Here is a 54426-nt window from a genome sequence, read left to right as displayed (position 1 = left end):
GCGCAAGGCTTCGATCAACCGGCGGCTGGCGCGGGCCGTGGCGCAGCTGGCGCCGGACGATGTCGTGTTCGAGCCGGTGCGGATCGACGATCTGCCCCTGTATGACCAGGATTTCGACGGGGACTATCCAGCCCAGGGCAAGCGGCTGAAACAGGCTGTCGAATCGGCCGATGCGCTGCTGTTCGTCACCCCGGAATACAACCGCTCGATTCCCGGCGTGCTGAAGAACGCGCTTGACCTGGGCTCTCGGCCCTGGGGGACCAATTCCTTCGCCGGCAAGCCCGGCGGCGTGATCGGCGCCTCCATCGGCGCCACCGGCAGCGCGCTGGCCCAGCAACACCTGCGCAACGTGCTGGCCTACCTGGATGTGGTGCTGTTGGCGCAGCCGGAGGTGTACGTGCAGTTCAAGGACGACACGCTGATCGACGCCGAGGGACGCGTGTCCAACGAGGGCACGCAGAAATTCCTGCAAGGGTTCGTCGACCGCTACGTGGCGTGGGTGCGCAGTCACCTGCAGGCCTGAGGGCCCGGCTTGCCTGCACGACATCGGTACGACTGCTGCCGAATATCGAGCTGGTTGTCCGGCGAAAGGCGTGCTGGCCAGAGTAACTGCCGGATCGTCGGTTCTGCGGCAGCGAACCCGCGCGGCGGACTGTGGTCCATGAACCGGTATCAGCCGGTCCGGTTGCCGGATAACCCGTGTGCCGCGTACCCGTGTGACATGCCGTGGCATCCGAGTGACGCGGTGCAGGCCGCGGGTTAGGATGGGCCGCTACGGCTGGCGGTCGCAGCCATTTCATTGTCCCCAGGAGTCAACCACGATGCGTTCCGGCAATCCCGTCCTGCAGGAAAAAGCCTTCCGCGACTTGCCCGCCACCGGCGAGCGGATGACCATGAACGGCACCATTGCCCGCACCGGGTTGCTGCTGTTGCTGGCGGTGATCACCGGTGGGTGGACCTGGCACCACTTCGTCGAGGTGGCACGCAGCGGCGGCTTGCCGGCCGGGCTGGCGGCGATCTCGCCGTACATCTGGGGCGGGCTGATCGTGGGCCTGGTACTGGCGCTGGTGACCACGTTTGCCAGCCGCTGGGCAGGCCTGACCGCACCGTTCTACGCGATGGCCGAAGGCTGCGCGCTGGGCGGCATTTCGGTGATGCTGGAAATGCGTTATCCGGGTATCGTGCTGCAGGCGGTGATGCTCACGGCCGGCGTGCTGGCGGTGATGCTGCTGCTGTATCGCTCCGGCATCATCAAGGTGACCGACAAATTCCGCATGGGCGTGGTGGCCGCCACCGGCGCCATTGCACTGCTGTACCTGGTCGACATCGGCCTGCGTGCGTTCACCAGCATCCAGATTCCCTTCATCCACGAATCCGGCGCGCTGGGCATCGGCTTCAGCCTGCTGGTGGTGGGTCTGGCGGCACTGAACCTGGTGCTCGACTTCGACATGATCGAACGCGCCACCGCACAGGGCGCGCCGAAGTACATGGAATGGTACGGCGCGTTCGCGTTGATGGTGACGCTGGTGTGGCTGTACATGGAAATTCTGCGCCTGCTGTCGAAGGCGCGTCGCTGATCGGCATTTTCAATGCGGAGGGGCAGGGCATGATCGTGGTCACGACGGAAAATGTTCACGGCCGCCAGGTGCGTGAAGTGAAGGGCCAGGTGTTCGGCGTGGTGGTGCGCAGCCGTGGCATCGGCGGCAACCTGATGGCCGGTTTGCGTTCGATCGTGGGCGGCGAGATCCACGAATACACGCAGATGCTGGAAGAGGCGCGCCGGCATGCGCTGGACCGGTTGGTGAAGAATGCCACCGCGATGGGCGCCAACGCGGTGGTGATGATGCGCTTCGACTCGGCCGAAATCGGCCAGACGATGAGCGAGATCGTCGCCTATGGCACCGCCGTGGTGCTCGATCCGCCAGCCATCTGAGTCGCACCATGCTGCCTGTCGTGTTGTACGTCGTCGGCGGCGTGCTGCTGCTTGGCGCAGTGCTGGCGGCGATCACCGGCCTGTTCGCGATGTTGCTGCCGCAGCTCATCGTGGGCGGATTGCTGCTGGTGGTGGGACTGGCGATCGAGCGTTGGCGCTACAAGCCGTTGCAGGATGACCGCCCCGATCCGCGCTGGATCGATACCGGCGAGCGTTTCGTCGATCCGGAAACCGGCGCGCTGGTGGCGGTGTATCACGACCCCGCCGATGGCGGCCGGCATTACGTGAAGGCGAAAGTGGGGCGGGTGGCCTGAGCGGCTGTGCAAAGATCCGAAGTGATCGTGTAGGCCCGCTCGCGGGCGATGCTTTTCGAGATTCGGGAGAGCATCGCCCGCGAGCGGGCTCCTACGCGAGTTGCTCCTGCGCCGCGGCTGCGTGCCCGGCAGCACAAGCTTTGACCTTGAACTGGCCCGCATGACGCGGGCCGGCTTCATTGCCTTGGTGCTTAGTGTTTCGCCGGCTTCGGCCCCTGCACCACCTGCACCATGTTCGACGGGTGCAGGTAGGTCTTGAACGCCTGTTGCACTTGCTCGGCGGTGAGGCTCAGGTAATGCTTGGCGGCCACCATCGGCTCGTCCAGCGGCAGGCCTTGATAACCCCATTGCAGCAGTGAGCGGGCGATGCCGTTGACGCTGGATACGCCGAGCGGGATCGAACGGATCTCGAACTGGCGTGCGTTGACCAGCTCGTCGGCCTTCACCGGCGTGGTCTGCATCTCGACCAGATTCTTCTGGATCAGCCCGTCGACGGGCGCCACCTTGGCCGGGTCGCTGCCGTATTGCACGTAGAAGATCGAGCGCGAGCGGTCGAAGTCCATGCCGGAACTGGCGCCGTAGGCGTAGCCGTGGCGCACGCGCACATCCACCATCAGGCGCGAGGCGAAGCCGTTGCCGCCGAGCACGTCGTTGCCCAGTTTCAATGCATAGCGGTTCACGTCATGCAGGTTCACCGCGAGCTGTTGGCCGATCAGTACCTGGTCCTGCGAGGCATAGGCGTTGTTCACCACGGCATAGCTGGCGGGGTTGAGCGGCACCGGCTTCGGGATGACGTCGGGCTTCGGACCCTGCGCCTTCCAGCCGCCGAAGTATTTCTGCACCGTGGCCTTGGCCTGCGCCGGCGTCACGTTGCCCACCACGACCAGCGTGGTGAGGTCGGGGCGATACGTCTGCGCGAAGTACTGCTTCACGTCGGGCAGGGTGAGGGCGTTTACCGTGGTCGGCGTGGCTTCGCGCAGGCCGGGATCACCTGCCGGCAACAGCCCCGTGCGCAGCGCGCGGAACATCTTGTAGCGCGGCGACTGCATCTCGCCGGCCAGGCTGCGCGACAGCGCGTCGCGCTGCACCTCGAAACCCTTTTGCGGCAACGCCGGGTGCAGTTCGTTGTCGGCCAGCAGCTGCATGCCGCGGTCGAAATCGGCACTGGGCACCGCCAGGCGGAAATCGGAGCCACCGCTTTCGCTGGCGGCGATGGCGTCCAGCGCCTTGTGGAAGGCGCTACGGTCCAGGTCTGCGCTGCCGTAATCGAACAGCGAGCCCAGCAATTTGCCCACGCCTTCCTGACCCTTGGGTTCCTGCAGGCCGGCGTCGTGGTCGATGTGACCGACCACGGTGACGGTCTTGCTGATGTTTTCCGGCTGCACGATCAGGCGGATGCCGTTGTCCAGCGTCATCGAGACGGGTGCCAGCGTCCAGTGCGGCATCGACAGCGTGCCCAGCGGGCCCGCCGCCCACGTCGGTAGCGGTGCGTCGAGCTTGTCGTTGCTGGCAAAGGATTCGGTACCGCCGAAGCCATTGCTGTCCGGCGGCCGCTTGCCGTTCGGGTTGGGCGTGAGCACCACGGTAATGCGCGCGTCCGGCTTCAGGAATTCGCGCGCAACGCGGTCGACGTCGGCCACGGTCACTGCGCGGATCTGGTCCTCGGCCTGTGCGGGTGAATCCAGGCCTTGCCATGCCAATGCCTGCGACCACGAGCTGGCCAGGGTCACCGCACTGTTCTTGTTGAACTCGGCCTGGGCCAGTTCGGAGCGCTTGGCCGCTTCCACCAGGTCGGCGGAGACACCGTTCTTCAGCAGGTTGTTCAGCACCTCATCGAGATCGGCCTGGGCCTGCTTCGGATCGGCACCCTTGGCGAAGCCGACCTCGATCGTGCCGATGCCGCCGCGGGTGAATGGCTGTAGCCCGGCATCGGCGCTCAACACCTTGCCTTGTACTGCCAGTTCGGACAGCGAACTGCGCGCGTTGCCGAGCACGTCCAGCAGAATTTGCGTGGCGGCGAAATCCTTGGACTGCATGCCGGGCATGCGGTACATGAACTGCACCGAGCCGGTGCCCTGCGGCGTGGTGCTGGCAATGGTCTGCGACTTGAACGGTTGCAGCTTGAGTAGCGGGCGTGCCGGCGTGGCGTGTTCGGGGATGGCGCCGAACAACTGCTTCACCTTGGCCAGCGTGGCCTGTGGATCGACGTCGCCGACAATCACGAAAATCGCGTTGTTCGGCTCGTACCAGTCGTTGTAGAAATCGTGCAGGATTTTCGAGGTGGTCTTGTCGAACGAGGGCCGCGAACCCAGCGCATCCTCGGCGTAGCCGGTGCCGCCGTAGAGCAGGCGCTCGGCCTTCTGGAAGGCGATATAGCCGGGGTCGGAAATGTCGCGCGAGACTTCCTGCTCGATCGCGCCTTTCTCCAGGCTCCAGTCCTTCGCATCAAGCTTGGCGCCGCGCATGCGCGATGCCTCGATGTGCAGCAGGATGTCGAGATAGGCCGACGGCGCCACGAAGTAATACTGGGTGGCGTCGTTGGTGGTGAAGGCGTTGTTGTCGCCGCCCATCTTGCCGGTCATCTCGTTGAGCTGCGCGCCGGTGAGGCCGGTGCTGTCGCGGAACATCATGTGTTCCAGCGCGTGTGCGGTACCGGGGAAACCCTTGGGCGCTTCGTAGCTGCCGGCGAGATAGGTGATCTGCGTGGTCACCATCGGTGCCAGCGTGTCGCGCACGATCACCACGCGCAAGCCGTTGTCCAGGGTGGCGCGCAGCACGTTGGCGTCCTGGCCAGCGGTCGCCGGACTGGCGTCGGCATGGGCGAGCGCCGGACCGGCCAGCAGGCCCATGCCCAGCATGACGCCCCAGGCCAGGGGCTTGAGCTTGTTCAACTTCATTGTCGACGACTCCTTGTGTGATGAGGCGGGCGCGACAACGGATGCGTGGCGCCCGGACAGGCATATCCACACCATTTTGCGCTCATGTCGCGACCGGACCCCGTGCCACATGGCACGGGTACAGACTCAGCCGATCACCCGCGGTTCCGGCTCCAGCCGCACGCCGAATTTCGCCTGCACGCCCTCGATGACCTGTTGCGCAAAGGCCCACAGTTCGGCACCGCTGGCGTGTCCGTGGTTGACCAGCACCAGCGCGTGGCGATTGGAAATGCCGGCGTCGCCTTCGCGCCGGCCCTTGAAGCCGGCGGCCTCGATCAGCCACGCGGCGGACAGCTTGCGGCGACCATCCGGTTGCGGCCATGCGGTGAGTTCGGGGTGGTCGCGTTGCAGTGCTTCGGCCAGTGCGGCATCGACCACGGGATTCTTGAAGAAGCTGCCGGCGTTGCCGATCACCGCCGGATCGGGCAGCTTGCGCGTGCGCAAGTGGATCACCGCCTCGGCGACATGGAAGGGCGCGGGCTTGTCCACGCCCATGCGCCGCAGTTCTTCGCGGATGCCGGCGTAGTCCAGGCGCAGTTCGTGTTGTCGCGGCAAGCTGAAGCGTACGGCGGTGACGACGTAGCGATCCGGTTCGCACTTGAACACCGAGTCGCGATAGGCGAAGGCGCAGGCAGCGTTGTCCAGCGTGGCCACGCGTTGTTCGCGGGTATCCCAGGCTTCCACGCTCTCGATGAATTCGGCGACCTCGGTGCCGTAGGCGCCGATGTTCTGGATCGGTGCGGCGCCGACCGTGCCCGGGATGAGGATCAGGTTTTCCAGTCCGGCGAAGCCCTGGCCCAGCGTCCAGCGTACGAAGTCGTCCCAGCGTTCGCCGGCGGCCACGGCGATGCGGGCGCGCTCGCCATCGGCTTCCACCTGCACGCCTTGCGTGGCCATCGCCATCACGGTGCCGTCGAAGTCGCCGGCAAACAGCACGTTGCTGCCTTCACCCAGCACCAGCACCTTGCCGCTGCGCACGGCGGGGTAGGCCAGCAGCTCGGGCAGTTTGGCGGCGTCGCGGACTTCGGCCAGCAGCCTGGCTTGGGCCGCCACGCGCAAGGTGTTGCGGTGGGTCAGCGGGGCGTTGTCGCTCAGCGTGTAACCACCCATGTCGATTCGCTCAGATGGCATCGGCGTGCTCGCGCTGGCGGCGGATTTCGTCGACGCATTCGGCCACCAGTTTCGGACCGCGATAGACCAGCCCGGAATAAAGCTGCACCAAGGTGGCACCGGCATCGAGCTTCTCGGCGGCGTCGCCGCCATCGAGGATGCCACCGACGCCGACGATGGCGATGCGTTCACCCAGCCGCTTGCGCATGCCGCGCAACACGGCGGTGGAGTGTGCGAACAGCGGCTTGCCCGACAGCCCGCCGGCTTCACCGCCGTTGGGTTCGTTGACGACGGCGCTGTGGTCGACGGTGGTGTTGGTGCAGATCACGCCGTCGATGCCGCAGGCGAGCAGCACGTCGGCGATGGCGTCGAGTTCACTCTCGGAAAGGTCGGGGGCAATCTTCAGCAGCATCGGTTTGCGCGCGCCGGCCTGGGCGCCAAGTCGTTCCTGCGCCTCGCGCAGGGTGCCGATGAAGCGGCGCAATGTTTCTTCCTGCTGCAGGTCGCGCAGGCCCTGGGTATTGGGCGAGGAAATGTTCACCGTGATGTAGCTGGCGTGCGCATGCACGCGTTCCAGGCAGAACAGGTAATCGTCCACCGCATGCTCGTTCGCGGTGTCCTTGTTCTTGCCGATGTTGATGCCAAGCACGCCGCGGTAGTCGGACTTCTGCACGTTGCGCACCAGCGCATCCACGCCGGCGTTGTTGAAGCCCATCCGGTTGATGATGGCTTCGCGCTGTGGCAGGCGAAACATGCGCGGTTTCGGATTGCCGTCCTGTGGACGCGGCGTCACCGTGCCGACCTCGACGAAGCCGAAACCGAGCGCGCCCAGTTCGTCCAGATGCTCGGCATTCTTGTCGAGTCCGGCGGCCAGGCCCACCGGGTTGGGAAAGCGGATGCCGAACGCTTCCACCGGCAGGTCGTCTGCGGGCGTGGCCACGTATCTGGCGAGGTTGCTGCGGTGGGCTACGCCCAGGCCGAACAGGGTGAGGCGGTGCGCGGTCTCGGCGTCGAGCGCGAACAGCAGGGGGCGCAGGTAGTCGTACATGCTCAGCTCACTGTTCCGGTGAAAATGCGGGTGTCGTAGTCGAAGCTTATCCGGTCGTTCGTCTGGCAGCGGTCGAACAGGTCACGCAGCGCGGCGAGCATGGGCGCGTGCTGCGGGTGACCGGCCCGGGGGGCATAGGACGACGACATCAGGCGGCCGCGCAGGCTTTCGAAGTCCAACTGCTGGCTGTGGTCGAAGCGGGCACCGCCGCGCCAGCCGGCGCCGAACCATGCACGCATGCTGGCATCGTCGGCGTAGCGTTCGGCCACGCGGGTGTAGTCGGTGCCGTAGCGTTGCAGCAGGGCCTCGTAGCCTTCGAGAAACGGCGTGCCGGTGAGCCGGCGCGAGTTCCAGAAGATCGCCGCCAGCCTGCCCGGACGCAGGATGCGCTGGAACTCGCGTCGCGTGGTTTCCGGATCGAACCAGTGGAACGCCTGCGCCACCGTCACCAGATCGATGCTGGCAGCAGGCAGGCCGGTGGCATCGGCGCGGCCGTCGATGGCACGGAAGTTCGGATTCGCGCCCAGCCATGCAACGGCCGCTTCGCGCATGGCGGCGTTGGGTTCCACTGCGGTGACCGCATGGCCGGCGTCGAGGAACAGCCTGCTGGAAATACCGGTGCCGGCGCCGATGTCGGCGACCTGCCAGTCGGAGGTCACGCCCTGTTCGTGGTGCAGCCAGTCGCGCAGGGTGGCCGGATAATCGGGGCGATAGCGCACGTAGTCGGTGACGCGATCGCTGAAACGTTCGGTGGATTGCAACGTGTTCATGGCATCAACCCGACAGGCCCTGGCCGCCATCCACGCACAGCGTCTGGCCGGTGATCCAGCCGGCCCAGGGCGAAGCGAGAAAGAGTGCGGCGTGGGCGATCTCCTCTGGCGCGCCGTAGCGTCCGAACGGAATTTTCGCCAGGGTGGAGGCATACAGCGCGGGTTCCTCGCGCTTGCGCCGGTCCCACAGGCCGTCGGCGAATTCGATCGAGCCGGGGGCGATTGCATTGACGCGGATGCGGTCTTCGGCCAATGCCAGCGCCTGCGAAGTGGTGTACTGGCTGAGCGCTGCCTTGACCGCGGCATACGGCGCGCCGTTGCGGCGCGGGTGGAAGGCGGCGATGGAACTGGTGTGCACGATGCTGGCGTGCGGCGATTGCTTCAGATAAGGCAGCGCTTCGCGTGAAGCGCGCACGGCGGCCATCAAGTCGACATTGAAGCCGGCGAGCCAGCCATCGTCATCGTCGCTGAAGCCGTAGCCGCTGGCGTTGTTGACCAGCACGTCGATGCCGCCGAGTGCTTCGGCCGCCGCGTTGATGTAGCGGCGGATGGCGGCGGGGTCGGCCAGGTCGCAGCCTTGTGCATGGGTGACACCACCATGTGCGGCAATCTCGTGTGCCACGTCGTCCAGTGCGGCCTGTCCGCGGGCGCAGACGGAGACGGCTGCGCCTGCTTCGGCAAAGGCCAACGCGATGCTGCGGCCGATGCCCTTGCTGCCTCCGGCGATGACGACACGGTAGCCGGGCAGGCGAAAGGGCAAGGGAAGCGCGTTTGTCATGGGGCGTACCGTGTTCTGTTGTCCCGGGCGCGGAGCGCATCGGGACAGCGGTGTCGGCGACAGGCTTCCCGCGGAAAGCCTGCCGCCAGTCGTGCGCTTACAGGTCGAACTTGATGCCCTGCGCCAGCGGCAGTTCGCTCGAGTAGTTGATGGTGTTGGTCTGGCGGCGCATGTAGACCTTCCATGCGTCGGAGCCGGATTCGCGACCACCGCCGGTTTCCTTTTCACCGCCGAACGCGCCGCCGATTTCCGCACCGGAAGTGCCGATGTTGACGTTGGCGATGCCGCAGTCGGAGCCGGCCGCGGACAGGTACTGCTCGGCCACCTTCAGGTTCTGCGTGAAGATGGCGCTGGACAGGCCCTGAGGCACGTCGTTCTGCATGTCGATGGCTTCGTCGATGCTCTTGAACGGCATCACGTAGAGGATCGGCGCGAAGGTTTCGTGCTGCACCACTGCATCGGAATTCTTCAGGCCGGTGACGATGGTCGGCAGCACGAAGTTGCCCTTGCGATCGGTCAGTGCCTTGCCGCCGGTACGCACCGTGCCGCCCGCAGCCTTGGCCTTTTCCACCGTATCCAGGTAAGCCTGCACGGCGTCGGCGCTGTTCAGCGGACCCATCAGGGTCTTCGGGTCGGTCGGGTCGCCGATCTTGCCTTCGACCTGGCCATAGGCCTTGATCAGGGTGTCGACCACCTGGTCATGGATGGACTCGTGCACGAACAGGCGGCGCGTGCTGGTGCAGCGCTGGCCGGCGGTGCCGACCGAGCCGAACACGATGCCGGGAATGGCCAGCTTCAGGTCCGCGCTTTCGTCCAGGATGATGGCGTTGTTGCCGCCCAGCTCCAGCAGCGAACGACCCATGCGACGGGCCACGCGCTCGCCGACGATGCGGCCGATCTTTGTCGAGCCGGTGAAGCTGACCAGCGGAATGCGCTTGTCGTCGACGAAGGTTTCGGCCAGCTCGTTGCCGGCATCGTTGAACAGGAAGAACAGGTCGGGGAAACCGCCGTCCTTCAAGGCCTCGTTGGCGATCTTGATGGTGGCGATGGAGGTCAGCGAGGCCTTCGGCGACGGCTTCCAGATGCAGATGTCGCCGCAGGCGGCGGCCAGCATGGCGTTCCACGCCCACACCGCGACCGGGAAGTTGAATGCGCTGATGATGCCGACCAGGCCCAGCGGGTGGTACTGCTCGTACATGCGATGGCCGGGGCGCTCCGAATGCATGGTGTAGCCGTACAGCATGCGGCTCTGGCCCACGGCGAAGTCGGCGATGTCGATCATCTCCTGCACTTCACCGTCACCTTCGGGCTTGATCTTGCCCATCTCCAGCGAGACCAGCGAACCCAGCGCATCCTTGTGCTTGCGCAGGGCTTCGCCAACCAGGCGCACGGCTTCACCGCGACGCGGCGCCGGCGTGGTACGCCACACCTTGAAGGCTTCCTGCGCGCGCTTGACGATGGTCTCGTAATCGCCGGCGCTGGAGGCGTGCACGGTGGCGATCACTTCGCCCGTGGCCGGGTTCACCGGCTGCAGCGTGCCGGCGTCGGTGGTCTTCGACCATTCGCCGTTGCCAAGGTAGGTGCCGGAATTGGTTTCAGCCAGGCCGAGTGCGGTGAGAATGCTGTGGGACATGCGGACTCCTGTGCCGGACGCGCGAGAGCGTCCTGTTTCAAAACGCCGATTCTAGCAGGCGGGTCAAGTTGGCCGGATCGCGCAAAGCGTCGATCCATGCCAGAATTCGCGCCTTGCCCTCGTAGCTCAGTTGGATAGAGCGGCCCCCTCCTAAGGGGCAGGTCGGACGTTCGAATCGTCTCGAGGGCACCATTTGCAAGCGAAGGCCGGCACTGCCGGCCTTCGTCGTTTCCGGGGACAAGGCAACAAAAAAGCCGAATCTCGAAGATTCGGCTTTTTTGTTGATACGCGTGGTGGAGCGGATGGGGATCGAACCCACGACCTTCGCATTGCGAACGCGACGCTCTCCCAGCTGAGCTACCGCCCCACGCGAGCTGGGCATCTTAGCAGCGTGTCGGGGTGTCGCCAAGACCCTGTGTGGAAGCTTGGCGCGGCAAGGATTGCGCGGCATCGGCTGGTGGTTGCGCAAAGCTGCCGTTCAAAAATGGAGCGATACACACGGCCTGAGCTCGGCCGCCGGCAGCTTGCGTAATGGTTGACGGTCGATTGCGGCAAACGGTCAGGCCTCGGGCTCGTGGCAAACAACCTCGATGTTGTGCCCGTCCGGACCAATGACGAAGGCCGCATAGTATCGCCCCGTATAGTTGGGACGCAGCCCGGGCGCGCCATTGTCTGTGCCGCCAGCCTCCAGTGCCGCGTAATAGAAGGCTTGGACTTGTTCACGACTTTCGGCGACAAACGCCAGATGGAGATGTCCAGACTTTTCGCCGGCTCTTCGGATGCACAGGGAAGACTTGCCGTCTGCGCTGAGTTCGATTCCCGGTGCTCCTTCCGAGACTACGGCCATGCCAATGGGCGCGAGTGCCTTGAGAAAAAACGTTCGGCTCGCAGCGTAGTCGCTGACTCCGAATACGATATGGTCGAACATGGGTTCTCCAGATTCCTCGACTATGCATCGTTGAAATCGCGTGGTGGCGTGGCCTTCCTGAGCGGCCATGCGAACCACGCCCGTCAACCACGTGCATGGATCAGCTGGGCAACATGACCTGGGAATCCCCGGCCACACCTGTTTGCACTTTACACGCACTTCCGGAGGGAAATTGCCGGGTGGTGTTGTGCGGATCAGCCAGGCAACAGGGCGGACAGCTCGTCGTGCAATACGCTGCGGCGCCAGCCGTCGAGGAAGTCGGGCCATTCGGCAGTGACCACGTATTCCTCCAACACCTTGCGCGGGCATAGCAGGCCAGGCGGCAGGTCCAGTTCGGTCGCGCGCTGGTCGATCCGCTGCTTCATCGCGCCGAGTGCTTTTTTCGCCTCGCCTTGTGGTACGGCAGGAATGGATGCGGTGCTGGCCAGCTCCTCGTCGGACACCGGCGGCGCCAGCAGTTCGAACAATTCGGCGCGTTGCGGCGAACGCAGGGCGCGTTGGCCACGGCTGCGCTGGTCGAGTTCGGCGAGGCTGGCGGGCGGTTGCTGGGCAAGGCTCATCGCCAGCGCATCTTCCAGCAGCCAGGGACGCGGGCGGTCGAGCGTGCGGGCGCTGCGGTCACGCCACAGCAGGATGCGGCGCAACAGCGCTTGCTGCGTCCGCGGCCACTCGGCCGCGCCGCGGGAGCCGCGCTGCGGCTGCGGGTCGCCGTCGCGATGGCTGGCGCGTTGCTTCAGGCGTTCGCAATCTTCGGCGTGCCAGGCGGTACGGTCGCGCTGTTGCAGGCGTTCGGCGAGCTGGGCGTGGATGGTGTCCAGATACACCACGTCGAGCGTGGCGTAGCTGCACTGTGATTCGGTGAGCGGACGCTGCATCCAGTCCGAGCGGGTTTCGCCCTTGTCCAGCTCGACGCCGGCCAGTTCGGCTACCAGCGCGCGATAGCTCATGCCCAGGCCCATGCCGGCGAAGGCGGCGGCGATCTGGGTGTCGAACAGCGTGCCGGGGCCTTCGGGCAGGAACGGGGCGAGGGTTTCCAGATCCTCGCCGGCGCTGTGCATCACCACCACGGTGTTGGTCGCGCCGAGGCGTGGGCGCAAGGCGTCACCAATGTCGAACGCCAACGGGTCCACCAGTGCGTAACGGCCATCCCAACCCAGCTGCAGCAACGCCAACTGCGGGTGGAAGGTGTTGCGGCGCATGAACTCGGTGTCGAGTCCGGGCGACGCGGCGGACGGCAGTTCGGCCAGCCAGCGCTCGAGGGCGTGGCGCTGGTCGATCCATTCGGCGGCGGGGGCTGCGGGGGGCATGGGAATCCTCGGTAAAACGCTGGAGCGCACAGGTGTGCATTGCCCCATCATCGGCAGTGCCATAAGGTAGGCGCCGCACCATAGCAGGCCGCCCCCGGAACCCCCAACCATGCCGAGCAAGCAATCCGTCAATCGCCAGCGCACTCTCGGTGGCGGACTCGGCGTGCTGGTCCTCGCCTTTGCGCTGTCCTATCACTTTTTTCCGCAGTGGTTCCATATCAATCCGGAAGAAGAGGCAGCGCGGCACAGTCAGCAGGCGGCACGGATGGTGTTGCCATCCGCGCCGTCGGCCGCGACACCGGCCAATGCCGCGCAGCGCGAGCTCAATGCCGGCCCGCCGCTGACGCTGGCCCCGACCGAGGTGATCGCCGCGCGCCTGCGCAAACAGGATGCCGCGCTGCCCAAGCAGTTGAGTGCCGATACGCCGGCCGTGCGGGCCTTGCTGGCGCGGGCGGACAAGGCCTTCAAGGCGGGTGACCTGGCCGGTACCGACGACAGCGCCGGTGCGCTGTACGCACAGGCGCTGAAGCAGAAGCCGGACAGCCGTGCGGCCGCACAGGGGCTGGATCACGTGCGCTCCAGCCTGATTGCCGGGATTGGCCAGGATATTGCCGTGGGCGATGCCGACTCGGCGTCGACCCTGCTCGATGGCCTGAAAGCGTTGCCGGGCACGGCCGGCGATGTCACGGTGCTGGCCGCCAACCTGAAAACGCTGAAGACCGTGCGGCCGATGCTGGCCAGGGCCGCCGGACTGCTGGCCCAGGGCAAGGCGGATCAGCCCAGGGGCGCCAGCGCGCTGGATCTGTATCGACAGGTGCAGCAGCTTGATCCGGACAATGCAGTGGCGGCCCAGGGCGTGTTGCAGGTGCAGCGCGCCGTGCTCGATCGGGCCTTGGCGGCGGTGGCGCAGAACGATTTCGATGGTGCGGACAAGGCGCTGGCCGAGGCCCAGGTCATCGAGCCGGGCACGCCGCAATTGCAGAGCGTGCGCAAACGGGTCGACGGCATGCGCAAGCAGCGGGCCGATGGCGTGCTGGCGCAGGCACGTTCCGCACTCGACGCGGGCAATCTCTCGCTGGCGAAACAACTGGCGGCGCAGGCGGAAGCCATCGGTTCGGATCCGGCAGCGGTGAAAGCCTTCGAAGAACACCTGACCAATGCGCGGCTGTACGCCAGCCACAAGCCCGGGCAGGTGTTCTCCGATCGCTTCGTGGATATGCCGGGTCATTCACCGGCAATGGTCGTCATTCCCACCGGCAGCTTCACGATGGGGGCGCCGAACAACGAGAACGGCCGCAGCGATGCGGAGACGCCGCAACATCAGGTCACCATCAAGCAGGGCTTCGCGATGGCGCGCAGCGCGATCACGGTGGGGCAGTTCCGCCAATTCGTGAAGGCGAGCGGTTACCAGCCGGACTCGGTGCGACTGGGTGGTGCCAGCGTCTACGACGCGCGCAGCGGAGCCATGCGCGATGACACCAGCGCCACCTGGCAAGACGACTATGCCGGTCACCCGGCCGACGACGACCTGCCAGTGGTGAACGTTTCCTGGCGCGATGCCACGGCCTATGCCGCCTGGCTCAGCCAGCGCACCGGCAAGACCTATCGCCTGCCCAGCGAGGCCGAGTTCGAATATGCCCTGCGCGGAGGCACCACCACGCGTTACTGGTGGGGCGATGGCACGCCGGTGGAAAAGGTCGAGAACATCACCGGCGGCCTCGATCATTCGTCCAATGGCCGCCGCTGGAGCCACGCTTTCCGCGGTTACCGCGATGGCTACTGGGGGCCGGCACCGGTCATGAAATTCATGCCCAACCCGTTTGGCTTGTACGACATGGGCGGTAACGTGTCCGAGTGGGTCGCCGACTGCTGGCATGACAATTACATTCGCGCGCCATCCAATGGCAGTGCCTGGATCAACCCGGGCTGCAGCGTGCACGTGATCCGCGGCGGTTCATGGGGCAGCTCGCCCGAGCAGGTGCGCTCGGCTTTCCGCCAGGGCGCGGACGGCGATATCCGCAGCGGGCGCGTGGGTTTCCGGGTAGTGCGCGAGTTGTAAGGGGGCATATTGCGCGCATGAAAAACCCCGCGCGAGGCGGGGCTTTTCGGTTCCTGGTACCGGTGATAGGACTCGAACCTACACGACATCGCTGCCAGCGGATTTTGAGTCCGCCGCGTCTACCATTCCGCCACACCGGCATGGAAGGCGGTGCATTATGCCGTCTTCAGTGGACCGGGTCGAGCCCCAATTGGTTTTCCTTGCGCAGGTAGCCGTGCTCGCCGTGTTCGCCGGGCAGCGGCTGGAAGGTTGCGCAATGGGTCATGTTGCCCGAATAGATGTGCAGGCTGACCGCGATGCTGTCGTCGCTGGGGTTGCGGATGGTGTGGTACTCGTGCGGCGGGATCAGGCTGCCGGCGGAGCCGGGGCCGGCCTGGATCGAGCCGACCGGCTGGAAGCGGCAACGGCCGTCTTCGTCTTCGAGCCGCTCGTATTGCACCACGTCCAGGGTGCCTCGCCACACGCCTTCGACGCACCACATGCCGCAATGGTCATGGATCGGTGTGCCCTGGCCGGGGCCCCAGGTCATCGCGACCACGCAATAGCCGTGTTCTTCGCTGATATACAGCTCGCGCCGCGCGTAACGGCCTTCGGCAGTCTCGAGCACGCAGTCGGGCAGCTTCACCTCCTGATTGCGGATCAACTTGCACAGGCTGTTGCGCAGGCTGTCGGTAATGGCCGGGGTTGAACCCTTGACCACCGCCGCGTCGATGGCGTCGATCAGCGTGTGGCAACCGGGAAATTCCGTGGTCAACATGGCGTTCTCGTGGTGAAGCGGGATGCAGCTATCTTATCGCAGCGCGACGGGCGACTACAGGCGCGCCAGGAAACCGCCGATGGCACGACTGTAGCTTTCGATGTCGACCAGGAAGGCATCGTGGCCCTGCGGCGAATCCAGCGCCACGAACTCCACCGCGGCGCCCGCGGCCTGCAGGCCTTCGGCGATCTGTTCCTGCTGTTCCAGCGGAAACAGGATGTCGGTGCTGACGCCGATCACCAGCGCCTGTTCGATACGGATGCGCTTGAGGCCTTCCAGCACGCTGCCGTGGCCGTATTCGGCGATGTCGAACCAGTCGCTGGCGCGTGACAGATAGAGGTAGCTGTTCGGGTCGAAAGTGCGCACGAAACGGCGTGCATGGCCTTCGAGGTAGGACTCGACCTGGAATTCCAGGCCGAACGGATCGTCGTCGCGCTGTTCAGGGTCGAGCCGGATGCGGGCGAAGCGACCGTTCCACTCCATCGCCGAGCGGTAGGTGATCACGCCGAGCTTGCGCGCGATGCTCATGCCGATGTCGGGGTAGCGCGGGCTTTGGGACGCATCGCCCTGGTCAGCAATGTCGCCCGCAGCACTCATCCCTCCATGGATGTCGGCTGCTCCTGCGCTTCCTGCGCCCGCAGCACTTATCCCTCCATGGATGTCGTAATTGCCGTCGTTCCATTGGGGGTCGAGGCGGATCGCTTCGCGCTGCAGCGAGCGGATCGCGATGGCGAAGGGCTGTGCCTGCGGTGCCGTATCCACGCTGATGTGCGCACGCACGCTGCCTGGGTGCAGCAGCATGTAGGCCAGCGCGCTCATCCCGCCCATCGAACAGCCGATCAGGCAGGCCAGGCGGTCGATGCCGAGGCTGGCGACCACGGCGTGCGCGGCGTGCGCGACGTCTTCCAGCGCCAGCTCGGGAAAGTCCAGCCGGTACGGCTTGCCGCTGGCCGGATCGATCGAGGCGGGGCAGGTGGAACCCTTGTCGCTGCCCAGCGAGTTCACGCAGATCACGAACCAGCGATCGGTGTCGATGGCCTTGCCCGCACCCTGCATGCCTTCCCACCAGCCAGGCGACGGGTCCTCGGGACAGGAGGCGACGTGCGCACTCGGCGACAGGCCGGTGAGGATCAGTACGGCGTTGTCGCGCGCTTCGTTCAGCGAGCCCCAGGTTTCGTAGGCGACGCGCGCGCCGTGCAATGCGCGGCCGCGTTTCATCGGGAACGGCGAAGGAAGGTTGAAGTAACGGCGCGCGTCGTTGCTCATGCGGGAGTCTTCATGCGGAATGGATCACCCGTGGATTTTGTCGATGACGATGCTGACGGGTTTCTTGCTGTCCACCGGCACCACGCCGGCATTGCCTTCAAGGTCGCCGGATGCGGCGATGGCCTGGCCGCTGCGACTGATGCGGGCACCGACGAAAACGCGCTTGGCCGATGAGAGTTTCATCTGCGGCATCATGCCCATGGCATCGGTGAGCACCACGGTGGTCGGTAGCGAGCCCGCCTTCATCCGGGCCACGGCCAGCGGCATCGGTGGTCCTTTTTCGGCGCGTGCGTAGACAAACAGGGTGTCGCCCGCGGCGAGCCGGCTTTTCAGTGCCGGGGCCAGCGATACGTTCACCGTGATGGCGGGGCCCTGGGGCGCGGCAGCTGGTGCGGATCCGGCTTGCGCCGGCTTGCTGCCACCCGCCTGCTTGTCGGCCAGGGCGATCTGTTCGGCCACGGCCTGGGCCACCTTCGAACCGGGCTCAAGTTGCGGTTGCAACAGGCGCCAGGTGGAGGCGGCATCGGCGAATTCGCCGGCCTGGAACTGGCTGATGCCGAGCAGCCAAAGGCCGCGCTGGTTGTCCGGTTCCAGCTTGACCGCGCGCTCCAGCAGGTCGCGGGCGTGGCCCTGGATGCGGTGGTCGGTGCGCAGCATGGCGTCGGTTTCGGCCCAGCCGACCATGGCCGAGGTGTCGTTGGGCGAAATCTTCAACACCCGCGCGTAGGCCTCGCGCGCCTCGTCCGGCTGCTGCATGGCGGTGGCGGTTTGCGCCAGCAATATCCAGCCTTGGGCATCCTCGGGATGTGCCGCCAGATGCGCCCGCAGTTTGCCGATGGCCTGGTCGATGTTCATCGTGGCCTGGTCTTGCGAGGCCACGCCGTCGAGTGCGGCCGGCGTGCCGATGTACAGGTACAGGCCGGCGGCGGTCAGCGGCAGTGCGAAAGCGATCGACAGCGCCAGCGCGAACACGCGACGGGAGTGACCTTGTCGACGACCGTGCCGCAGCAGCGGCAGCAACAGCAGGGCCAGCGCCACGATGATCATCACCGCGGCAGCCAAGTAGAAAGCGAGCTTCACCAGTCGTCCCCAATATTGTCCGGCCCAGTATGGTCAGGCCCGATATCCGCGCGCCCGTCGTCGGCCGCGCCGGCGGATTCCATTGCGGCGCGTGCATTGGCACGGCTGCGTTTGCGTACGTTGACCGCCACCACCGCGGCACCGGCAAGCAGGATCAGCAACGGCCCGAACCACAACAGCCATGTGCTGGGTTGCACCGGCGGGTCGTACAGCACGAAGTCGGAGTAGCGGTCGACCAGGTATTGCTTGATCTGCACGTCGGTCTTGCCTTGTTGCATCAGGCGAAACACTTCGTGGCGCATGTCGCGCGCCAGGCTGGCGTTGGAGTCGGCCAGGGTTTCGTTCTGGCAGACCATGCAACGCAACTGCGCGGTTAGGTGCTGGAAGCGCAGCTCCTGCGCGTGATCCTTGAACGGCAGCGGATCGATCGCCTGTGCCGTGGCACTGGCGGCGAACGCCAGCACCAGCACGATCAACAGCGCGCGCAGGAGTGCACCCTGTGCGCGATGGGTCTTGCGTGAACGTGCGGCAAAAGGGGTTCGTGCACAGGGTGCGCTCCTGCGCAGGGTGACGCGCCATGGAAACAGGTTCATGGCGCCTCCTTTTTCAGCGCCGCGATGGCCGGTTCCAGTTGCTGCTTGATGACTTCCGGCGTGAGCGGTCCGATCCGCTTGTAACGGATGATGCCCCTGGCGTCGATCAGGTAGGTTTCCGGTGCACCGTAGACGCCGAAGTTCAGCGCAGTGCGGCCGCTGCGATCGGCGATCACCATGCTGTAGGGATTGCCGTGCCGGGCCAGCCACGCCTTGGCATCGTCGGGCGCATCCTTGTAGTTGTAGCCGATCAGCGGCACGCCGAGCTGGTTGGCCTCGGCCATCAGCACGGGATGCTCCTCACCGCAGACGTAGCACCAGCTGGCGAACACGTTGACGAGATAGGGCTTGCCCAGCAGCGAGGCCTTGCTGACCGTCTTGGCCGGGTCGTCCAGTTCCGGCAGCACGAAATCCGGCGCGGGCTTGTTGATCAGCGGCGACGGCACCGTGCGCGGATCGTGGCCGGTATTCCACCAGATGCCGAAGCCGAGCAGGGCGGCCAGCAGCACGAAGCCGAGGAAAGGGACCAGACGACTCATGCCTGTGCCTCGCCGGCCAGGCGGGTATTCGGCGACGGCGCGGTTGTCACCGCAGTTTCCGTGGCGCTGCGCTTGACCCGGAAGCGGCGATCGCAGGCCGCCACGAAACCGCCCAGCATCATCAGCAGGCCGCCGCCCCAGATCCAGCGCACGAACGGCTTGTAGTACACGCGCAGCGCCCAGGCGCCGTGCAGGTTGCCTGCGTCCATCGGCTCGCCCAGCGCCACGTACAGGTCGCGGGTGATGCCGGCGTCCACCGCCGACTCGGTCTGCACCTGGTCATGCGGGTAGGTGCGCTTTTGCGGGTGCATCACGCTGAGCAGCTTGCCGTCGTGGGTGACCGTCACCGAGGCCTGCTCGGCATGCCAGTTCGGACCGGTGGTCTGCTTGATGCCGTCGAAGCGGAACTGATAGCTGCCGATGGTCTGCACGTCGCCCGGCGCCATGCGCACGTCACGCGACACGCTGAGCGATTCGGACAGCAGCACGCCAATCAGGAACACGGCCACGCCGAAGTGGGCGAACAGCATGCCGGCCATTTCGGCGGGATAGCGCCGGCCGCGCGGCATCTCGCGCCAGCGCTTGATGACGTACAGCAGCACACCGGCGCCGACCCAGACGGCGGCAGCCACGCCGACGATGGCCTTCAGGCTGCCGTCGACGAAGAAGGCCGCGACGATGGCGCACGCCACGGCCGCGATGGCGCAGCGGGTCAGCATGCCTTTCAGCAGGCCGCCATCGCCCTTGCCCCAGCGCAGATAGGGGCCCATCGGCAACAGCAGCACCACGGGCGTCATCAGCAGCGGGAACAGCAGGCCGAAGTAGGGTGGTCCGACCGAGATCTTGCCCAGGTGCAGCGCATCGCCGATCAGCGGGAACAACGTACCCAGCAACACCATGGCGGCGGCCACGGCGAACATCAGGTTGCCGATCAGCAAGGCGGTTTCGCGCGAGAACACGGCGAACGGTTTGCCGCCCATCACCTTGGGCGCGCGCAAGGCATACAACAGCAGCGAACCGCCGACCACGATGGCCAGGAAGACCAGGATGTAAACGCCGCGGCGTGGGTCGGAGGCGAACGCGTGCACCGAGGTCAGCACGCCCGAGCGCACCAGGAAGGTGCCCAGCAGCGATAGCGAAAAGGCGAAGATCGAAAGCAGGATGGTCCACGCGCGCAACGAGCCGCGCTTTTCGGTGATCGCCTGCGCATGGATCAGCGCCGCGCCCACCAGCCACGGCATGAAGCTGGCGTTTTCCACCGGGTCCCAGAACCACCAGCCGCCCCAGCCCAGTTCGGCGTAGGCCCACCAACTGCCGGCGACGATGCCGCAGGTGAGGAAGCCCCATGCCGCGTTGGTCCACGGGCGCGCTTGGCGCACCCAGGCCTGCTCCATCGAACCGCCCAGCAGCGCCGCAATGGAGAACGCGAAGGCCACCGAAAACCCCACGTAACCCATGTACAGCATCGGCGGGTGGAAGGTCATGCCCGGATCCTGCAGCACCGGGTTGAGGTCGGCGCCATTCATCGGCATCGGCAGCAGGCGGCCGAAGGGATCAGAAGTGAAAATGGTGAACGACAGGAAGCCGACCGAGATCAGCCCGAGTACGCCGAGCACGCGCGCGGCGAAAGCTTCGGGCAGGTTGCGGCTGAAGATCGCCAGCGCGATGGTCCACACGTTGAGGATCAGGATCCACAGCAGCAGCGAGCCCTCGTGCGCGCCCCATACCGCGGCGATGCGGTAGTACCACGGCAGCTCCAGGTTGGAGTTGTCCGCCACGTAACGCACCGAGAAATCGAAGTGCAGGAAGGCCCACACCAGGATCAGGAAGGCCAGCGCCACGAACACCGCCTGTCCGGCGGCAGCGGGGCGCGCGGTGGCCATCAGCGCGCGGTTGCCGCGCCATGCACCAACCAGCGGCAGCACGGCCTGCGCCATTGCCAGCAGCATGGCCAGGATGAGGGCGAGTTGGCCGAGTTCGGGTGTCATGGTGTTTTCTCCGGCATGGCGGATTCGTCGATGTGCTTGCCCGCATGGGCTTGCGCCATCGCGTCCTTCAGCTCCTTCGGCATGTAGGTCTCGTCATGCTTGGCGAGTACCTGGGTGGCCACGAAGTGGTTGCCGTCCATGTGGCCGGTAGTGATGACCGATTGATTTGCGCGAAACAGGTCGGGGAGGATGCCGGTGTACACCACGGGCATTGCGCCGGAGGCATCGACCACGGTGAACTGCACTTTCAGCGAGTCGTCGCTGCGCTTGATCGAGCCGGCCTTGACCATGCCGCCGAGGCGGAACGTGCTGTAGGCGTGGGCCTTGCCTGCTTCCACCTGGCTGGGGGTGAACAGGTAATTCATGTTCCGCTGCAACGCGAAGACCGTCAGCCCCACCGCCACGGCGGCAGCAGCGATGACCAGCAGGACAATGATGAGTCGGCGTTTGCGCGTGGGGTTCATGTCGATGTCGCAGAAAAGATTGCGCTAGGGCGCGGGTGGAAAAGGTGCGGCGCCATCCTTGCCGCGTTCGCGGGCACTTTGACGGGCCATGCGGCCGCGAAGTTCACGCAGGATGCGGCGCCGGCGGAAGGCGGGCGCCAGCCAGTCGGCAAGCAGCACCAGCAGGAACACCGCATAGGCCGGCCATACGTAGGCCGCGTAGCCGCCCATCGCGAGAAAGCTTTCGAACGAACCGCTCATCGGGATTTCTCCGCGGCAGCGATCTTGCGCACCCAGTCCTTGCCGCCTTCCAGCGCCAGCAGGTCGGTGCGCACGCGGCCGCACAGGCTGGCCACGTAATAGGCCTTGGTCGCCACCATCATGGTCAGCAGCGGCCACAACATGTCCGTCGCGATGTGCGACTTGCCGAACAGGTTCACCGTGCTGCCCTGGTGCAGCGTGTTCCACCATTGCACCGAGAAGTGCACGATCGGCACGTTGATGATGCCGATGATGGCCAGGAACGCGGCGGCGCGCGCGCCTTGGCGGCGGTCTTCGAACGAGTGGTACAGCCCGATCACGCCCAGGTACAGGAACAGCAGCACCAGTTCCGAGGTGAGTCGCGCGTCCCAGGTCCACCAGGTGCCCCACATGCGCTCACCCCACAACGAGCCGGTGACCAGGGTGATGAAGGTGAAGGCCGCGCCGATCGGCGCCGATTCCATCGCCACCACTTCGGCCAGCTTGATCCGCCAGACCAGCGCGATGAAGGCGGACACACCCATCACCGCGTAGATGAACAGGCTCATCCACGCGCTTGGCACATGGATGAAGATGATCCGGTAGTCATTGCCTTGCTGGTAATCCGGCGGCGCCAGCACCAGTCCGCCGTACAGCGCGATCACGCCGAGGATCAGCGCCAGCGCGATGGCCCACGGCCGCACCTTGCCGGCGAAGGCGTAGAACGTCGGCGGCGAGCTCAGCTTGTGCAACCAGAGGGGAATCCACTTACTCATGGCGTTACGAATCCAGCGCAATACGCAGGGCGGCGGCGCAGGCCAGCGGAGCCAGCACCAGTGCCAGCGCAAAGGCCGCGCCGAGCCAGGCGATGGGGGCGATCCACGGCAACCCCTGTTGGGCCGCCGCCAATGCGCCGGCGGCAAAGATCACCACCGGTACGCACAAGGGCAACAGCATCAAGGCAAGCAGCATACCAGAGCGCCGCGAGCCGGCCGTCAGCGCCACCAGGATGGCGCCGAGCAGGCTGATCAGCGGCGTGGCTAGCAGCAAGGCCAGCAGCAGCACGGGCATTACGGCCACGGGCAGGTGCAGCAAACTGGCCAGCAGCGGCGCGATCACGATCAGCGGCAGCGCGGTGGTCAGCCAGTGGGCGAGGATCTTCATGCCCAGCATCGGTGCCAGCGGCTGCGGCGAGAGCATCAGTTGTTCCAGCGAGCCGTCCTCGATGTCGCTGCGGAACATCGCATCCAGCGCCAGCAGCATGGCCAGCACGACGGTCACCAGCACCACGCCGCCGGCAATCCGTTGCAGCAAGGCCAGGTCCGGCCCCAGTGCGAACGGAAACAGCGTGCTGACGATCAGTGCATACAGCACCGGCAGGGCGATGTCGCCACGCTGGCGCCAGGCCAGGGTGAGGTCGCGTCGCAGCAGCGCGGCGCAGGCGGGCGCAAGCGGTGCGTGGTTCATGCGTGCATCCGGATACGCTGCGGTTCGCCGCCGTGGAAGCCCACCGCACCATGGCTGGTCACCAGCGCCGCGCCGCCGCGGGCAATGTGTTCGGTGAGCAGGCGGTTGACCAGCTCGATGCCGGTGCGGTCGAGGTTGGCGTAGGGCTCGTCCAGCAGCCACAGCGTCGCCGGAATCAACAACAGTCGCGCCAGTGCCGCACGTTTTTTCTGGCCGGCGGAGAGACGGCGCACGGGTTCGTCGCCGTAGCCTGCCAGTCCAACCTGGGCGAGCACGGCATCGATGTCGGTGTGCTGGCGATGGCCGTGCAGGCCGATGGCCACGCGCAGGTTCTCGCGCGGCGTCAATTCCGATTTCAGGCCAAGCTGGTGGCCGAGGAACACGATGTCGCCCACGCAGCGGTCGCGATGAAGCGGCTCGCCACGCCACAGCAACTCGCCTTCCTCGGCGTGCAGCAAACCGGTGAGGATGCGCATCAGCGTGGTCTTGCCGCTGCCGTTGTCGCCCTCGATCAGGGTGAGTTCGCCGGCGTCGAGACGGAAATCCAGCGGACCGAATACCGGCTCGTCCTGGCGATGGAAGCACAGGGCGCGGGCTTCGAGCAGTGGCGTGGCTGGAATGGCGGCGGTCATTACCGCCATTGTCCGCAATGCCTGATGACCTTGTCCATGCGGCGCGCTGCCGCTGGGTTCAACGCAGTTGTCGCAGTCGGGCCGGCTGGGCGCCTTCGCCGTGGACATAGGCATTTTGTTCGTATCGATGGGCCAGGATATCCATGTCGCCCAAGCCCGGGCCGATCACGAAAAAGCTGGGTTCGTGCCAGCCGTCGGTGCCGACCCCGCAGCCCGGACGCACGACGACTGTGGCCGCGAGCGCATGCAGGGCTTCGAGCAAGGTGCGTTGCGAACGGCGATTGATCGATCGGACGACGGGTTGCGAACCGGGGTTCCAGGCCGTGATGAATGCCCAGTGTTGCCGGCCGACGTGCGGAGCCAGCGCGTCGGGCAGCGCTTCATCGATGCGAATCGTGGCCCAGCCGCCACCGGTCAGCCGGACCCGATAGGTGCTGGCGCGATACGCCGCCAGCAGCGCGTCATCCATGCGCCAGCGGCGGCAGTGCGGACTTGAACAGCGCTTCGGCGGCGGCGAGGTCGACGGTCTTCGCGTCGCAGCTCTCGCCGAGCAGCCGGCGCAACAAGGCATCTTGTGCGCGGCCGCGTTCCAGTGCGTAGGCGTAGGGCAGGTGGGTGAACGTGACAAGTCGATAGCGCGCCATGTAGTGGCTGGGGATGCGTTCGGCCAGTGCGGCACCCAGTTCGCGTTTGGCGAGGTAGTGCGGGTCGGCCACCGAGTCGCGCATCTCCACGTAGTTTTCCAGCGCCATCTGTGCGATCGCATCGGCGTCGGGTTGGCGGATGCGCTGGAACTCGGCGAAGGCATCGGCGGTGTCGCGGCCGGATTCGGCCAGCAGGTCGGCCAGCGCCACGGTGTCCTCGAAACCGCAGTTCATGCCCTGGCCGTGGAATGGAACGATGGCGTGGGCGGCGTCGCCGATCAGCAGCGCGCGACCGTCCAGGTGCCAGCGGTCGAGATAGAGCGTGGAAAGTGTGCCGACCGGGTGGCTGTCGTAGTCCTCGGCGAAGCGCGGGATCAATGGCAGCAGGTCGGGGAAATCCTCGCGGAAAAAGGCGGCGGCATGTGCCGAGTCGGGCAGGCTGGCAAAGCTGGGGTGCGCGCCCTGCGCAGGCAGGAACAGCGTGACGGTGAAGCTGCCTTCGGTATTCGGCAGCGCGATGCACATGTAGCCGCCGCGCGGCCAGATATGCAGTGCGTTCGGTTCCAGGGTGAAGCGCGCACGGCCGTCGCCTTGCGCAGGCGGAATTTCCAGTTCCTTGTAGCCGTGGCCGAGAGCCTCCACGCGCAGGCCCAGCGGCGCGTGCGCGTCCATCGCCGCGCGCAGGGCCGAGCCGGCGCCGTCGGCTCCGATCAGCACGCCGGCCTCGACTTCGCGGTGGATACCGTGGTCATCGATTACCCGGATACGTCGTGCGTCGAAGTCCGCACTTGCCAGCGACTGGCCGAAGTGCAACTGCACGCCAGCGGCCTCGGCGGCGTCCAGCAGCAACACGTTCAACCCGCCGCGTGCGACCGACCAGATCACCTCGCTGTCGTCCACGCCGTAGCGTTGCAGTCCGGAGGCGCCCTCGCGCGGATGCACCATGCGGCCACGCATCATCACCGCGTGTTCAAGCACCTCGTCGGCCAGGTCGGCCTGGCGCAACGCATGCAGCCCGCGTTCGGCCAGGGCAAGGTTGATCGAGCGCCCACCGGCGAAGCCAGCCCGGCGCGGGTCCGTGCGTTTCTCGAACAGGTCGACCCGGTAGCCACGGCGTGCGAGCAGGGTGCCGAGCAGTGCGCCGACCAGGCCGCCGCCGATGAGGGTGATGGAGGGCTTCGTCATGCCGCGTTCCGTGGAGGGGATCGCGCCACTGTTCCGCAAGTCGTACGCGACCGCAATCCCCACGCCCTCGGCGGGCTCGTCTTTCCGAGGCAGGAGCGCGCCCTGTGTGCGAATGCTCTCGCGCCTGATCGAAGCCAAGAGCATTCGCGCACAGGGTGCGCTCCTACAGGAGGTTCTTGTGTTCAGAAACTCATGAAGTAGCCACCGTTCACCGGCAGGTTGGCACCCGTGATGTAACCGGCTTCGTCGGCGGCGAGGAAGACTACTGCTCGCGCGATGTCGGCGGGTGAGCCGAGGCGCCCGACCGGGATGCCGGCAATGATTTGTGCGCGGATGTCTTCCGCTACCGCCGCGACCATCGGCGTGTCGCAGTAGCCGGGCGAGACGGTGTTGACGGTGATGCCCTTGCGGGCGGTTTCCCGCGCCAGTGCCATGCCGAAGCCGTGCACGCCGGCCTTGGCGGCGGAGTAGTTGGTTTGCCCGAACTGTCCGGTCTGGCCGTTCACCGAACTGATGTTGACGATGCGCCCGAAGCTGCGCGCGCTCATGCCTTCGACCACGTGGCGGCACATGTTGAACACGCCGTCCAGGTTCACGCGCAACAGTTCGTGCCATTGCTGCGGCGTCATCTTGCGCAGACTGGCGTCGCGGGTGATGCCGGCGGCGTTGACCAGAATGTCGATGCCGCCGTGCTTGGCCTCGATGCGCTCGATGGTGGCGTGGCTGGCATCGAAGTCGGCCACGTCGCCCGGTTCGAAAGTGACGCTGTCGCCGAGATCGGCTAGTTCGCGCCGGAAGGTTTCGATACGTTCCGTGCGCGTGGCCAGGTCCAGCGCCACCACGCGGCGGCCGGCCCGAGCCAGGTGACGGCAAATTTCAGTGCCAAGCCCGCCAAGGCCGCCTGTGACGACGGCCAGACGGGCTTCGGATGCGGAAGAACTCATGATCTCGACTCGCGCTCATGGCGCACAGCAGCACGTATCGTGCTGCAGCGCGGGGATGGCGGGAAAGGCCCGTCAGCCGGATTTCTTGCCGCCGCGTCCGGCAGGCCCGGTAGTGGCGGACTGCACCTGCGTGGCGGCATCGATCAGGCCGCGCTGCATCGACTTCCACGCATCCATGTTGCGCTCGGTCAGGTCGTTGAGCATCGACCACGGGGTCTGGCCCATCAGGCTGTTGAGCTGGGTCCGGAATTGCTGCTGCTGGTCGAGGAAGACCTGCAGGCTGCGCTCCAGATACGGCCCCATGAAGCCCTGCAGCGAGTCGCCGTAGAAACGGATGATATGCCGCAGCAATTGTGGCGACAGCATCGGCTGCCCCTTCTCCTCGTGTTCGGAGATGATCTGCAGCAGCACGGCGCGGGTCAGGTCGTCGCCGCTCTTGGCGTCGCGCACTTCGAAATTTTCGCCGTCCAGGACCAATTGACGGACTTCTTCCAGCGTGATGTAGCTGGAGATCTCCGTGTCGTACAGCCGGCGATTCGGGTACTTTTTGATGATGCGGGTTGCTTGTGCCATGGCGGCAACCTAGCAGAACTTATTGCGCCGCACCAGTCGCCAGCGGCCAATCCATGCTGCACTGCATGGTGCAGCATGGGCGGCGTCAGTGACCCATGGCGCCACCGCTGCCGAACGGTGGGCGAGCAAACCACAACACCGGAATCAGCAGCAGGAACAGCACGGCGCAGGCCAGGAAGACGTCGTTTACCGCCAGCGTGAGCGATTCGCGCGTGACCAGGTTGTCGATCAGGCCGAGGCTTTGCGTGTGCGACAAACCGCTGTGCGACAGCCGCTCGATGAAGTGCGTGGCTGCCGGCTGGCCGGGGCTGACATATTCGGTGAGCGTGGCATGGTGCATTTCGCTGCGGTGCTGCCACAGCGTCACCGTGATCGCGGTGGACATGCTCGAACCGATCGTGCGGCAGAAGTTGGACAGGCCCGAGGCGCTGGCGATTTCGGTGGCGGGCAGGCCGGCCAGGTAGATCTGGTTCAGCGGAATGAAGAAGCAGGGAATCGCCAGGCCCATCACGAAGCGCGGCAGCGCCAGCGTGCCGAACGAGGCGGAGCTGTCGAAGCGCGAAAACCAGTACGAGGTGATCGCGAAGATCACGAACGCGAAGGTCACCACCCAGCGCAGTTCCAGCTTGTGCATGTTCTTGCCGAGGATCGGCGACATCAGGAACGCCAGCACGCCCACCGGTGCGGTGGCCAGGCCGGCCCAGGTGGCGGTGTAGCCAAGGTCCACCTGCAACCACAGCGGGAACACCACGTTGATGCCGAAGAACGCGAACATGCCCAGCGACAACGCCACCACGCCGACCGTGAAGTTGCGCTGCTTGAACAGCGACAGGTCCACCACCGGGTGCTTGGCGTGGATCTCCCACACCACCAGGAAGGTCAGGCTGACCAGCGCGATAATGCCCAGGGTCAGGATCAGCGGCGAGGCGAACCAGTCGTGGTCGTTGCCGTTGTCCAGCATGAATTGCAGGCAGCCCACGCCGGCCACCAGCAGCACCAGGCCGATCATGTCGATCGGTGCCTTGACGGTCTTCGTCTCGCGCTTGTGCAGCAAAGTCCAGGTGATGATGGCCGCCAGCAATCCCACCGGCAGGTTGATGAAGAAGATCCACGGCCACGAGAAGTTGTCGGTGAGCCAGCCACCCAGGATCGGGCCGAAGATCGGTGCCACCACCACGGTCATCGCCCACAAGGCCAGCGCGATGCCCTGTTTTTCCTTCGAGTAGCTGGACAGCAGCAGGGTCAGCGACAGTGCCACCATCGGGCCGGAACCGGCGCCCTGCAGCAGGCGGCACATCACCAGCATCGGCATGCTGGTGGCCATGCCGCACAGCATGGAAAACACCACGAACAACAACACCGAGACGGTGAACGTTCGTACTTCACCGAAGCGCCGTGCCAGCCAGCCGGTCAGCGGTTGCATGATCGCGCTGGCCAGCGCGTAGGAGCTGATCGTCCAGGTGCCTTCGTTGGGGCTTACGCCCAGGCTACCGGAAATGTGTGGCACGGCCACGTTGACGATGGTCATGTCCAGCACTTCCATGAACGTGCTGAACGCGACGGCGATGGTGAGCAGCACCAGCGGCATGCCCTGCAACGGCTTGGGCGCGGCGGCGGTCTCGGCGGGGAGGTCGGCCATGGGGATGTCGGGGAATCCGGGCGGTCAGTGCGACGCGGAACCGAGGTTGGCGCGAATGATCTTGTCGGCTTCCGCGTCGGCCTGGCTGGCGATCTGGTCGTAGACGCTGGTCGAGGCGGCCGGCAGCGCTTCGCCCGGGGCCAGCACGGGACCGTTGTCGTTCTTGATGTCGACGACGGCATCGGCGGAAAGGCCCACGCGCAACGGATGCTTGTCCAGCTCCTTGTCGTCCAGCGAGATGCGTACCGGTACGCGCTGCACCACCTTGATCCAGTTGCCGGTGGCGTTCTGCGCGGGCAGCAGCGAGAACACGCTGCCGGTGCCGGCCCCCATGCCGACCACCTTGCCGTGATAGGTCACGTCATCGCCGTACAGGTCGGTGGTGATCTTCACCGGCTGGCCGATACGGATGTGGCGCAGCTGGTTTTCCTTGAAGTTGGCGTCCACCCACAAATGGTGCAGCGGTACCACGGTCATCAATTGCTGGCCCGGCGCCACGCTGCTGCCGAGTTGCACGCTGCGCTGTGCCACGTAGCCGGAGACCGGCGCCACGATGGTGTTGCGCTCGGAGGCGACCCAGGCGGCGCGGAAATTGGCGCGGGCCTGTTCCACCGCCGGGTTCTGGGCGATATCGGTGCCGGCAATCGCCGCGTGCGCCGCCTTGGCCTGGGCTTCGGCAGTGGCCAGTGCGGCCTGCGCCTGCGCCACGCCATCGCGCAGGTGCTGCACGATCTCGGGCGATTCGGCATGGGCGGCCAGCAACGGCAGATGGCGCTTGAGATCGGATTGCGCCTGTGCCAGTTGCACCTTGCGCGCGGCGACGCCGGCGTCGGCGCCCCCGGCCGAATCGGTCTGCTGGCGCACCTGGCGCACGGCCATGGCCAGCGCACTGCGTGCCTGGCGCAGGCGCACGTCGGCATCGGTGCTGTCCAGTTTCACCAGCACCTGGCCGGCTTTCACATGTTCGGTGTCGTCGGCAAGAATCGCCACGACGGTGCCGGGAACCTGTGACGAAATGGTCACCTGGTTGCCGCCGACGTAAGCATTGTCCGTGGTCTCGCGGGTGGAGAACACGAACAGCCACAGCAGGAACCAGGCCAGCCCGATGAGGATGAAGATGCCGGCGACGATCAGCAGGACACGCCGGCGCTTGGCCGGGTCCTTGGCGGCCATGCCGCTGTCGTTGCTTTCGGGCGACGCGGTGGTTTCGTTCGCGCTCATGGGGTGTGGGCTCCGGAGGGGGATGTCGTCGGTGCGGACGTGGAATCGGCTGGCGCCGGCATGTGATAGCCGCCGCCGAGCGCCTTGATCAGGGCCAGATCGGTGGTCAGTGCCTGCGCGTGAAGATTGATCGCGGTGTCTTTCTGCTGCAGCCATTGCGCGGTGGCGGCGAGGCTGGCGCGGGCATCGCGCACGCCCTGGCGCACGCGGGCCTGTGCGCTGTCGACGAGCTGCTGTTCGGCCTGTACCTGGCGTGCCTGCTGCTTGCGACGGGCGGCGATCTGCTCGGCGCCCAGTGCCTGGGTGGCGACGTCACGCGCCGCATCGGTCACCACGGCGTTGTATTGGGCCACGGCGGCATCGAGTTGGGCGCGGCTGACGCCGTAGGCCGCCTTCAGCCGGCCGCCTTCGAAGATCGGCAGGTGGATGGCAGGAGCCAGGCTGAACACGCGGCTGCTCGGGCTGAAGACATTCATCAGGTTGCCACTGCTGCCACCGCCAAACATCGCCGGGGCGCCCTGGTTGGTGCTGGACAGGCCGGCCATTGCGCTGATGCTGATGTCGGGGAAGAACTGCGCGCGAGCCTGGTCGGTCTGTCGCAGTGCGGCTTCCACCTGCCAGCGACTGGCAGCGATGTCCGGGCGGCGGGCAATCAGGTCGAGGCGGGCATTGGCCGGCAGTGCGCCATTGATGGCGGGCAGGGCGCGCGGCTGCAAGTCGGGCAGGTCGGCTGGCGCCACGCCGAGCAGCGCGGCGAGCGCCACCTTGCGGATTTGCGCCGAGCTGTCGATGGCGACTTGCATCTGCTGCGCGGCGGCCAGGTTGGATGCCGACTGCTGGACGGTATCCGGCTCGTCCACGCCTTGCTTCACGCGCAGGCGGGCAATCTGCAGAAGTTGTTGCTGGGTGGCGACGGCCTTGCGCGCAAGCTCAAGTCGCGCCTGGTCGGCCAGCCAGCCGAAGTAGGTATCGGCGACGGCGTTCTCGATGGTCAGCGCGGCGGCGCTGTGCTGGGCCTCGGCAGCGTGTGCCTGGTCCAGCGCGGCATCGATGGCGGCGCGCTTCTTGCCCCACCAGTCGAAGTCGTACTGCAACTGCACGCCAAGGTCGGCCTGGTTGTACCAGGTGAAACCGAGGAACTGCGGCGGAATCATGCCGTGTTCGCTCAGCCGCTGGCGCGTGACCTGGGCGCTGCCGTTGATGCTGAGGCCGGCTTGCGCCGCGGCCAGGCGCACCGATTGTTCAGCCGTCTGCACGCGGGAATGCGCTTCGGTCAGGCTGGGTGACTGTTTCAGCGCCAGCGCCATCAGCGTGTCGAGCTGCGGGTCGTGGTAGGCACGCCACCAGTCGGCCGCCGGCCAGCCGGCGCGGGTAGGCACCTGCAGGCCGGCCAGCGGCACGTCGTCGCGCAATGCGGGGTGCTTTATTTTCGCTGGCGCGAGGGCGCAACCGGCAACGGCAATCGCCAGCGCGGCCGACAAGACGAGTCGCGCGGGCCGGGATGGGGAATGATTCATGGCGCGGGGTCCGCGTGCAGTTGATCGAGGTTGTGGGCGAGCTTGCGCAGCAGGTGACTGAAGTTGCGCTTGTCGGTGGTGCTGAAGCCATCGAACATCGTGTCGAGGCGGGGGAACAGCGGCGGCAGCACTTTCTGCACGAAGCGCCGGCCCGCCGCGGTGATGCGGATGGCCACGCGCCGGCGGTCCTCGGCACTGGCGCCACGGACGATCAGGCCGCGCTTGGAGAGCGCGTTGCCGATGCGGGTCATGTTGGTGGCCCCCTGGCTGGCGAATTCGCAAAGCTCGCCGGGTGTCGAGCTGCCATCCGGGCGGCTGTACAGGATCATCAGGGTGAGGAATTCGCTGTGGTTGAGCTTGTGCGGCTTGAGCTGGAACTCGAGATCCTCTTCCAGGCCAGTGCCGACCATGAGCAGCAGGCGACAAAGCTTGGCCTCGTCGCGAGGCAGTTGGGGGATGACCTGGTTCACCCGGTCGATTCCCTCGTCCATCATTTCGATGCAGTTGCCCAGTCCAATCATTTCAGCGCGACCACTTCACTGGATTATATTTCACTGATGAAGTGAAAAATTTAGCAGTCGATGCAGAGGGGTGCAAGTGCCGTGACGACACGGTGCGGCGCGAACCGGACAATCCGGATTACGTGTCTGCGCGTGCGTCCAGTCCGAACAGGCGGCGGGTATTGGCGAGGGTGGCCGCTGCGATCGCGTCTTCCGCTTCGTCGCGAAGTCGTGCAATGCAGCGCAGGGTTTCGGTGATGAAGGCAGGCTCGTTGCGCTGACCACGGTGTCCGGCGCCGGGTTGATCCGGTGCATCACTTTCCAGCAACAGGTGTTCGATCGGCATGTTCGCCACGATGCGCTGCAGGCGCTGCGCGCGCGCATGGGTTACCGGTCCGCCGATGCCCAGATGCATGCCGAGTTGCCATAGCTGGCGTGCCTGCTGCTCGCTGCCGGAAAAGCTGTGCACCACGCCGCGACGGATATCGAAGCGCCTCAGCGTGTGGATGACTTCGTCCAGCGCGCGGCGGGCGTGCACGATGACCGGCAGGTCGTGTTCGCGCGCCAGCCCGAGCTGACGATGGAAATACTGTCGCTGGGTCTCGGCATCGAGGCCTTCGGCATGGAAGTCCAGCCCGATTTCGCCCACGGCTACCGGGCGTTCACGGACCAGCCATTGCTTGAGTGTGTCGAGGTGGCAGGGTTGGTGGCGAGCCAGGAACATCGGGTGCAGGCCATACGCAACGTACACACCCGGTTCGGCATGATGCAGCGCGAGGAGCCTGGTCCAGCTGGCTGCATCGACCCCGGGGATGATCAAGGTGTTCAGGCCGGCGCGGCGGGCGCGTGCGAGTACGTCGCCACGATCGTCGTCAAAGCGCGGGTCATCGAGGTGTACGTGGCTGTCGGCAAGGATGGGCATGGAGTTTTCGTGAAGTGGATTCTTCCTTGTGCCATGGCTTGTGGCTAATCTGCGCGGGGCATGGGGGAGTTGTGAAGGATGTGTGACGAATTTGATCAAGTTCGGATTCAGTCTGCACGGGTTATCAATGTAATCAGGTGGAGCATGGCGTGACGGAAGACGTCAGACGTGACCATCAATTCAACATGGGAGATTCGCGATGAACAGGTTGGTAGTCAATGCGCTTTACATGGGGATCGCGGCCACGTTCGCGGTGAGCCTGGCGGCCTGCAACCGCGATGCCAGCGCCGATGCAGGTGCGGCGGGCACGCCGGCGGCCCAACAGGCTGCCGCGAACAGTGGTCCGCAGTACGCCAAGGTGGTCAGCGTGACGCCGGTACGCAAGACCGTGAACAATCCGCATCAGGTCTGCAAGGATGTGGTGGTCAACCACACGGCGCCACCGAAGGATCAGCATCGCATTGCCGGTACCGCGATCGGCGCCGTGGCCGGTGGCCTGCTTGGCCACATGGTGGGCGGTGGCAAGGGCAAGACGCTGGCGACAGTGGCCGGTGCCGTGGGTGGTGGCTACGCGGGCAACCGCATTGAAGCAGCCCATCAGCATGGCACGGTGACGTCGACCACCGAGCGCGAGTGCAATACCGTCAGCAGCTCGTCCACCAAGATCGTCGGCTACGACGTCACGTACCAGTACAACGGTGTAACGCGTTCGACGCGGATGGATCACGATCCGGGTGATCGCGTGGAAGTGCAGCAGGGTGTAGTGGCCGTATCCGACGCACGCTGATTTCTTTCCAAAAGGAGACGAGCATGAGTATCCGTATCGGCAAGCCGATTCTTGTTGTCGCGCTGACTGCCGGCCTGGGGTTGGCCGGCTGTGCAACACAGCAACCCTATGGCGTTCGCAATGGCGGTTACGTCCAGCAAGGGCAGGGTTATGGCGGACGGGGTGCTCGTTGCCAGCAGTGTGGCGTGGTGCAGGACGTGCAGCAGGTCTACGTGCAGAAAAGCAGCAACGGCACCCTGGGTGCCGTGATCGGTGCAGTCGCCGGCGGCTTGCTGGGCAATACGGTCGGCAAGGGTGACGGTCGCAAGGCTGCGACCGTTGCCGGTGCCGTGGCGGGCGGTGTCGTGGGCGACCAGGTCGGCAAGCGCACGGGCGGTTCCGAGACGGCGTGGCAGGTTTCGGTGCGGCTGGACAATGGCCAGTATGTCACCGTGACCCAGCGCAATGATCCCGGTGTTCGTCGCGGCGACTATGTCGAGGTCAGCGGAAACCAGGTTTACGCACGCTGATCCTTGTTTTCATTTAGCCGTTTATACGTCCAAAAAAAGGCCCTCGAACGAGGGCCTTTTTTGTGGGCGATTGTCGCGTCAGTTGACGGCGTAGAACGTGTGCGCACCAATGGTGGTGCCGGTGCGATTGCGTTCCCACGTCGGTGATACCGCGGCAGTGGCGAAGTGGTCGGCATGGGGTACCACGAAGCGGCGCTCGTTGCGCGGCAGGTTCCAGTTGTTGATCGAGTCGCCGGCGATCTTCCATGCCTTCTGGAACGCGGCGAGATTGGTGATCTCGAATGATTTCGGCGTGGTGGCGGTGGCGAACTGGTGCGGCGCCGTGACGACATCGCACACCGTGTTGCCCCACCGGCCCTGGTCGCGGCGACGCATGGCCACCTCTGCAACCGCGAGCTGGCCGATGGTGGGCTGGCTGCGCGCTTCAAGGTAAACCGTCGTCGCCAGACAGGTCTGGTTGGCGAGGTGTTGGGGTAGCACGGACGCCAGCCACAACATCATTGCAAGTTTCATTCTGCCTCCAACGTGCTGTACGCGCGGGACGAATGGATGTCTCGCGCGCCGTTGCGATGGAGAGCGGGCAGGCCCTTCCACCTGGATTGATCACGCCGAACCGAAACTTGTGGTCGGGTGCTTTGCCACGGGATTGTGGCGTTCGACCGGCTGATCCGATGTCGGTCGAGGTGTGTGTTGTCTTGGCGCTGCAAGAGCCGTTTCGGCCCTGGTGCCTGCAACTGCTTTCGCCATTCGGCGTTCATTCCATCCGGCGTTGTTGCTGCCGGGTCGCGCTGAGATCCGGACCCCTCCGGTTCGTCGCGTACATCAGCGCCCAGTATTGGCGGCGCTTCCAAATGATCGGCGGAGACTAGTGGCGCTTTTCGTCGTGTGCAAGTGCCTTGAGGGAAATGTTCACATTCATTTCACGTTTGAATGAACGACAAGATCGTCTTGCAATGCGTCTGTATCAGTCGCTCCAGCCGGTTTCAAGGCGAAGGCTTGGACCTTCGTCGGAGGCGACCTCGGAGCCGTGTGGAAAGCGTTCCGCCAGTTCATCGGAGAGGACGGCGAGTGCTTCGGCGCCGTGTTCGTGCGGCAGCACCTGCAGCAACTGCACGGCGTCATCGTGTTCGACGTGCAGAACCGTGCCGTGAGATACGGCTTGCGACAACTTGACGCGGTGCAAGTGGCGCTTGTGGCGGCCGCGGTAATGCAGTCGTGCGACGATTTCCTGTCCGGGATAGCAGCCCTTGTCCAGTGCGACGGCGGGCAATCGGTACATCGACAGTGCGGGGGGCAGCAGCGTGTTGGTCGCGGCCTCCGGCAGCCACGCCCAACCGTCGAGCAATTGCAATCGGCGCCAGCTGTCGTCGCCGGAGAGGTGGTTGCCACACAGCAATGAATGATTGCCACAGCCCAGTTCGATGAGATCGCCATCGCAATTCACGTCGAAGATCGGTCGTGCCGGGCCGCACGCGAGCATCGATGAAGATGAGTGCGTCAGCCGGACCTTGGCGCGGAATACGAACTGCTGCAGCGATGAAGCCAGTTCATCGGGATGGTCGCCGCGCAGCAACAGCAGCAGGCGCTCGTCATCCAGCCGGAGCAGGTGGAACAGCGCGCGTACGCGCCCCTGCGCATCGAGCCATGCACTGAATTGCCACCGTCCGTTCGGCAGTGCGGCAATATTGTTGCTGAACTGCGATTGCGCGAAGGCGATGGCGTCCGGGCCTTCGATCAGCAGGGTATGGGCGGGAAGCGGAGTCGTCATCTGCAATGTCATGTAGGGGCTTGGGGCGGGTTGCACAAGGTGGATGCGTGCATGTCAATGGTTGTGCCGCACTGCCGCAAGTATTACGCTTTCTCGGCTAAAGAAAACCATGTCCAAGACGCCCTCTCAAACCGAAACCAAGCCCGAGTCCGCCGTGCCGGAACGCTCTGTCGTTCCTGCCTCCGACACGTCCGGCGAAGCAAAGGTCGAGCGGCCGGCGCCCGACCCGACGCGTTATGGCGATTGGGAAAAGAACGGGCGTTGCATCGACTTCTGATTCGCGCATGATCGGCGCGTGCGTCGATCGGCGAGGGAACGAGGCGAGGCGGCAAGGACATCCAGCGATTCCACCCCAGGATAGCCGCCATGGCAGACACGCGACGACCGCTCTCTCCGCATCTTCAGATCTACAAGTGGCAAGTGCAGATGGTGAGTTCCATCCTGCATCGCGCCACCGGCATTGCGCTGGCCGTAGGCACCTTGCTGGTGCTGTGGGGCCTGCTCGCGCTGGCCGCTGGAGAAAGTCATTTCGATCAGTTCAAGGCCTGCATCGGCAGTCCCGTCGGCATCATCCTGCTGATCGGCTGGAGCTGGTCCCTGTTCTACCACTTGTGCAACGGCATCCGCCATCTGGTGCAGGACACCGGCGCGGGTTACGCGATTCCGCAGTTCGTGCGCTCGAGCTGGCTGTCGCTGATCGCCAGCATCGTGCTGGTGGTGATTGTCTGGGCCTGGGTGCTGAGCACGGGAGGTGCCGCATGAGCGCGAACGCAAACGATCTGCGCAATCCCCTCAAGCGCGCCCGCGCGCTGGGTTCGGCACAATCCGGTGCGGGTCACTGGTGGACCCAGCGCGTCACTGCCGCGGCACTGGTCGTGCTCGGCCTGTGGTTCGTGATCACCGTGCTGTGCCTGCTGCACGCCGATTTCGCCACGGCCCGGGCCACCGTTGCCAAGCCGTGGAACGCGCTGCTGCTGATCCTGTTCGTGGTCACCGCGTTCTGGCATGCCGTGCTCGGCCTGCAAGTGGTGATCGAAGACTACGTGCATACCCGCTGGAAGGAAGTCGTCCTGCTGGTAGCGATCAAGTTCCTCGCGGTGCTCTGTGCACTCGCGGGTGTGCTGGCCGTACTGCGCATCGCACTGGGAGCCTGAGCTCGATGGAAGCCTACAAGATTCAGCAACACAAGTATGACGTGATCGTGGTCGGCGCCGGTGGCGCGGGCTTGCGTGCCACGTTCGGTCTGGCCGAGAAGGGCCTGAAGGCCGCCTGCATCACCAAGGTGTTCCCGACCCGCTCGCACACCGTGGCAGCGCAGGGTGGCATCGCCGCCGCGCTCGGCAACATGGGCGAGGACGACTGGCGCTTCCACTACTACGACACCATCAAGGGTGGCGACTGGCTGGGCGACCAGGATGCGATCGAATACATGTGCCGCGAGGCCATTCCCTCGATCCTCGAACTGGAGCATTACGGCGTACCGTTCTCGCGCACCGAGGACGGCAAGATCTACCAGCGCCCGTTCGGCGGCATGACCACGCATTACGGCAAGGGCACCGCGCAGCGCACCTGCGCCGCGGCCGACCGCACCGGTCATGCGATCCTGCACACGCTGTACCAGCAGGCGCTGGCGCATGATGCCACGTTCTTCGTCGAGTACTTCGCGATCGACCTGATCTTCGACGAGGAAGGCGTTTGCCGCGGCGTGCTCGCGCTGGACCTCAATGAAGGTACCTTGCACCTGTTCCGCGGCCAGTCCGTGGTGCTGGCCACCGGCGGCTACGGTCGCGCCTATTTCAGTGCGACTTCGGCCCATACCTGCACCGGCGACGGCGGCGGCATGGTGCTGCGCGCGGGCCTGGCGCTGCAGGATCTCGAGTTCGTGCAGTTCCATCCCACCGGTATCTATGGCGCAGGCTGCCTGATTACCGAGGGTGTGCGCGGCGAGGGCGGTTACCTCACCAACTCCAAGGGCGAGCGCTTCATGGAGCGCTACGCGCCGAGCGCCAAGGACCTGGCCTCGCGTGACGTGGTCAGCCGCGCCATCACCATCGAGATCCGCGAGGGTCGCGGTGTCGGCGAGCACAAGGACCACGCCTTCCTGAACCTGATGCACCTGGGCGCCGAAGTGATCCATGAACGCCTGCCGGGCATTGCCGAATCGGCACGCATCTTCGCGGGCGTGGACGTGACCAAGGAGCCGATTCCGATCCTGCCCACGGTCCACTACAACATGGGTGGCATCCCGACCAACTATCACGGCGAAGTGGTGCAGAAGCGCGGCGACGACGTCGATGCGGTGGTGCCGGGCCTGTTCGCCATTGGCGAAGCGGCCTGCGTGTCGGTGCATGGTGGCAACCGCCTCGGCTCCAACTCGCTGCTCGACCTGGTGGTGTTCGGTCGTGCGGTGTCGCATCGTTGTGCCGAGCTGGTCAAGCCGGGCGCAGCGCACAAGGATCTGCCGGCCAGCGCGCTGGACAAGGCACTGGCTCGTTTCGACGCCATGCGCCATGCCGATGGCGATACGCCGACGGCGAAGATTCGCCTCGACATGCAACGCACCATGCAGACCGATGCCGCGGTGTTCCGTACGGGCGAGACCCTGAAGGAAGGTTGCGACAAGATCGATGCCGTCCACGCATCCTTCAAGCATGTGCGCGTCACTGACCGTTCGATGGTCTGGAATTCCGACCTGATCGAAACGCTGGAACTGGCCAACCTGCTCGACCAGGCAGTGGGCACCATGCATTCGGCCGAACAACGCCCGGAAAGCCGCGGCGCCCATGCGCGAGAGGATTTCCCGGACCGCAACGATGCCGAGTGGATGAAGCACACCCTGGTGAAGGTGGACGAAAACGGCAAGACCAGTTTCGACTACCGCCCCGTGCACATGCACACGCTGACCGACGAGGTCGACGTGGTGCCCCCGAAAAAGCGCGTTTACTGATTACCGACTGGAGAGGCAATCGTGGCCGAGTTCACGCTACCCAAGAATTCCAAGATCCAGCCGGGCAAGCACTTTCCGGCGAAGGACGCGAAAAAACCGCGTACGTTCCGCATCTATCGCTGGTCGCCGGATGACGGCGAGAATCCGCGCATCGACACCTACGAGGTCGATCTGGCCGCGTGCGGTCCGATGGTTCTGGATGCACTGCTGAAGATCAAGAACGAGATCGACCCCACGCTCACGCTGCGCCGTTCCTGCCGCGAAGGCATCTGCGGCTCGTGCGCGATGAACATCGATGGCACCAACACGCTGGCGTGCATCTGCGCGATCGACGGCGTGGCCAAGGGCGACGTGAAGATCTATCCGCTGCCGCACATGCCGGTGGTGAAGGATCTGGTGCCCGATCTCACGCACTTCTACGCCCAGTTCGCCTCGATCAAACCGTGGATCCGTACGCAGAGTGCGGCGCCGGATCGCGAGCGCCTGCAGTCGCCGGAAGATCGCAAGAAGCTCGACGGCCTGTACGAGTGCATCCTGTGCGCCTGTTGCTCGACCAGCTGCCCGAGCTACTGGTGGAACGGCGACAAATACCTCGGTCCGGCCGTGCTGCTGCAGGCTTACCGCTGGATCGTTGACAGTCGCGATGAAGACACCGGTGCACGCCTGGACGACCTGGAAGACCCATTCAAGCTGTACCGTTGCCACACCATCATGAACTGCGCACGCACCTGCCCGAAGGGTCTCAACCCGGCCAAGGCAATCGCGGAGATCAAGAAGCTGATCGTGGAACGACGCTCCTAAGGAAACGTCGCCGCCCAGCGGCGACACCATGCTTCCTTCTCTCCTCCGGGGAGAAGAGCCTGCCCCGGACTCGATCCGGGGTGCCCGCAGGGCGGATGAGGGGAGGGTGCTCGCGAGAAGGCTGAAAAAGCTTTCCTTCGAATACTGCTCAGTCGCAAGATTGATCCTCTCACCTCAATCCTTTCTCCGAACGGGAGAGGGAGCAAAGGAGGCGCTTCGCGCGCTTTGATCTATGGACGAAGCCCACATCAAGCGCCTGCGCTGGCGCACCCGCCGCGGCACCCGCGAACTCGATGCCTTGTTCGGCGGTTGGCTGGACGAGGCGTTTCCGTCGGCCAGCGAAGCGCAGCGCCAAGCCTTCGACGAACTGCTCGATGTGCAGGACCCCGATCTGTGGGACTGGGTGATGGGGCACGCGCGAGCGCCCCGTGCGGACTGGCAGTCGATCATCGATGACATCCGCGCCCGCCATCGGCTTTGAGTACCAGCCGTCGCGGCTGCTTGCGCGTGCTTTGACCGCCGTACTGGTGTTGGCCGTGTTGGCCATTGCCTCGTGCGGCTTCGCGTGGTGGCTGAAGCCGGCTTTGGTCATCCTGGCGTTGGGTTTGTGGCTGCATGCCATGCGGCATCGCTCGGATGCGGATGTGACAGCGGCGGGCTGGGCCGCCGAAGGCGGTTGGAATCTGCATCGGGGCAATGGCGACGACGCGATGGCCACCCTGCTGTCGTTCCGCGTGCTGGGAAGCTTCGTGTTGCTGCGCCTGCGCGAGCAGGATCAACGCATCACGACCTTGCTGCTCGCGCCCGACAACAGCGACCCCGACATTCGCCGCCGCCTGCGCATGCGGTTGGCAGTGCGGGACGTAACCGCCGCCGATTCGTCATCCTGAACCCGGGCACTTTGCCTTGCCGGCACGGTCTCACCGAATACCTGATAATGGATGTCCGGGCGGCCTGCCCAGCGAACCCCACAAGCGACCTGCCCATGTTTCGACCGCTCGAGCTTTTCATCGGCCTGCGTTACACCCGCGCCAAACGACGCAACCAGTTCATCTCGTTCATTTCCAGCGTGTCCATCGTGTGCATCACGATCAGCGTGATGGCGCTGATCACCGTGATGTCGGTGATGAACGGCTTCGATTTCCAGCTGCGTTCACGCATTCTGGGCGCGGTTTCCGATGCCACGGTGTCCAGCATCGATGCGTCCGGCATGCAGAACTGGCAGCGCGCGCTTGAGATCACGCATGCCAATCCGCACGTGCGCGGCGCGGCGCCGTATGTCGACGTGCAGGCGTTCCTGCAAGGGCGTGGGTCCTCCGGCGCCATGGTGCGAGGCATCGAGCCGAAGCTGGAACCGAAGGTGTCGGACTTCAGCAAGCACATGGTCTCGGGCCAGTTCGATTCGCTCACGCCGAAAAGCTGGAACATCCTGCTGGGCAACGAGCTGGCCATGCAATTGGGCGTGTCGGTGGGCGACAAGATCATCGTGATCGTGCCGCAACTGCGCGCCACGCCGTTCGGTTCGGTGCCCTTGGTGCGCAGTTTCCACGTCACCGGCATCTATTCGCTGGGCATGCACGACTACGACGCGAACCTGGCGCTGATCAACATGCAGGATGCCGAGGCACTGCGCAGCCTGGCTGGCCCTACCGGCATTCGCCTGAAGCTGGACAATCTCTGGAATGCCGCTCCGGTGGCGCACGAGCTTTCCGACAAGTTGGGTGACATCTACTCGGTGCGGACCTGGATGCAGGACAACGCCAATTTCTTCTCCGCCATCTCGATGGAGAAGCTGGTGATGGGCATCATCCTGTCGCTGATCGTGCTGGTGGCGGTAATCAACCTGGTCTCGATGCTGATGATGCTGGTGACCGACAAGCAGGCCGAGATCGCGATCCTGCGGACCCTGGGCACCACGCCGCGCAGCATCATGGGCATGTTCATGGTGCAGGGCGTGCTGGTGGGATTGGTCGGCATCGGTTTCGGTGTGGGTCTTGGCTCGCTGCTGTCGTGGCAATTGCCGAACATCGTCGACTGGATCCAGGATGTGTTCCACGTGCAGTTCCTGTCGCCCGATGTCTATTACATCAGCCAGGTGCCAAGCCGGCTGGAGTGGCACGACGTGCTCTGGGTCACCGTGGTTACCTTCGCGTTCTCGCTGCTGGCTACCCTTTATCCCGCGTGGCGCGCCTCGCGCACGCAGCCGGCGCAGGCGCTGCGCTATGAATAAGTCGAATGCCATGAACAACGACACCGTGCTGCGCGTCAGCCATATCGCCAAGACCTATGCCGAAGACGGCCTGAAGACCGAGGTGCTGGTCGATGCCAGCTTCGAGCTGAAGCGCGGCGAGACGCTGGCCATCGTGGGCGCCTCCGGCTCGGGCAAGAGCACCTTGCTGCACATCATCGGCGGGCTCGACACGCTGACCCGTGGCGAAGTGGCGGTGGAAGGGCGCGTGCTGTCGACGCTGTCCGATGCCGAGCGCGGGCGCGTGCGCAATCGCTCGATGGGTTTCATCTATCAGTTCCATCACCTGCTGCCCGAATTCACCGCGCTGGAGAACGTATGCATGCCGCTGCTGATTCGCGGCACGCCGATTCCCGAAGCCGAGCAGCAGGCGATGACCTTGCTGGAACGCGTCGGCCTGGGTCAGCGCACGCATCACAAGCCGTCCGAGCTTTCCGGCGGCGAACGCCAGCGTTGCGCGGTGGCCCGGGCGCTGGTGACCCGGCCGGCCTGCGTGCTGGGTGACGAGCCCACCGGCAATCTCGACGAAGCCAATGCCGCCCAAGTCTATGAGCTGATGCTGGAGCTCAATCGCGAGATCGGCACCAGCTTCATCCTGGTCACCCACGATCAGCGTCTGGCAGCACGGATGGATCGCACGCTGGAGTTGCACAACGGCATGTTGCGCGAGCACGTGGCGGCGTAACTCGGCGCAGGCATTGCGGGCGCTGGTCGAGGCGCCCATGCGCCTCTGCCGCTGCGGGTAGCTACAGGCGATAACGGCGTTCGCCTACAGGCATCCGGCGTTCGGCGGGCTAGGCTTGCCCGGTCGGAGGGCGGCAAGGCGCAGGCATGGCGCGTGTGGCGGGACAGGGAACGATCGGCATCGGGCTGGCCTTGCTGGCCGGTGTACTGGTTGTGCAGTGGCTGCCGGTGCTGCCGCCGCGCTGGAGCATGTTGCTGTTGGCTGCTGGCACTTTGCCGTGTTGCTGGCGTTGGCCGCGCCTGCGTTGGGTGATGGTGTTGCTGCTCGGCCTTGCCTGGGCGGTCTGGCGCGGAAGCCTGGCGATGGAGGCGCGCTTGCCGCGCCATCTGGAAGGGCGCGATTTCAGCGTGACCGGGCAGGTCGCCGATCTGCCACAGGTGCGCGCGCACGCCACGGCTTTCCAGTTGCGCCTGGAGCGTGTCGTTCTGGATGGCCACCCGGTGCCGCTGCATGGGCTGGTGCGACTGGCCTGGTACGGCCAGCCACCCGCATTGCATCCCTGTTCGCGTTGGCATCTCACGCTGCGTCTGAAGCGTCCGCGCGGGATGATCGATCCCGGTGGTGCCGATAGCGAACGCAGTGCACTGGAACGCGGCATCGTGGCCGTGGGCTATGTGCGCGACGATCCTGCCAATGCGTCGCGAGCCTCGCCAGCGTTCTGCGTGAATCGCTTGCGTGGCTGGCTGGCCGACGAAATCATGCGCCGGGTGCCGAATGCCCACGACGCGGATCTGCTGCGCGCTTTCACGGTGGGCGATACGCGCGGACTGGACGAAAACGACTGGGAGGTGGCGCGTGCCAACGGTGTCTCGCACCTGATCGCCATCTCCGGTTTCCACGTGGGCGTGGCGGCCGTTTTCGGCGTCTGGCTGGCACGCTTGCTGTATGCGCTGTGTCCGATGTTGGCGTTGCGCTGGCCACGCCCATCGGCACAGGCTGCGGCGGCCTTGGCGACGGCACTCGTCTACGGCGCGCTGGCAGGGTTCGGCCTGCCCACGGTGCGCACGTTGTTGATGATCGCCGTGGTGGCGCTGGCGCGCTGCAGCCGCCGTCATGTCGGTGGTGCGCATGCGTTGGCGCTGGCGATGATCGCGATGCTGCTGTTCGATCCGTTGGCGGTGTTGTCGGCGGGATTCTGGTTGTCGTTCGTCGGGGTGGCGTTTCTGCTGCTGTGCCTGGTTGGGCGTGGGCGCGGTTGGCGAGCGTTCCTGCACGAATTGACGGCAGGGCAGCTGGTCATGATGGTGTCGCTGCTGCCGCTGGGTCTGTGGTTTTTCGGCCAGGCCTCGCTGGTCGGTGCCCTGTCGAACCTGGTCGCGGTGCCGTTCGTCAGTTTCGCGATCGTGCCGTGCGCCTTGTTCGGCCTGCTCATGCTGTTGCTGTGTCCGCCGCTGGCCACGCCGGTATGGCGCCTGGCGGGCTGGATGGCGCATGCGCAATGGTGGCTGCTGGAGCACATGGCGACATGGCCGGGCGCGCACTGGTATCTGCCGGCGGTGCAGCCGTGGGCGCTGTTGCTGGCCATGCTGGGCGCCCTTTGGTTGTTCATGCCGCGCGGGGTGCCGTTGCGATGGCTGGGCGTACTGCTGTTCCTGCCCTTGCTGTGGCCGCCGTTGTCACGCCCGGCGACTGGTGCCTTCCGGATGTGGGTGCTGGATGTGGGGCAGGGGTTGTCGGTGGTGGTGCGCACGCGACATCACGTGCTGGTCTACGACGCCGGCGCGCGTTATCCCTCCGGTTTCGACCTGGGGCAGGCGGTGGTGACGCCATCGCTGCACGCGCTGGGCATCGATCGGTTGGACATGCTGATGATCAGCCATGCCGACAACGATCATGCCGGTGGTGCAGTGGCGGTGGCGGGCGCGTTTCCGCATGCGCGCCGTTACGCCGGCGAAGTGGAGAAGATGGCCTTGCCGATGCAGCCGTGCCTCGCCGGCCAGGCGTGGACGTGGGACAAAGTGCGTTTTCGCGTGCTCAATCCGGTGTCCGCGGCGCCGAGTCGACGCGATAACGACCGTTCCTGCGTGTTGCTGGTGGAAGGGCCAGGCGGGCGTCTGCTGTTGCCGGGCGATATCAGCAAGCGGGTGGAACCGGCGGTGGCCGCGGCAGTGGAACCTGGCCCGGCACCCATCCTGCTGGTGCCGCATCACGGCAGTCTGACGTCATCCAGCGCCGGGTTCATTGCCGCGGTGCATCCACGGTTGGCGATCGTCTCGGCGGGCTGGCGCAACCGTTTCGGCCATCCGCGACCGCAGGTACTGCAGCGCTATGCCAAGGCCGGCGTGCCGGTGCTGAACACGGCGGTCCGTGGAGCCATCGAGGTGGATTTTCCGGTGACTGAGTCAGCCCATGTGGCTGCCACGTGGCGCCAGCGGCAACCACGCTATTGGCGTGAATGAAGGCCTGCGGGCACGCGGTTGCGCAACTGCCACCGGACGCACGGTAGCGGGCGGAGACGCTGCTATGATGCGCGTTTCCGCAGTTCGTGCAGATGGGGGTTGGTGTGCTGGACATTCTGATGGCGGGCGGTTGGGCCATGCTGCCCATCCTGATCTGTTCGGCGATCGCGCTGGCGATCGTGCTGGAGCGTTGCTGGACGCTGCGTCGCAGCTCCGTGCTGCCACCTGGCCTGGGCCAGGAAGTGCGCGAGTGGGCGCGTTCCGACAAGCTCGACCCGTCGCACCTGGAGCAATTGTCCGCAGGTTCGCCACTGGGTGAACTGCTGGCCTCGGCGCTGGCCGTGCGCCATCGTCCGCGCGACCAGATCAAGGAGCGGCTGGAGGATACCGGTCGCCACGTGGTGCATCGCATGGAGCGTTACCTGAATACGCTGGGCACGATTGCGCTGATCGGCCCGTTGCTGGGCCTGTTCGGTACCGTGATCGGCCTGATCCGCATGTTCATGGAAGTAATGGGCGGCGGCATGGCCGATCCGACGCGCATGGCCGGCGGCATCGGCGAGGCGCTGATCTGCACGGCCAGCGGCCTCACGGTGGCGATCCCGGCTTACGTGCTGCATCGTTACTTCCGCTCGAAAGTATCGGCTTATTGCGTGGAGATGGAGAAGCAGGCCATCGTGCTGCTGGATGACCTCACGCCGGTTTCGCCGGTGGCTCCGGCACGTGTGCGACGGACGCCGGCTGCTACCGGCCATGCAGCGGTCTGATCGCCCATGCGCATAGGCAACGATCGCCGCAGCGACGATTTCGAGATCAACGTGATCCCGTTGATCGACGTGCTGCTCACCCTGTTGATGTTCTTCGTGCTGACCACCACCTTTGTGCAGCACTCGCGCCTGCAGGTAAACCTGCCGCAGGCCAGTGCGCAGGACCGCGACATGCAGCCACCGGCGCTGACCGTGATGGTGGACCGCGCGGGGCATTTCTACGTGGGCAGTGACGAAGTGGCAGGAACCAGCGTGGACCAACTCAAGCAGGCGATCGCCCGCGTGGCGGGTGATGAACGCGACCGCCAAGTGACCATTCGCGCCGATGCGATGTCCTCGCACCAGAGCGTGGTCACCGCGATGGATGCGCTCGGCCAGCTCGGCTTCACCCACCTGGCCATCGCCACCACGCCGGATCATCCGGGCGGCAGCCAATGAACAGCGGCAAGACCGCCATCTGGGACGCGCAGAGCTGGCAGATATACAAGCGGCTGCTGGGTTACACGAAGCGCTACTGGGTTGTGGGCGTCATCGCCATGCTGGGCATGGTGTTGGATGGTGGGGGGTTGGTCGCGTTTACCAAGTTGCTCAAGCCGATGATCGATCGGCTGTTCGCGGAGAAGGACCCCTACCTGATTTTCTGGATGCCGATCTGGATCATCGGCATCTTTGCCGTGCGTGGTGTTGGTACCTTCGTGAGCAGCTATGGCATCTCCTATATAGGTCGCCATGTGGTACAGGGGATGCAGCGCGATGTATTTGCCGCCTATCTGCGTTTGCCGGCGGCCTTTTTCGGCGAGGAACCCTCGGGGCAGCAGATTTCGCGTATCACTTACACCAGCGAGCAGGTGGCTGCGGCCTCCACCGATGCGGTGAAGGTGGCGATTACCGAGGGCTTCACTGTAATCGGCATGTTGTACGTGATGTTGAGTACCAGCCCTTATCTGACGCTGGTGTTGCTGGTGATGGTGCCACCAGTTGCATTGATCGCCACTGTGGTCAGTCGCCGTTATCGGCAGATCAGCCGTCGTATCCAGGGCTCGATGGGATCGGTTACCGGCACCGTCGAGGAGTCGGTGAATGCCCATCGCGAGGTGCGCATCTACGGCGGCCAACCGCACGAGGCCGGGCGCTTCGACGCGGTGACCGACCGCACCCGTCGACTTAACCTGAAAATTGCCGCGACCAATGCGTCGTCGAGTACCGCGATCCAGAGCGTCTCGGCATTGGCGCTGGCTGCGCTGGTTTTCCTGGGCACGCGCCCGGGTGTGATCGACCATATTTCCTCTGGCGTGTTCGTTGCCGTGCTGACCGCGATGGGCGCCATGGTGCCTTCGCTGAAGCGCTTGACCAATGTGCAGGCGAACATTCAGCGTGGCGTATCTGCAGCGGAAGACTTGTTCGACGTGATGGATATGGCACCCGAGACCGATCATGGTCACCGGGTGCTGGAGCGCACACGTGGTGAATTGCGCTTCGAGGATGTGCGGTTCAGTTATCCGCGCAGTGACAATGCGGCCTTGTGCGGCATCAATCTGCATTGTCCGCAGGGCAGCGTCACCGCATTGGTGGGGCGTTCGGGCAGCGGCAAAAGCAGCCTGGTTGCACTGTTGCCCCGCTTCTACGAGCCCGACGCAGGGCGGATCGTGCTCGATGGCCAGAACTATGCCGATTACACGCTCGACTCGCTGCGCCGCCAGATTGCATGGGTGGGGCAGAGCGTGGTGCTGTTTGACGGTACGGTGGCGGAGAACATCGCCTATGGCGAGTTGGCGGGTGCCAGCGACGAGGACATCATGGCTGCGGCCGAGGCCGCCAATGCGATGGAGTTCATCGCACGCCTGCCGCAAGGGATCCACAGTCCGATTGGCGAGGGCGGTGGCATGCTTTCCGGTGGCCAGCGCCAGCGTATCGCGATTGCCCGTGCCATCCTCAAGAACGCGCCGATCCTGGTACTGGACGAGGCCACCAGCGCACTGGACACCGAGTCGGAACGGTTGATCCAGCAGGCGTTGCAGAAACTGATGCAGAACCGCACCACCCTGGTGATCGCCCATCGATTGTCTACCATCGAGCATGCCGACCAGATCGCCGTGATGGATCAGGGCTGTATCGTCGAACGTGGGACGCACGCCGAGTTGATGGACATGGATGGCTATTACGCCATGTTGCATCGCATGCAGTTCAACGAGCCGCTGCAGAGCGGCGCGGGCGACTGAGCACGCTCCCGATGGCTCTGGCCGACACGCTTGCGCTGGCCTGGTACGACAAGGGTCGAGTGCCCTGGTGGTGCTGGCCGCTGGCGGTGCTTTACGGCGGCGTGGTGCGGCTGCGGCGATGGGTTTACCGCCACGGCTGGCTGCGCAGTGAGACACTGCCGGTTCCGGTCATCGTGGTGGGCAATCTCACCGTTGGCGGTACCGGCAAAACCCCGCTGACGATTGCCTTGGTCGAGGCGTTGCGCGCACGTGGGCGCAAGCCCGGTGTGGTCAGCCGTGGTTACGGCGGTGACCAGCGTGAGCCGCTGCTGTTGAGCGATGCCCCCGATCCGGTGCAGGTAGGCGACGAGCCGTGCCTGATCCACGCCAGCGGCGTGCCGGTGGCGGTGGGGCGCGATCGCCCGGCGGCGGCGCGCTTGCTGATCGATGCCGGTTGCGACGTGATCGTGGCCGACGACGGCCTGCAGCATTACCGCCTCGCGCGTGATGTGGAGATCTGCGTGATCGATGGCGTGCGCCGCTTCGGCAATGGCCGATTGCTGCCGCTGGGGCCGCTGCGCGAGCCGATGTCCCGGTTGCATGCCGTGGATTTTCGCGTCTGCAACGGCGAAACCCGTGTGGCTGGCGAGTTCACCATGCGGCTCGAGGGCAGTGTCGTGCGCGGCATCCCGGACGGGCGGGAGCAGCCATTGGGCGCTTTTCGCGGGCTGCGCGTGCATGCAGTGGCCGGCATTGGCCACCCGCAACGCTTTTTCGACAGCTTGCGGGCGCAGGGCATCGACGTCATCGAGCACGCTTTCGCCGATCACCACGCCTTTGTGCTCTCCGATGTCGATTTCCACGACGACCTGCCGTTGCTGATGACGGCCAAGGACGCGGTGAAGTGCCGGAAATTCGCACGCGATGGCTGGTGGAGCGTGCCGGTGCGTGGCGTATTGCCTGAAGCCTTCTTCGATGAGGTGGTACGGCGCATCGGCGCTGCACGGTAATCGGTTCAGGCGTCGGGCCGTTTCGCCGCTATCATTGGCGCCACAGCCGGTGGTGCGCGCTGGCCTTGCCTCGTTTCCAAGTGGAGTTTTCATGAGCCTTATCCAGGTACCGGTGTCCCATGGCGAGCTGATCGACAAGATCACGATTCTTGAGATCAAGTCGCGGCGCATCGCCGATGCGGCCAAGCTGGCCAATGTGCGCAACGAGCTGGATCTGCTCAATGCCACCTGGTTGAACGACACCGCTTCGCAAACCGACATTACCGACGAACGCGCCCGCCTGTTGGCGGTGAACGAAGCGTTGTGGGATATCGAGGACCATATCCGCCTGAAGGAAAAAGCGCAGGCTTTCGACGCCGAATTCATCGAGCTGGCCCGTTTGGTGTACTTCCGCAACGACGAACGCGCCGCCGTGAAGCGCGAGATCAACGTGAAGCTCGGCTCGCAATTGGTCGAGGAAAAGTCGTATCAGGATTATCGACAGCAGAAGTGAGCAAGGAAAAAGGGAGTGAGGCGTGAGAGAAAAGCGGCAGCTCAGCGCTTTTCTCTCACTTCTCACTCCTCTCGACTCACTCCTGGCTTTTCGCGAAAGCCTCGAAGCGCTCGATCACCTCGTCCACCGCGATCAGATCCATCACGCCGGGATATTCGATCTTGGTGCCCCAAGGGATGTCGGTGGCGGGTTTGTGCAGATATTTGCGTGCCGCCTCGTCGTACTTGTCCACGCACCAGCGCCGGTCGGAGTAGGGGCCGGAGCGGTCGGGGTTGCTGGCGGCGTGAAGTCCCAGCACCTTGGTGCCTGCGGCGTTGGCCATGTGCATCGGCCCGGAGTCCGGCGTCAGCAGCAACTGGGCGCGGTCGAGCAGGGCCATCAGTTTCTTCAGCGTGTCCTTGCCGGTGAGATCGAGCGGCGCCAGCTTGCAAGCGGCGAGCACGGTGTCGGCCAAGGCGCGTTCGGCGGGCGAGGGGCCACCGACCAACGCCACGCGCCAGCCGCGCGTGGCGGCGTGATCCATGGCTGCGGCATAGCGTTCTGGCCGCCAATTGCGCAGTGCATGACTGGAGCCGGGGCTGACCAGCAGGGTGGGCGTGTCGCCAGGCAGTTGTTCGGCCGCCCAGGCACGGGCTTCGTCGGAAACCGGAATGTCCCAGCGCACCCCGGTCTGCTTCAGGCCCAAGGGTTCGCAGAAGCTGCCGATCGCGTCCAGCACGTGTTCGCCGCTGCGCGCGGGAATGCGCTCGTTGACGACTAGTCCGTGCAGGTCCTTGGCGCGGGCGCGGTCGTAGCCGATGCGCCGGTCGGCCCTGATGCCGACACTGAGCAGATTCGAGCGCATCGCCACCTGCATCTGCAGCAGCGCATCGAAACGTCGCCCCTGCAGCGTGCGCCATACCTCGCGCATGCCGGCCCAACCGGCACTCTTGTCAAAAGTGATGAACTCCACGCCAGGCAGGTCGCCCACCAGCTTGCGCTCCAGCTTGCCCACGATCCAGGTCAGCGTGGTTTGCGGCCACGCCTGCTGCAGCGTGCGTACCAGTGGCACCACATGGGTGACGTCGCCGATGGCGGAAGTACGCAGCAGGCAGATCGAAACGGGAGCGGACATGTAGAATCGCCGGGCAATGGACGTGAGACGGAGCCGCTGAAGCACCGATGCAAGAGCAACTGCGCGAAGAAGCCGATGGCGCGATTCTGTTCGACGCCGTGGTGTCGCCACAAGTCGATGGTGACTGGTTTGCGCCGGATTACTGGCGCGAACGGGGCAGTTTGCGCACGCAGGCCGGTGGACGTGGCGGCGTCGCCGTGATCGCCACGCCTGCCGGCGAGTGCGTACTGCGACATTATCGCAGAGGTGGGCTGGTGGCACGCCTGCTAGGGGATCGTTATCTCTGGCGCGGCGCGGATCGCACGCGGCCATTCACCGAATTCCGCCTGCTGGCCGAGATCGCCCGGCGCAACCTGCCGGGACCGGCGGTCGTGGCCGCCCGTTATGTCCGGCACGGCTTGTTCTACCGCGCCGATCTGATCACCCGACGCATTGCCGACGCCCGTACGCTGGCCGAATGCCTGTCCGCGGGGCAGCTTGATGCGGCGTTGGCGGAGGCGGTGGGTGAATTGGTTGCCCGTTTTCATCGCGAAGGCATCTGGCATGCCGACCTCAATGCGCACAATGTGCTGGTGACGGTGGAAGGTCTGTACCTGATCGATTTCGACCGCGGCGAATGGCGCCCAGTCGCCGCGGGCTGGCGGCAGTCCAACCTGCAGCGACTGCGTCGCTCATTGCTGAAGCTGGGCGCGGCGAAGCAGGGCGAGGCCGCGTTCGATGCCGAGCTGTGGACGCCCCTGATGCGTGGCTACGAGCGTACCCTGCAGGCATGAACTGGCATCTTCACTTCCTTGGAACCGGTGCTGCGCATGCGGTGGAGCTGGGCTCGTCGGCCGCAGTGCTGGAGCGCGATGGCGAGCCGTTGCTGCTGATCGACTGCGGTCCGGACACGCTCGACCGCTACCAGGCCGCCTACGGTCGCTTGCCGCAGGCGATTTACATCACCCACACGCATATGGACCACGTCGGCGGGATGGAACGGTTGTTCACCCGCGTATGGTTCGACGAAGCCTTGCGCGGCGGCATCCGCGTGTTCTGCCATGCCGCACTGGTGCCGTGGCTGCAGGCGCGGGTGGCGGATTATCCGGGCGTGCTGGCCGAGGGTGGCGTCAATTACTGGGAAGCGTTCCGGCTGGTGCCGTGCACGCGCGGCTTCTGGCTCGATGGCTTGTGGTTCGATGTATTTCCTTCGCGCCATCATCGTCCAGGGACCTCGTTCGGCCTTGCCCTGGCAGGCAGTTTTGCCTTTACCGGCGACACCCGGCCGATTCCCGAAGTGCTGCAGCACTGTGCCGGTGGCAGCGAGCTGATCGCCCACGATTGCGGCCTGCACGGCAACCCCTCGCATACCGGCATCGACGATATCGAACGGGAGTACGACGCGGCCACGCAGGCGCGCCTGCTGCTTTACCACTATGGCAGTGTGGCCGATGGCCAGGCGCTCGCGGCGCGTGGTTACCGGGTGGTGGGGGCAGGCCAGCGGGTTGCCTTGGACGCCCCTTCGGCCCCTCGCGTGGACGCTGGCTGAGTTCATCGATCCCTTGTCAGTTGCGCTGGCGGCCGCTATCCTTTCGCCTCTTCACCGGAGCGGTTTGTCCGGTGACGAGGGTTTTGCATGCGGAGAGGTGTCCGAGTGGTTGAAGGAGCACGCCTGGAAAGTGTGTATACGGTAAAACGTATCGCGGGTTCGAATCCCGCTCTCTCCGCCAGAATTTGAGTCATGCGACGGCCCTGCCAGGCTGGCGCAACAGCAAATCAATCAAGCGATATCGCTTGACGTCCATGGTGGCCCCGTCGGTCCCCCCGCGACGATAGTCCGCAAACTCCGCCAGGTCCGGAAGGAAGCAACGGTAGTGGATGATTCGGGTGCCGGGGTGTGGCTGGCGGGGCTGCCGCCATTTCCGGGATGGGTTTTACTGACTTAGCACGCCCGACTTGGCACAATCGACATTCGCCCCAAGGTGGTATGGAATGTCTTATCAAGTCCTCGCGCGCAAATGGCGCCCCCGCAAGTTCGCCGAGCTGGTGGGCCAGGAACACGTGGTGCGCGCGTTGACCAACGCGCTCGATACCGGACGCATGCACCATGCCTACCTGTTCACCGGCACGCGCGGCGTCGGCAAGACCACCATCGCGCGCATCTTCGCCAAGTCGCTGAACTGCGAGCGGGGCGAGTCGGCCGATCCGTGTGGCGAGTGTTCGGTCTGCACCGCGGTGGATGCCGGTCGCTTCGTGGACCTGCTGGAGATCGATGCGGCCAGCAACACCGGCGTGGATGATGTGCGCGAGGTGATCGAGAACGCGCAATACGCGCCGTCGCGCGGCCGCTTCAAGGTGTACCTGGTGGATGAGGTGCACATGTTGTCCAAGCCGGCCTTCAACGCGCTGTTGAAGACGCTGGAAGAGCCGCCGCCGCACGTGAAATTCCTGCTCGCCACCACCGACCCGCAGAAACTGCCGGTGACGGTGCTGTCGCGTTGCCTGAAGTTCAACCTGAAACGGCTGCTGCCCGAGCAGATCAGCGGGCAGATGCGGCACATTCTTGGGGCCGAGAACATCGAATACGAGGAAGCCGCGATCGGCGAGCTGGCGCATGCCGCCGATGGTTCGCTGCGTGACGGCTTGTCGCTGCTCGACCAGGCGATTGCCTATGGCGGCGGCGCGCTGAAGGCCGATGACGTGCGCGCCATGCTCGGCAGCGTGGAACGCGGTCAGGTGCTGGGCGTGCTGCAGGCCTTGGCCGATGGCGATGGCGCTCGGCTTTTGACCGAATGCGAGCGGATTGCCTCTTACTCGCCGGATTTCGCTGGCGTGCTGGACGACCTGGCGGCCGTGCTGCATCGCATCCAGCTGATCCAGCTGGTGCCGGGCTACCGCCCGGACGAGGGTGACGCGGCACTGACCGGGCTGGCCGAACAGCTGGCGCCGGAAGACGTGCAGCTGTATTACCAGATTGCCACCGGCGGGCGCCGCGACCTTGTGTTGGCGCCGGATGCGCGCACCGGTTTCGAAATGGCCTTGTTGCGCATGCTGGCGTTCCGCCCTGCGGACGACGGGGCAGGCGCACGGCCCGCGCGTACCAGTGGGGCAGCGGCCCCTGCAGCGCCGCCAGCGTCTCCGCGTGCTGCGGCACCCGTCCCTCAGCGCGCGCCGGTCGCGGCTGCGCCTGTCCCCGCAGCCCCGGTGGCCTCGCATCGTGCCGAGCCCGTGGCAGCTGCTGCAGCGGCTCCCGTGCCGGCCCCGGCTCCCGCTCCGGTCGCGCGCCGCGCCGACGGCCTGCCGGACTGGGAGGCGATGATCGAGCAGGCCGGTTTGCGCGGACCGCTGGGGCAGTTGGCGCAGAACGCGGCCCTGCGCGAACGTGATGGCAACACGCTGGTACTCGCCTTGCAGGCCGCCCACATGCATCTGGCGGTGGAGCCGATGGTCGGCCAGATGGCCGATCGCATCAGCCAGGCACTGGGCGAGCCGATCCGCCTGCGTTTCGTCAGCGACGAGAACGGCAATACCCAGACTCCCGCCGCCCGTGCGGCCAGCGCCCGCAGTGCGGCGCAGTCGGCGGCCGAGCAATCCATCGAGGAAGACCCGCTGGTACAGGCGCTCAAGCGCGATTTCGGCGCACGCGTGGTGCCCGGCTCGGTCAAGCCCATCGAACACTGAACACTTCGGAGTAC

General features: G+C 65.4%; 56 protein-coding genes, 4 tRNA genes and 1 other RNA gene (1 of these 61 cut by a window edge). 28 read left to right on the top strand and 33 right to left on the bottom strand.

The window, feature by feature from the left end:
• From AB7849_RS11405 to AB7849_RS11390, 4 genes are all read left to right on the top strand, one after another.
• Positions 1 to 523, top strand: the 3' portion of a protein-coding gene (locus tag AB7849_RS11405; RefSeq protein ID WP_008214671.1) for an NADPH-dependent FMN reductase. It extends 38 nt beyond the left edge of the window; 523 of the gene's 561 nt are visible here — the last part of the coding sequence; the start codon falls outside the window, past its left edge; its stop codon occupies positions 521 to 523.
• A 298-nt stretch (positions 524 to 821) separates the two neighbouring features.
• Positions 822 to 1577, top strand: a complete 756-nt coding sequence (locus tag AB7849_RS11400) for a Bax inhibitor-1/YccA family protein (RefSeq protein ID WP_008214669.1) — start codon at positions 822 to 824, stop codon at positions 1575 to 1577.
• Positions 1578 to 1606: 29 nt separating this feature from the next.
• Positions 1607 to 1933 carry a YbjQ family protein gene (locus tag AB7849_RS11395; RefSeq protein WP_008214667.1) on the top strand — a complete coding sequence of 109 codons (327 nt, stop codon included), beginning with the start codon at positions 1607 to 1609 and terminating at the stop codon, positions 1931 to 1933.
• 8 nt (positions 1934 to 1941) lie between these two features.
• Positions 1942 to 2247, top strand: coding sequence for a hypothetical protein (locus AB7849_RS11390; RefSeq protein ID WP_008214665.1), 306 nt, complete (start codon positions 1942 to 1944; stop codon positions 2245 to 2247).
• A 191-nt stretch (positions 2248 to 2438) separates the two neighbouring features.
• On the opposite strand, the gene AB7849_RS11385 is transcribed toward AB7849_RS11390, so the two are convergent.
• From AB7849_RS11385 to amaB, 6 genes are all read right to left on the bottom strand, one after another.
• Positions 2439 to 5144 (bottom strand): M16 family metallopeptidase, encoded by a 2706-nt coding sequence (locus tag AB7849_RS11385; RefSeq protein WP_008214662.1) that lies wholly within the window; start codon positions 5142 to 5144, stop codon positions 2439 to 2441.
• 126 nt (positions 5145 to 5270) lie between these two features.
• A complete protein-coding gene (murB, locus tag AB7849_RS11380) occupies positions 5271 to 6293 on the bottom strand; it encodes a UDP-N-acetylmuramate dehydrogenase (RefSeq protein ID WP_008214660.1) in 1023 nt (340 codons plus the stop codon).
• Positions 6294 to 6303: 10 nt separating this feature from the next.
• A complete protein-coding gene (locus AB7849_RS11375; protein ID WP_008214658.1) occupies positions 6304 to 7341 on the bottom strand; it encodes a quinone-dependent dihydroorotate dehydrogenase in 1038 nt (345 codons plus the stop codon).
• Positions 7342 to 7343: 2 nt separating this feature from the next.
• Positions 7344 to 8111, bottom strand: a complete 768-nt coding sequence (locus AB7849_RS11370; RefSeq protein WP_369501081.1) for a class I SAM-dependent methyltransferase — start codon at positions 8109 to 8111, stop codon at positions 7344 to 7346.
• 4 nt (positions 8112 to 8115) lie between these two features.
• Entirely contained in the window at positions 8116 to 8889 is a 774-nt protein-coding gene (locus AB7849_RS11365; protein ID WP_008214654.1) for an SDR family NAD(P)-dependent oxidoreductase, read from the bottom strand.
• A 97-nt stretch (positions 8890 to 8986) separates the two neighbouring features.
• Positions 8987 to 10522 carry an L-piperidine-6-carboxylate dehydrogenase gene (gene amaB / locus AB7849_RS11360; RefSeq protein ID WP_008214651.1) on the bottom strand — a complete coding sequence of 512 codons (1536 nt, stop codon included), beginning with the start codon at positions 10520 to 10522 and terminating at the stop codon, positions 8987 to 8989.
• 115 nt (positions 10523 to 10637) lie between these two features.
• Between amaB and AB7849_RS11355 the strand changes: the two genes are divergently transcribed.
• Positions 10638 to 10714 (top strand) — tRNA-Arg (locus AB7849_RS11355).
• Between the two features lie 99 nt (positions 10715 to 10813).
• On the opposite strand, the gene AB7849_RS11350 is transcribed toward AB7849_RS11355, so the two are convergent.
• The 3 genes from AB7849_RS11350 to AB7849_RS11340 form a co-directional block, all read right to left on the bottom strand.
• Positions 10814 to 10889 (bottom strand) — tRNA-Ala (locus AB7849_RS11350).
• A gap of 192 nt (positions 10890 to 11081) precedes the next feature.
• A complete protein-coding gene (locus AB7849_RS11345; RefSeq protein WP_008214649.1) occupies positions 11082 to 11450 on the bottom strand; it encodes a VOC family protein in 369 nt (122 codons plus the stop codon).
• A gap of 194 nt (positions 11451 to 11644) precedes the next feature.
• On the bottom strand, positions 11645 to 12757 hold the full coding sequence (locus tag AB7849_RS11340; RefSeq protein WP_369501080.1) for a ribonuclease D: 1113 nt from the start codon (positions 12755 to 12757) through the stop codon (positions 11645 to 11647).
• Between the two features lie 109 nt (positions 12758 to 12866).
• Between AB7849_RS11340 and AB7849_RS11335 the strand changes: the two genes are divergently transcribed.
• Complete coding sequence (locus AB7849_RS11335) at positions 12867 to 14816, top strand: formylglycine-generating enzyme family protein (protein WP_008207967.1); 1950 nt, start codon at positions 12867 to 12869, stop codon at positions 14814 to 14816.
• Positions 14817 to 14870: 54 nt separating this feature from the next.
• Here AB7849_RS11335 and AB7849_RS11330 read toward each other — a convergent pair.
• From AB7849_RS11330 to AB7849_RS11230, 21 genes are all read right to left on the bottom strand, one after another.
• Positions 14871 to 14956, bottom strand: a tRNA-Leu gene (locus AB7849_RS11330).
• Between the two features lie 26 nt (positions 14957 to 14982).
• Complete coding sequence (locus AB7849_RS11325) at positions 14983 to 15573, bottom strand: cysteine dioxygenase family protein (RefSeq protein WP_008207969.1); 591 nt, start codon at positions 15571 to 15573, stop codon at positions 14983 to 14985.
• Positions 15574 to 15627: 54 nt separating this feature from the next.
• Positions 15628 to 16839 (bottom strand): homoserine O-acetyltransferase family protein, encoded by a 1212-nt coding sequence (locus tag AB7849_RS11320; RefSeq protein WP_369501079.1) that lies wholly within the window; start codon positions 16837 to 16839, stop codon positions 15628 to 15630.
• Between the two features lie 24 nt (positions 16840 to 16863).
• Positions 16864 to 17919, bottom strand: coding sequence for a tetratricopeptide repeat protein (locus AB7849_RS11315; protein WP_008207971.1), 1056 nt, complete (start codon positions 17917 to 17919; stop codon positions 16864 to 16866).
• Positions 17916 to 18398, bottom strand: coding sequence for a cytochrome c-type biogenesis protein (locus AB7849_RS11310; protein ID WP_092701058.1), 483 nt, complete (start codon positions 18396 to 18398; stop codon positions 17916 to 17918). The genes AB7849_RS11315 and AB7849_RS11310 overlap by 4 nt, the downstream gene beginning before the upstream one ends.
• 110 nt (positions 18399 to 18508) lie before the next feature.
• Entirely contained in the window at positions 18509 to 19051 is a 543-nt protein-coding gene (locus AB7849_RS11305) for a DsbE family thiol:disulfide interchange protein (protein WP_008207974.1), read from the bottom strand.
• The gene (locus AB7849_RS11300; protein ID WP_369501078.1) at positions 19048 to 21039 is read right to left on the bottom strand and encodes a heme lyase CcmF/NrfE family subunit; all 1992 of its coding nucleotides are present in this window, start codon (positions 21037 to 21039) and stop codon (positions 19048 to 19050) included. Before AB7849_RS11300 ends, AB7849_RS11305 begins: the two co-directional genes overlap by 4 nt.
• Positions 21036 to 21503 carry a cytochrome c maturation protein CcmE gene (gene ccmE, locus AB7849_RS11295; RefSeq protein ID WP_008207978.1) on the bottom strand — a complete coding sequence of 156 codons (468 nt, stop codon included), beginning with the start codon at positions 21501 to 21503 and terminating at the stop codon, positions 21036 to 21038. The genes AB7849_RS11300 and ccmE overlap by 4 nt, the downstream gene beginning before the upstream one ends.
• A 24-nt stretch (positions 21504 to 21527) precedes the next feature.
• Positions 21528 to 21743, bottom strand: coding sequence for a heme exporter protein CcmD (gene ccmD, locus AB7849_RS11290; RefSeq protein WP_008207980.1), 216 nt, complete (start codon positions 21741 to 21743; stop codon positions 21528 to 21530).
• A complete protein-coding gene (locus AB7849_RS11285; protein WP_008207981.1) occupies positions 21740 to 22498 on the bottom strand; it encodes a heme ABC transporter permease in 759 nt (252 codons plus the stop codon). The genes ccmD and AB7849_RS11285 overlap by 4 nt, the downstream gene beginning before the upstream one ends.
• A 4-nt stretch (positions 22499 to 22502) precedes the next feature.
• Positions 22503 to 23189, bottom strand: coding sequence for a heme exporter protein CcmB (gene ccmB / locus AB7849_RS11280; RefSeq protein WP_008207983.1), 687 nt, complete (start codon positions 23187 to 23189; stop codon positions 22503 to 22505).
• Positions 23186 to 23821, bottom strand: a complete 636-nt coding sequence (ccmA, locus tag AB7849_RS11275) for a cytochrome c biogenesis heme-transporting ATPase CcmA (protein ID WP_008207984.1) — start codon at positions 23819 to 23821, stop codon at positions 23186 to 23188. The genes ccmB and ccmA overlap by 4 nt, the downstream gene beginning before the upstream one ends.
• Positions 23822 to 23879: 58 nt before the next feature.
• Positions 23880 to 24290 carry a DUF3293 domain-containing protein gene (locus tag AB7849_RS11270; RefSeq protein WP_008207986.1) on the bottom strand — a complete coding sequence of 137 codons (411 nt, stop codon included), beginning with the start codon at positions 24288 to 24290 and terminating at the stop codon, positions 23880 to 23882.
• Positions 24283 to 25650, bottom strand: coding sequence for an FAD-dependent oxidoreductase (locus tag AB7849_RS11265; RefSeq protein ID WP_369501077.1), 1368 nt, complete (start codon positions 25648 to 25650; stop codon positions 24283 to 24285). Before AB7849_RS11265 ends, AB7849_RS11270 begins: the two co-directional genes overlap by 8 nt.
• A gap of 182 nt (positions 25651 to 25832) precedes the next feature.
• Positions 25833 to 26594: an acetoacetyl-CoA reductase gene (phbB, locus tag AB7849_RS11260; protein ID WP_008213896.1), complete on the bottom strand. Its 762-nt coding sequence runs from the start codon at positions 26592 to 26594 to the stop codon at positions 25833 to 25835.
• A 72-nt stretch (positions 26595 to 26666) separates the two neighbouring features.
• Complete coding sequence (phaR, locus tag AB7849_RS11255) at positions 26667 to 27167, bottom strand: polyhydroxyalkanoate synthesis repressor PhaR (protein WP_008213897.1); 501 nt, start codon at positions 27165 to 27167, stop codon at positions 26667 to 26669.
• Positions 27168 to 27252: 85 nt separating this feature from the next.
• Entirely contained in the window at positions 27253 to 28806 is a 1554-nt protein-coding gene (locus AB7849_RS11250; RefSeq protein WP_008213899.1) for a DHA2 family efflux MFS transporter permease subunit, read from the bottom strand.
• 24 nt (positions 28807 to 28830) lie between these two features.
• Positions 28831 to 30027 (bottom strand): HlyD family secretion protein, encoded by a 1197-nt coding sequence (locus tag AB7849_RS11245; protein WP_369501076.1) that lies wholly within the window; start codon positions 30025 to 30027, stop codon positions 28831 to 28833.
• Positions 30024 to 31544 carry an efflux transporter outer membrane subunit gene (locus AB7849_RS11240; protein WP_037101195.1) on the bottom strand — a complete coding sequence of 507 codons (1521 nt, stop codon included), beginning with the start codon at positions 31542 to 31544 and terminating at the stop codon, positions 30024 to 30026. Before AB7849_RS11240 ends, AB7849_RS11245 begins: the two co-directional genes overlap by 4 nt.
• Entirely contained in the window at positions 31541 to 32065 is a 525-nt protein-coding gene (locus AB7849_RS11235) for a MarR family winged helix-turn-helix transcriptional regulator (protein WP_008213904.1), read from the bottom strand. The genes AB7849_RS11240 and AB7849_RS11235 overlap by 4 nt, the downstream gene beginning before the upstream one ends.
• Before the next feature lie 118 nt (positions 32066 to 32183).
• Entirely contained in the window at positions 32184 to 32966 is a 783-nt protein-coding gene (locus AB7849_RS11230) for a TatD family hydrolase (RefSeq protein ID WP_008213906.1), read from the bottom strand.
• A gap of 199 nt (positions 32967 to 33165) precedes the next feature.
• Between AB7849_RS11230 and AB7849_RS11225 the strand changes: the two genes are divergently transcribed.
• Both AB7849_RS11225 and AB7849_RS11220 read left to right on the top strand, forming a co-directional pair.
• The gene (locus AB7849_RS11225) at positions 33166 to 33753 is read left to right on the top strand and encodes a glycine zipper 2TM domain-containing protein (RefSeq protein ID WP_008213908.1); all 588 of its coding nucleotides are present in this window, start codon (positions 33166 to 33168) and stop codon (positions 33751 to 33753) included.
• Between the two features lie 23 nt (positions 33754 to 33776).
• Entirely contained in the window at positions 33777 to 34262 is a 486-nt protein-coding gene (locus tag AB7849_RS11220; RefSeq protein ID WP_008213909.1) for a glycine zipper 2TM domain-containing protein, read from the top strand.
• A 78-nt stretch (positions 34263 to 34340) separates the two neighbouring features.
• Here AB7849_RS11220 and AB7849_RS11215 read toward each other — a convergent pair whose 3' ends face one another.
• Positions 34341 to 34775, bottom strand: a complete 435-nt coding sequence (locus tag AB7849_RS11215) for a cell wall hydrolase (RefSeq protein ID WP_037101197.1) — start codon at positions 34773 to 34775, stop codon at positions 34341 to 34343.
• Between the two features lie 451 nt (positions 34776 to 35226).
• On the bottom strand, positions 35227 to 36030 hold the full coding sequence (gene ygfZ / locus AB7849_RS11210; RefSeq protein ID WP_369501075.1) for a CAF17-like 4Fe-4S cluster assembly/insertion protein YgfZ: 804 nt from the start codon (positions 36028 to 36030) through the stop codon (positions 35227 to 35229).
• 109 nt (positions 36031 to 36139) lie between these two features.
• Here ygfZ and AB7849_RS11205 point away from each other — a divergent pair, with 109 nt between their 5' ends.
• The 15 genes from AB7849_RS11205 (at position 36140) to AB7849_RS11135 (ending at position 49638) form a co-directional block, all read left to right on the top strand.
• Positions 36140 to 36307 (top strand): DUF1674 domain-containing protein, encoded by a 168-nt coding sequence (locus AB7849_RS11205; protein WP_081491810.1) that lies wholly within the window; start codon positions 36140 to 36142, stop codon positions 36305 to 36307.
• 89 nt (positions 36308 to 36396) lie between these two features.
• Positions 36397 to 36792: a succinate dehydrogenase, cytochrome b556 subunit gene (gene sdhC / locus AB7849_RS11200; RefSeq protein WP_008213915.1), complete on the top strand. Its 396-nt coding sequence runs from the start codon at positions 36397 to 36399 to the stop codon at positions 36790 to 36792.
• Complete coding sequence (sdhD, locus tag AB7849_RS11195) at positions 36789 to 37184, top strand: succinate dehydrogenase, hydrophobic membrane anchor protein (protein WP_008213917.1); 396 nt, start codon at positions 36789 to 36791, stop codon at positions 37182 to 37184. The genes sdhC and sdhD overlap by 4 nt, the downstream gene beginning before the upstream one ends.
• Before the next feature lie 5 nt (positions 37185 to 37189).
• Positions 37190 to 38977 (top strand): succinate dehydrogenase flavoprotein subunit, encoded by a 1788-nt coding sequence (sdhA, locus tag AB7849_RS11190; protein WP_008213919.1) that lies wholly within the window; start codon positions 37190 to 37192, stop codon positions 38975 to 38977.
• A gap of 21 nt (positions 38978 to 38998) precedes the next feature.
• Entirely contained in the window at positions 38999 to 39778 is a 780-nt protein-coding gene (locus AB7849_RS11185) for a succinate dehydrogenase iron-sulfur subunit (RefSeq protein WP_008213921.1), read from the top strand.
• Between the two features lie 232 nt (positions 39779 to 40010).
• Positions 40011 to 40259: a succinate dehydrogenase assembly factor 2 gene (locus AB7849_RS11180; protein ID WP_008213922.1), complete on the top strand. Its 249-nt coding sequence runs from the start codon at positions 40011 to 40013 to the stop codon at positions 40257 to 40259.
• Positions 40231 to 40668 carry a protein YgfX gene (locus tag AB7849_RS11175; protein ID WP_008213925.1) on the top strand — a complete coding sequence of 146 codons (438 nt, stop codon included), beginning with the start codon at positions 40231 to 40233 and terminating at the stop codon, positions 40666 to 40668. Before AB7849_RS11180 ends, AB7849_RS11175 begins: the two co-directional genes overlap by 29 nt.
• A 95-nt stretch (positions 40669 to 40763) precedes the next feature.
• Positions 40764 to 42008 carry a lipoprotein-releasing ABC transporter permease subunit gene (locus AB7849_RS11170; RefSeq protein WP_147627203.1) on the top strand — a complete coding sequence of 415 codons (1245 nt, stop codon included), beginning with the start codon at positions 40764 to 40766 and terminating at the stop codon, positions 42006 to 42008.
• Complete coding sequence (gene lolD, locus AB7849_RS11165) at positions 42001 to 42711, top strand: lipoprotein-releasing ABC transporter ATP-binding protein LolD (protein ID WP_139201658.1); 711 nt, start codon at positions 42001 to 42003, stop codon at positions 42709 to 42711. Before AB7849_RS11170 ends, lolD begins: the two co-directional genes overlap by 8 nt.
• 146 nt (positions 42712 to 42857) lie before the next feature.
• Positions 42858 to 45170, top strand: coding sequence for a DNA internalization-related competence protein ComEC/Rec2 (locus AB7849_RS11160; protein WP_008213929.1), 2313 nt, complete (start codon positions 42858 to 42860; stop codon positions 45168 to 45170).
• A 104-nt stretch (positions 45171 to 45274) separates the two neighbouring features.
• A complete protein-coding gene (locus tag AB7849_RS11155) occupies positions 45275 to 45937 on the top strand; it encodes a MotA/TolQ/ExbB proton channel family protein (protein ID WP_175481468.1) in 663 nt (220 codons plus the stop codon).
• A gap of 6 nt (positions 45938 to 45943) precedes the next feature.
• Positions 45944 to 46375: an ExbD/TolR family protein gene (locus AB7849_RS11150; protein WP_008213931.1), complete on the top strand. Its 432-nt coding sequence runs from the start codon at positions 45944 to 45946 to the stop codon at positions 46373 to 46375.
• On the top strand, positions 46372 to 48156 hold the full coding sequence (msbA, locus tag AB7849_RS11145; protein WP_369501074.1) for a lipid A export permease/ATP-binding protein MsbA: 1785 nt from the start codon (positions 46372 to 46374) through the stop codon (positions 48154 to 48156). Before AB7849_RS11150 ends, msbA begins: the two co-directional genes overlap by 4 nt.
• A gap of 11 nt (positions 48157 to 48167) precedes the next feature.
• A complete protein-coding gene (lpxK, locus tag AB7849_RS11140) occupies positions 48168 to 49145 on the top strand; it encodes a tetraacyldisaccharide 4'-kinase (protein ID WP_008213932.1) in 978 nt (325 codons plus the stop codon).
• Between the two features lie 91 nt (positions 49146 to 49236).
• The gene (locus tag AB7849_RS11135; RefSeq protein WP_008213933.1) at positions 49237 to 49638 is read left to right on the top strand and encodes a DUF6165 family protein; all 402 of its coding nucleotides are present in this window, start codon (positions 49237 to 49239) and stop codon (positions 49636 to 49638) included.
• A gap of 76 nt (positions 49639 to 49714) precedes the next feature.
• Here AB7849_RS11135 and AB7849_RS11130 read toward each other — a convergent pair whose 3' ends face one another.
• Positions 49715 to 50752, bottom strand: coding sequence for a glycosyltransferase family 9 protein (locus tag AB7849_RS11130; RefSeq protein WP_008213934.1), 1038 nt, complete (start codon positions 50750 to 50752; stop codon positions 49715 to 49717).
• A gap of 47 nt (positions 50753 to 50799) precedes the next feature.
• Here AB7849_RS11130 and AB7849_RS11125 point away from each other — a divergent pair, with 47 nt between their 5' ends.
• The 5 genes from AB7849_RS11125 to dnaX all read left to right on the top strand — a co-directional run bounded on the left by AB7849_RS11125 (position 50800) and on the right by dnaX (position 54412).
• Positions 50800 to 51525 carry a 3-deoxy-D-manno-octulosonic acid kinase gene (locus AB7849_RS11125; protein ID WP_008213935.1) on the top strand — a complete coding sequence of 242 codons (726 nt, stop codon included), beginning with the start codon at positions 50800 to 50802 and terminating at the stop codon, positions 51523 to 51525.
• Positions 51522 to 52280, top strand: coding sequence for an MBL fold metallo-hydrolase (locus AB7849_RS11120; protein ID WP_008213936.1), 759 nt, complete (start codon positions 51522 to 51524; stop codon positions 52278 to 52280). Before AB7849_RS11125 ends, AB7849_RS11120 begins: the two co-directional genes overlap by 4 nt.
• A 91-nt stretch (positions 52281 to 52371) precedes the next feature.
• A tRNA-Ser gene (locus tag AB7849_RS11115) sits at positions 52372 to 52461 on the top strand.
• A gap of 83 nt (positions 52462 to 52544) precedes the next feature.
• An RNA gene (ffs, locus tag AB7849_RS11110) (signal recognition particle sRNA small type) lies at positions 52545 to 52641 on the top strand.
• An 82-nt stretch (positions 52642 to 52723) separates the two neighbouring features.
• Positions 52724 to 54412: a DNA polymerase III subunit gamma/tau gene (dnaX, locus tag AB7849_RS11105; protein ID WP_369501073.1), complete on the top strand. Its 1689-nt coding sequence runs from the start codon at positions 52724 to 52726 to the stop codon at positions 54410 to 54412.
• Positions 54413 to 54426: the final 14 nt, after the last annotated feature.

The organism is Rhodanobacter sp. FW021-MT20, from assembly GCF_041107475.1.
Classification (GTDB): domain Bacteria; phylum Pseudomonadota; class Gammaproteobacteria; order Xanthomonadales; family Rhodanobacteraceae; genus Rhodanobacter_A; species Rhodanobacter_A glycinis.
This window is presented reverse-complemented; position numbering and strand designations above follow the sequence as displayed.

Excerpts from the sequence above, each read along its gene's own strand:
- AB7849_RS11220 (WP_008213909.1), top strand. The coding sequence starts at position 33,777 with ATGAGTATCCGTATCGGCAAGCCGATTCTTGTTGTCGCGCTGACTGCC.
- AB7849_RS11385 (WP_008214662.1), bottom strand. The coding sequence starts at position 5,144 with ATGAAGTTGAACAAGCTCAAGCCCCTGGCCTGGGGCGTCATGCTGGGC.
- AB7849_RS11285 (WP_008207981.1), bottom strand. The coding sequence starts at position 22,498 with ATGAGTAAGTGGATTCCCCTCTGGTTGCACAAGCTGAGCTCGCCGCCG.
- AB7849_RS11300 (WP_369501078.1), bottom strand. The coding sequence starts at position 21,039 with ATGACACCCGAACTCGGCCAACTCGCCCTCATCCTGGCCATGCTGCTG.
- AB7849_RS11125 (WP_008213935.1), top strand. The coding sequence starts at position 50,800 with ATGCAAGAGCAACTGCGCGAAGAAGCCGATGGCGCGATTCTGTTCGAC.
- ygfZ (WP_369501075.1), bottom strand. The coding sequence starts at position 36,030 with ATGACGACTCCGCTTCCCGCCCATACCCTGCTGATCGAAGGCCCGGAC.
- AB7849_RS11230 (WP_008213906.1), bottom strand. The coding sequence starts at position 32,966 with ATGCCCATCCTTGCCGACAGCCACGTACACCTCGATGACCCGCGCTTT.
- AB7849_RS11135 (WP_008213933.1), top strand. The coding sequence starts at position 49,237 with ATGAGCCTTATCCAGGTACCGGTGTCCCATGGCGAGCTGATCGACAAG.
- ccmB (WP_008207983.1), bottom strand. The coding sequence starts at position 23,189 with ATGAACCACGCACCGCTTGCGCCCGCCTGCGCCGCGCTGCTGCGACGC.
- AB7849_RS11345 (WP_008214649.1), bottom strand. The coding sequence starts at position 11,450 with ATGTTCGACCATATCGTATTCGGAGTCAGCGACTACGCTGCGAGCCGA.
- AB7849_RS11320 (WP_369501079.1), bottom strand. The coding sequence starts at position 16,839 with ATGAGCAACGACGCGCGCCGTTACTTCAACCTTCCTTCGCCGTTCCCG.
- lolD (WP_139201658.1), top strand. The coding sequence starts at position 42,001 with ATGAATAAGTCGAATGCCATGAACAACGACACCGTGCTGCGCGTCAGC.
- AB7849_RS11335 (WP_008207967.1), top strand. The coding sequence starts at position 12,867 with ATGCCGAGCAAGCAATCCGTCAATCGCCAGCGCACTCTCGGTGGCGGA.
- AB7849_RS11235 (WP_008213904.1), bottom strand. The coding sequence starts at position 32,065 with ATGATTGGACTGGGCAACTGCATCGAAATGATGGACGAGGGAATCGAC.
- sdhD (WP_008213917.1), top strand. The coding sequence starts at position 36,789 with ATGAGCGCGAACGCAAACGATCTGCGCAATCCCCTCAAGCGCGCCCGC.
- AB7849_RS11250 (WP_008213899.1), bottom strand. The coding sequence starts at position 28,806 with ATGGCCGACCTCCCCGCCGAGACCGCCGCCGCGCCCAAGCCGTTGCAG.
- sdhA (WP_008213919.1), top strand. The coding sequence starts at position 37,190 with ATGGAAGCCTACAAGATTCAGCAACACAAGTATGACGTGATCGTGGTC.
- sdhC (WP_008213915.1), top strand. The coding sequence starts at position 36,397 with ATGGCAGACACGCGACGACCGCTCTCTCCGCATCTTCAGATCTACAAG.
- ccmD (WP_008207980.1), bottom strand. The coding sequence starts at position 21,743 with ATGAGCGGTTCGTTCGAAAGCTTTCTCGCGATGGGCGGCTACGCGGCC.
- AB7849_RS11180 (WP_008213922.1), top strand. The coding sequence starts at position 40,011 with ATGGACGAAGCCCACATCAAGCGCCTGCGCTGGCGCACCCGCCGCGGC.
- AB7849_RS11305 (WP_008207974.1), bottom strand. The coding sequence starts at position 19,051 with ATGAGTCGTCTGGTCCCTTTCCTCGGCTTCGTGCTGCTGGCCGCCCTG.
- msbA (WP_369501074.1), top strand. The coding sequence starts at position 46,372 with ATGAACAGCGGCAAGACCGCCATCTGGGACGCGCAGAGCTGGCAGATA.
- AB7849_RS11150 (WP_008213931.1), top strand. The coding sequence starts at position 45,944 with ATGCGCATAGGCAACGATCGCCGCAGCGACGATTTCGAGATCAACGTG.
- AB7849_RS11390 (WP_008214665.1), top strand. The coding sequence starts at position 1,942 with ATGCTGCCTGTCGTGTTGTACGTCGTCGGCGGCGTGCTGCTGCTTGGC.
- AB7849_RS11365 (WP_008214654.1), bottom strand. The coding sequence starts at position 8,889 with ATGACAAACGCGCTTCCCTTGCCCTTTCGCCTGCCCGGCTACCGTGTC.
- AB7849_RS11370 (WP_369501081.1), bottom strand. The coding sequence starts at position 8,111 with ATGAACACGTTGCAATCCACCGAACGTTTCAGCGATCGCGTCACCGAC.
- lpxK (WP_008213932.1), top strand. The coding sequence starts at position 48,168 with ATGGCTCTGGCCGACACGCTTGCGCTGGCCTGGTACGACAAGGGTCGA.
- amaB (WP_008214651.1), bottom strand. The coding sequence starts at position 10,522 with ATGTCCCACAGCATTCTCACCGCACTCGGCCTGGCTGAAACCAATTCC.
- AB7849_RS11240 (WP_037101195.1), bottom strand. The coding sequence starts at position 31,544 with ATGAATCATTCCCCATCCCGGCCCGCGCGACTCGTCTTGTCGGCCGCG.
- AB7849_RS11400 (WP_008214669.1), top strand. The coding sequence starts at position 822 with ATGCGTTCCGGCAATCCCGTCCTGCAGGAAAAAGCCTTCCGCGACTTG.
- AB7849_RS11215 (WP_037101197.1), bottom strand. The coding sequence starts at position 34,775 with ATGAAACTTGCAATGATGTTGTGGCTGGCGTCCGTGCTACCCCAACAC.
- AB7849_RS11395 (WP_008214667.1), top strand. The coding sequence starts at position 1,607 with ATGATCGTGGTCACGACGGAAAATGTTCACGGCCGCCAGGTGCGTGAA.
- AB7849_RS11170 (WP_147627203.1), top strand. The coding sequence starts at position 40,764 with ATGTTTCGACCGCTCGAGCTTTTCATCGGCCTGCGTTACACCCGCGCC.
- AB7849_RS11325 (WP_008207969.1), bottom strand. The coding sequence starts at position 15,573 with ATGTTGACCACGGAATTTCCCGGTTGCCACACGCTGATCGACGCCATC.
- phaR (WP_008213897.1), bottom strand. The coding sequence starts at position 27,167 with ATGGCACAAGCAACCCGCATCATCAAAAAGTACCCGAATCGCCGGCTG.
- murB (WP_008214660.1), bottom strand. The coding sequence starts at position 6,293 with ATGGGTGGTTACACGCTGAGCGACAACGCCCCGCTGACCCACCGCAAC.
- AB7849_RS11175 (WP_008213925.1), top strand. The coding sequence starts at position 40,231 with ATGACATCCGCGCCCGCCATCGGCTTTGAGTACCAGCCGTCGCGGCTG.
- ccmA (WP_008207984.1), bottom strand. The coding sequence starts at position 23,821 with ATGACCGCCGCCATTCCAGCCACGCCACTGCTCGAAGCCCGCGCCCTG.
- AB7849_RS11245 (WP_369501076.1), bottom strand. The coding sequence starts at position 30,027 with ATGAGCGCGAACGAAACCACCGCGTCGCCCGAAAGCAACGACAGCGGC.
- AB7849_RS11225 (WP_008213908.1), top strand. The coding sequence starts at position 33,166 with ATGAACAGGTTGGTAGTCAATGCGCTTTACATGGGGATCGCGGCCACG.
- AB7849_RS11130 (WP_008213934.1), bottom strand. The coding sequence starts at position 50,752 with ATGTCCGCTCCCGTTTCGATCTGCCTGCTGCGTACTTCCGCCATCGGC.
- AB7849_RS11265 (WP_369501077.1), bottom strand. The coding sequence starts at position 25,650 with ATGACGAAGCCCTCCATCACCCTCATCGGCGGCGGCCTGGTCGGCGCA.
- phbB (WP_008213896.1), bottom strand. The coding sequence starts at position 26,594 with ATGAGTTCTTCCGCATCCGAAGCCCGTCTGGCCGTCGTCACAGGCGGC.
- AB7849_RS11160 (WP_008213929.1), top strand. The coding sequence starts at position 42,858 with ATGGCGCGTGTGGCGGGACAGGGAACGATCGGCATCGGGCTGGCCTTG.
- AB7849_RS11205 (WP_081491810.1), top strand. The coding sequence starts at position 36,140 with ATGTCCAAGACGCCCTCTCAAACCGAAACCAAGCCCGAGTCCGCCGTG.
- ccmE (WP_008207978.1), bottom strand. The coding sequence starts at position 21,503 with ATGAACCCCACGCGCAAACGCCGACTCATCATTGTCCTGCTGGTCATC.
- dnaX (WP_369501073.1), top strand. The coding sequence starts at position 52,724 with ATGTCTTATCAAGTCCTCGCGCGCAAATGGCGCCCCCGCAAGTTCGCC.
- AB7849_RS11375 (WP_008214658.1), bottom strand. The coding sequence starts at position 7,341 with ATGTACGACTACCTGCGCCCCCTGCTGTTCGCGCTCGACGCCGAGACC.
- AB7849_RS11120 (WP_008213936.1), top strand. The coding sequence starts at position 51,522 with ATGAACTGGCATCTTCACTTCCTTGGAACCGGTGCTGCGCATGCGGTG.
- AB7849_RS11340 (WP_369501080.1), bottom strand. The coding sequence starts at position 12,757 with ATGCCCCCCGCAGCCCCCGCCGCCGAATGGATCGACCAGCGCCACGCC.
- AB7849_RS11270 (WP_008207986.1), bottom strand. The coding sequence starts at position 24,290 with ATGGATGACGCGCTGCTGGCGGCGTATCGCGCCAGCACCTATCGGGTC.